Below are 56,145 nucleotides of genomic sequence, written 5' to 3' on the forward strand. Positions count from 1 at the left end.
GACCACGATCGCCACTTCGTCCTATCAGGTGGCACTGGTCCAGGCTTCGACCACCTTGCCGATCATGCTGTTCGCGCTCGTTGCCGGCGCTATCGCCGACAGCTTCAACCGCCGCAAGGTGATGCTGGTGGCGCAGACCTTCATGCTGGTCGTCTCCGCGCTGCTGACCTTGTTCACCTGGTTCGGCTGGATGACGCCGTGGACGCTGCTTGCCTTCACCTTCCTGATCGACAGCGGCACGGCGCTGAACAGCCCGTCATGGCAGGCGTCGGTCGGCGACATGGTGCCGCGCGCCAAGGTGCCGGCTGCGATCGCGCTCAACTCGCTGGGCTTCAACATCACCCGCAGCGTCGGTCCGGCCATCGGCGGCGTCATCGTCGCCGCTGCGGGTGCGGCGGCCGCCTTTGCCGCCAACGCCGTCAGCTATATCGGCCTGATCATCGTGCTGTTCCGCTGGAAGCCGGCGCTGCCCGAGCAAACCCTGCCGCGCGAGTCGCTGGGCGCCGCGATGGGCGCCGGCCTGCGCTATGTCGCCATGTCGCCCAACATTGGCAAGGTTCTGGCGAGAAGCTCGGCCTTCGGCTTCAGCGCCGGCGCGGTGCTGGCGCTCCTGCCGCTGGTGGCGCGCGACGTCGTCAAGGGCGATGCGCTGACCTATGGCATCATGCTCGGCGCCTTCGGTATCGGCGCGGTCGGCGGCGCGCTGATCAGCGTGCGGCTGCGGCAGCTGCTGTCCAGCGAGGTGATGGTGCGCATGGCGTTTGCCGGCTTTGCGCTTTGCGCCTTCAACGCCGCCGTGAGCCAGAATGCCTGGCAGACTTCCGCCGGCCTGCTCATCGGCGGCGCCTGCTGGGTCATCGCGCTCTCGCACTTCAACGTCACGGTGCAGATGTCGACGCCGCGCTGGGTGGTCGGGCGCGTGCTGTCGATCTACCAGACGGCGACTTTCGGCGGCATCGCGCTGGGCAGCTGGATCTGGGGCGTGGTCGCCGACGCGCATGACGCTGAAACCGCGCTGGTCGCGGCGGCGGTCGCCATGCTCGCCGGCGGCGCCATCGGCTTCGTCCTGCCCTTGCCGCGGCAGACCGTCCTCAACCTCGATCCGCTCAACCGCTTCAAGGAGCCGATGCTGGCGCTCGATCTCAAGCCGCGCAGCGGCCCGATCGCCATCATGATCGAGTACATTATCCGCGAGGACGACGTACCGGAATTCCTGGCCACCATGGCGGAGCGCGGCCGTATCCGCCGCCGTGACGGCGCCCGCAATTGGACGCTTGCGCGGGATCTCGAAAATCCGTCGGTGTGGATCGAGCACTACCATACGCCGACCTGGGTCGAGTATATCCGCCACAACCGGCGCGCCACCCATGCCGACGCCGTGGTCGGCGAACGCATCCGCGCGCTGCACAGCGGCGACGAGCCGCCGCGCGTGCGCCGCATGATCGAGCGCCCGACCACCGCGGGCACGACGCTTGTCTCACCCAAAGGCCCGATCGATCATTAGATCTGCGTGGTATTTTGCAGGCATGATGGGATCGTCAGCGGCAACTTCCAACGTCATCGGCTTCTTTGTTACTGTTCGGGTCACTACGCAGTTCCAACTGGATAGACCAAAATGGTCTCGATCATTGAATACGCCGAACGTCACTTTGACGGCACTGATGCGTTGTGGCGAGAGGCATTCCCCAACGATGCGCCTTGGAACGCGGCCCGCATTTCAATCGCTGAGAAGTTGCGGTTTCAACCAAACCTGCTTTTGGTGGCGATCCAGGCCGACCGCGTCGTCGGATCGATCATGGCCGGGTATGACGGCCACCGAGGCTGGATATCGCGGATTGCGGTCCTGAAATCCCATCGGAAGAAAGGGATCGGCGAGGCCCTCGTCCATGAAGCCGAAACGCGGCTCGCCAACCTTGGATGTGTAAAGATCAACCTGCAAGTTGTCGTTTCCAACTCGGCGGTTCTTGGGTTCTACCGGAAGTGCGGATACGAGGTCGAAGAGCGCGTAAGCATGAGCAAGTTGCTGCCGAAGTGCTAAGCACTGCTTCCTGCGGATCGAGCGCCTGACGGCCCTTGTCGCAGCTAGTGGCCGGTGATGCTGTCGGCCAGGGCGGCAAGCTTCGATGTATGCGCAAGTCCCGCGGCCTCGCGGTTATCGGCGACGCGATAGAGCTGGTACATCGAGTGGACGCCCAGCCAACGGAGCGGTTCGGGCTCCCAGGGCCGCACCTTGCGGTTGACCCAGGGCAGCCGCGTCAGCTCGGTATCCTGGCCGAGCACGAGATCGGTCAGCGTGCGTCCCGACAGGTTGGAACTCGACACGCCGAGCCCGACATAGCCGCCGGCCCAGCCGATGCGTGTCGTGGGATCCAGGCCGACCGTCGTGCACCAGTCGCGCGGCACGCCGAGCACGCCGCACCAGGCGTGATCGATGCGGCACGCCGTGGTCTGCGGCAGGAGCGTGGTCAGGATGGTGTGCAGCTGGTCGATCGTCGCCTGCTGCGTCTGCCCGTTGACGTCGGTGCGCGATCCATAGCGGTAGGGCACGCCGCGCCCGCCCATGGTGATGCGCCCCTCGCGCGTGCGCTGGGCGTAGCAATAGGCATGCGCGGCATTACCGAGCAGCTCATGCCCCTCCCAGCCGATCTTGCGCCAGATCTCTTCCGACAGCGGCTCGGTGACGATCTGCGCGCTGTTGAGCGCCAGCCAGGTCCGCTCTTCCCCTGGGATTCCGGCGGTGAACCCCTCCGTGGCGCGGATGATGGTTTCAGCCCGCACCGTGCCGCGATCCGTGGCCACGCTGCCCTTGGCGATCGTCGTCACCGTCGTCTTTTCATAGATCGAAACACCGAGACGCTCGACCGCAGCCGCCAGCCCGCGCACCAGCTTGGCCGGCTGCACCCGCGCCTGGCCGCGGATGACGAAGCCGCCGAGTACATTTCGGATATTGATGCGTGCCCGCGCGGCCTCGGCGTCGAGCGGTTCGATGCGTTCGGGGTCGGCGTCCCAGGAGCGGATCGTCTCGCATTCCTCGCGCACGCGTTCCAATTGCGCCGGATTGGTGGCGACCGTCAGATTGTCGACGCGACGGATGTCGGCGTCGATGCCTTCCTCGGTTGCCACCCGGATCACACCTCGTCGACGCAACCGGCCATCGCCCTCTGCATGGCGGTGACGCCTTGTCGTGTCGACGTCGTAAGGTACTTCTCGCGCGACCACCCGAAGCCGCCCGACAGCCAGCCGCCATTGCGCCCTGAGGCACCGAAGCCGGCGAACTCCCGTTCGATGAGCACGATGCGCAGCGATGGCTTCGCCTTCTTCAGATAATAGGCGGTCCACAGTCCGGTATAGCCGGCGCCGACGATCGCGATGTCCACCTCGATGTCGCCTGGCAAAGGCAGACGCGGCGCGGGGACAGCACCGATATCCGCATACCAGAACGAGATGTCGCCGTTGCGCTTGACTTGCATGGGATGGCTTCCAGGAGTGGTGGGCGTGTTATTGGCCGGGCTGTCGACCGGGTCAACCTTCGCCGGCCAGGTCCCGCCGCGCCTTGTCGAGTTCTTCGGCATAGCGGCGCATCAGATGGCTTTCGGTGAGCAGGCCAAGCACGATGCGCTCGTCGAAGTCCTCGACCACCGCCAGCTCTTCAGCCCCGGTGCGCTGGAAGGTCTCGGCGGCGGTCTGGACGTTCATCGAAGGCACTAGCACCGCGTCCTTGAACTGGGCCAGCGCGCTCACCGGCGTCTCACCGTCGGAGCGATCGCTGTGCAGTTCCGGCACCAGCAGCATGCCGACATATTGGTCGGCCTGCTCGACGGCGATGACCCGCTGCGCCGAGCCAAGCAGGATCTCTTTGCGGAATTCGTCAAGAGTGGTCGAGGCGGGAATGGTGCGGACATCCTTGCGCATCATCGAGCCGACGGTGAGGCTGCGCATCCAGCCGACGTCATGGGCGCTGCGGATCGTTTCGCCGCGCAGGTGGAAACGCCAGGTCGAGAAGGAGTAGCCGAAGGTTTCGCGCACCAGGATCGCCGACATGATCGAGGCCGCCAGCACCACGCCGGTGAGCGTCAGGTCGCGGGTCGATTCCAGCGCCAGGAACGTCATGGTCAGCGGACCGCCGACGACGCCGACCGCAAGCGAGGTCATGCCGACGACGGCGGCGACCGCCGGGTCGATGCCGGCCGAAGGCGCGGTCAGCGCCATGACGCCGGCAAAGACCTTGCCGAGCAGCGCTCCCAGGAACAGCGAGGCGAAGAACAGGCCGCCGCGGAAGCCGGAGCCGAGCGAGATGGCGGAGGCTGCCAGCTTCATCACGAAGACGCTCGCCACCACCGGAAGCGCGTAATTCATGGCGAACTCGCGATGCAGCGCGCCATGGCCGCTGGACAGCACTTGTGGCGTGACCAGCCCGAGCAAGCCGACGAAGATGCCGCCGATGAAGGGCCTGACCGACGCGTCGATCGACAACCGCACAAAGAGCCGCTCGACGATGCTCACCAGATGCATGATCGCGATCGAGGCAGCCCCGCCGAGCAGGCCCAGCAGCAGGAACGGCACATACTCGCTGGCGGTCAGATTCGGCAGACCTGAGAGTTCCAGCGGGAACGGCACGCCGCCGAACACTTCCGCCGTCAGCGAGGCGCAGATCGCCGCCGCCATCACCGGCGCCACATTGGCGACGGAGTAGATGCCGATGACCAGTTCGAAACCGTAGAAGGCGCCGGTGAGCGGCGCGTCGAAGGCGGCCGAGATCGCGCCGGCCGCGCCGCAGCCGACCAGCATGCGAACGTCGTTGCGGCGCAGCCGGAAGGCGCGCGCCAGCCGGGAAGCTATGCCGGAGCCGATCTGCGTATAGCCGGCTTCCAATCCGACCGAGGCACCGAAGCCGCTGGAAATCATCGTCTGCGCCACGATGATGAAAGTGTCGGTGAGCGACATACGCCCGCCATAGAGCGCGTTGGCCTCGATCGGGTCGACCGGCGTGCGAAATTTGCGCTTTCGCAGCCAGATCACGGAAAGGCCGAGCAGCAAGCCGCCGATGGCTGGGAACATCGCCTGCACCGGGTCGGAAAGCGAGAACATCGCCGAAAGCCGGCCGCCCGGCTGCACGTCGAAGAGCAGGTAGTGCATGCCTTGCACCATCGCGCTCATGCCGGTGACCAGCGCGCCCGCGATCACGCCGACCATGCCTGCCATCAGCACGATCACGATGCCGCGTGCCTCGAGCACGGGGAGCGAGCTGATCAGCACCGCGCGAAGCCGGCGGGCGTAGACTTGTGGGTCGTTTCTGGCAGGCAACGGGGCGGCTCGCCGGTATGCGAAAGATAAACAACTGCCGTGCCTGATACGCGCGGCGGCTTTGCGTGGCAACCGCAATGCCGACCGCTTGTGGCGCCATTTTGGCGTTGCGCGAAATAGCCCTAAACAAGACTCTTCGCGCGACCAAGGAGATAGACTTAGTCAGGTACGGGGATGGTCAGCGGGCCGCAATCATCCTCGGCGACGAAGATCGCCAGCAGCTCCGCCGGCTCGGTGGCGCTGGCATTCTCGGCGAACGCGTGGATCGTGCCGGGCGCTTCGAACCAGGTCTGGCCCTTTGTGTAGGTCATCGCTGGCCCGCCTTCCAACTGCGAACGCAGCGCTCCCTTGATCACGAAGGCCGTGACCGAGCCGGGGTGACGGTGTCGCGGCGTATAGGCATTGGGAAGGAATTCGACCAGCGCCGTGGTGATCGAATGCCCCGGCACATTCGGCAGCTTTTCGCAGGAGAGCGGCCTGACCGTAGTGGTCGGGCGCGCAGTGGCCCCCTCCCCGGCATCGGCCGCCATCATGTGGATGAGCGCGTCCGTCCCACCAGGAGCGGTGATTGCCCTGTTGTAATGGACAACAGCCACGCCAAGCAGCCCAGCAGCGACTGTGGCGGCACCGAGCAGAGTGAGGCTTCGGGAAGAGACATCTTCGATCATGGCGGCAACTCCTTCGCTCACCCGGCCAGGCGAAAGCCGGCGCGCCAGCCGAGCTCGCTGACCGCCTTGTCGGTCGCGATGTAGCCGTTCGGCTCCGCGACGTTGAATGCGCCCTGCGCTCCCCGCTCCACGGCAAGCAGTGCCGCGTAAGCAGCGGCATCGACATGGACCGCCGGCTCCGCGGCGGTTTCCGCGCCGGTGCCCGGCCCGTAGAGATGGCCGTTGCGCAGCACGATGCCGGTGATTGGCGAAGCGCCGAGCACATGCCTTTCCAGCGCAATGACGCCGCCGACGCTGACGGCGCGGCCGCCTTCGGCGCCGCTGTCGAGCGGGTCCGTCTCGGCATGCGGTTCGGACCCCGGCGCGTAGACCCAGGCGATGCTTTGCGCGATCAGCCGCTTCGCCCCGGCCGCCTTCGCCGTATCGACCAGGTTGCGGGTTCCTTCATCGCGGATGCGGGCGTTTCTTACGCCCGCCTCGGCCATCCGCGACGGATCGAGCCCGGGCGGCAGGTCGGTAAGCTGGTGGATGACGATTTCCGGCTTCGCCGCAACGACCGCCGCGCGCAGTGCGCTCGCATCGAACACATCGACCACCACCGGATCGGCGCCGAGCGCTCGAAGATCCTCGGCCTTTGCCGCGTGTCGCGTCGTCGCGGTCACCTGATGACCGGCCGCGAGCAGCTGCGGAATCAATCGGCGGCCGATCGCGCCCGAACCGCCGGCAAGAAAAATACGATAGCCCATCGTCTTTCACTCCTTGTCGCGATAATATCAGTATACGAACAACATATAAGAGCTATGATATTATGCGCAAGGGCAATCCATCCATTCCAGCTCCCGGCGAAGGCAAGCGCGGCGAGCAAGGCTATCTGGGCTATCTGCTGCGCCAGGCGGCCGGCGCCTACCGCCTGAAGGTAGAGCGGGCGCTCGATGAATTTGGCGTGACGCAGGCGCAGTTTGCAGCCCTCACCATGGTTTCGGCCTATCCCGGCATATCCAACGCCGATCTGGCCCGGCTGGCGGTGCTGACGCCGCAGACCGTGAGCGTGATCGTCGGCAATCTGGAAAAGGCCGGCTCCCTCATCCGGCGGCCGCATGCGGTCCACGGCCGCATCCAGCATCTCGACCTCAGCGAAGACGGCCAAGCCTTGCTGAAGAAATGCCGGGAACGCGTATACAAGCTTGAAGATCAACTGACCGCCGGCCTCTCCGCCGAAGAGGAACAGGCCGTGCGGCGCTGGCTGGTCGCCGTCGCAACCGCGGACGCGGTACAGGCCTGAAGCCGGTCGCTGTCAGGTCGGCGCGCCGCCCTCTGTTTCATAGAGCGTGAGCTTGCGGTCGCCGATGCCGAGCTCGGCCCAGCGTGCCCGCCACTCGGCGATATGCGCCGACTTGAAATGCGCTTCGAGCGCGGCGCGGTCGCGCCACGCTTCCGAAACATGGATGAGCCCGGCGTCCAGCACATCCTGCGCGTAGGAATAGCCGAGGCAGCCCGGCTCGGCGCGGCTCGCCGAGATCATTCGTTGCATCGCCGGCTTCGCATGTTCGAGCCCGTCGGGCGGCACCCGAACCGTGCCGATGATCAGGAGCATGTGACTTTCCTTTCGCCATGCATGTCGCCCAAAAGTGCGCAGCGGTTTTGGGGGAACGACATGCATCAAGACAAAGACCTGAAGCGCGTCGCCCTGAATCCATTTTCGGCGCGACGCGCTTTAAGGCCGCGATGAGGTCCCGTAGCCACTCTCCCACCTTCGCGCAAGCTTGGCCGGTTACGGTCGGGAGCCTGCTGTGTGTGTGGCGGCTCTGGATCTGAGGACGACATGGCGATCAGCGAAACACTTGCGCCCGGTGCGGTGGCCAAGAACGGCCGCGACGTCTTCTTCGCGCTGGGCATCGTCTTCATCCTGGCGGTGCTGTTTTTGCCGATCCCCGCCTTCCTCATCGATATCGGCCTCGCCTTCTCGATCGCGCTTTCAGTGCTGATCCTGATGGTCTCGCTGTGGATCCAGCGACCGCTCGACTTCTCGTCCTTCCCGACCATACTGCTGATCGCCACGATGCTGCGGCTGTCGCTCAACATCGCCACCACGCGCATGATCCTGTCGCACGGCAATGAGGGCACGCATGCCGCCGGCTATGTCATTTCCGGCTTTTCGAAGCTGGTGATGTCGAGCGACTTCGTCATCGGCCTCATCGTCTTCATGATCCTGATCGTGGTGAATTTCATCGTCATCACCAAGGGCGCCACCCGTATCGCCGAAGTCGGCGCGCGCTTCACCCTCGACGCCATCCCCGGCAAGCAGATGTCGATCGACGCCGACCTTTCCGCCGGCATGATCGACGAGAAGACCGCGCAATTGCGCCGACGCGAGCTGGAGGAAGAATCCTCCTTCTTCGGCTCGATGGACGGTGCCTCGAAATTCGTGCGCGGCGACGCCATCGCCGGCTTGATCATCACCGCCATCAACATCGTCGGCGGCATCGCCATCGGCTACCTGCGCCATGGCATGGGCCTCGGCCAGGCGGCCGATGTCTTCATCAAGCTGTCGGTCGGCGATGGCCTCGTCACCCAGATCCCGGCCCTCATCGTTTCGCTCGCCGCCGGCATGCTCGTCTCCAAGGGCGGCACGCGCGGCTCGACCAACCAGGCGGTGTTCGGCCAGCTCGGCGCGCATCCGCGCGCGCTCTACGTCGCGTCCTCGCTGCTGGTCATCCTCGGCCTGATGCCCGGCCTGCCGCTGTTCCCCTTCTTCGCGCTCGCCGGCGCCATGGCCAGCCTCGGCTACATCATCCCGCTGCGCCAGAACCGCGAACTTGCTGCCGTCGAGGCCTTGAAGACGCAGGAGAAGGCCAACAAGGTCGAGGAGGAAAAGAACTCGGTCAAGGCCTCGCTGGTCACCGCCGAGATCGAGCTCCTGATCGGCAAGCAGCTCTCGACCAGGCTGATGGTGGCGCATCAGGAACTCGTGTTCCGCATGTCGAAGATGCGCAAGAAATTCGCCCAGCAATACGGCTTCGTGGTGCCGGAAATACGCGTCGTCGACGACTTCGCCATTCCGCCGAAGAGCTATCAGATCAAGGTGCACGGCACGGTGGTCGCCGAATACCAGATGCGCGTCGGCGAAATCATGGTGCTGCTCGGCACGCGCGGCGTGCCGGAAATCCCCGGCGAGGAAATCCGCGAGCCGGCCTTCGGCATGCGCGCCTATTCGGTGCTCGAAACCTTCGCCGAGGACTTGAAGCGCGAGAACTTCACCTTCGCCGACAACATGTCGGTGTTGCTCACGCATCTTTCCGAGGTCATCCGCAACAACCTCCCGCAGCTTCTATCCTACAAGGACATGAAGGCGCTGCTGGAGCGGCTCGACCCGGAATACCGCAAGCTCGCCGACGAGATCTGCACCTCGCACATCTCCTATCCGGGCCTGCAGGCTGTGCTGAAACTGCTGCTCGCCGAGCGCGTCTCGATCCGCAACCTGCATCTGATCATCGAGGCCATCGCCGAGATCGCGCCGCATGTGCGCCGCACCGAGCAGATCGTCGAGCATGTGCGCATCCGCATGGCGCAGCAGATCTGCGGCGACCTGTCCGAGAGCGGCACGCTCAAGGTGCTGCGGCTCGGCAACCGCTGGGACCTCGCCTTCCACCAGAGCCTCAAACGCGACGCCAAGGGCGAGGTGCGCGAATTCGACATCGATCCGCGCCAGCTCGAGGAATTCGGCCAGGACGCGACCAAGGCGATCCGCAAGCATCTCGAGGCCGGCGAGCGCTTCGTGCTCGTCACCGCGCCCGACGCGCGTCCCTATGTGCGCATGATCATCGAGCGGCTGTTCACCACGCTGCCGGTGCTCAGCCATGTCGAGATCGCCAAAGGCGTCGAGATCAAGGTGCTCGGAACGATCTCGTGAACACGCTCTCGCAAGGCGTCATCATCGCCGCCTTCCTGGCCTTCTGCCGCATCGGCGCCTGCTTCATGCTGATGCCGGGCCTGTCGAGCGCCCGCGTGCCGCTGCAGATCAGGCTATTCGTCTCGCTCGCCGCCACTGGCGGCCTGCTCGCCTTCCTGTGGGACCGCATCTACCCGTTCGTCGATCCGCGCCCGCAGATCCTGGCGCCGATGATCGTCTCCGAGCTTCTGGTCGGCGGGCTGATCGGCGCCATGACGAGGCTCTACATGGAAGCGCTGCGCTTCATGGGCTCGGCCATAGCCATGATGATCGGCTACGGCGGTTCAGGCGGACCGGCGATCGAGGAGCCGGAACCGCAGGCAGCGCTTGCCGCCATCATCTCGTTCTCGTCGCTGCTCTTGCTCTTCGTCTTCGACTTCGACCACGAGATCGTCAAGGCGCTGGTCGCCTCCTACACGGTCGCCCCCGTCAACGTCTTCTTCAATCCGCAGGCCGCCCTCGTCGACGTCACCGACACCGTGTCGGACGCCTTCTTCCTGGTCATCCGCCTGGGCAGCCCCTTCGTCGCCTATGCCATCCTGGTCAATCTGACGATCGGCTTCGTCAACAAGCTGACGCCGCAGATCCCGGTCTATTTCATCTCGCTGCCCTTCGTCATCGCCGGCGGGATGATCATCTTCTATTTCGCCGTCGGCACCTTGCTATCGCTCTTCGTCGACGGCTTCGTCGATCTCACGCTGGCAAGATAGGCGCCATGACCACGCGAAAAGACCGCCTGAAGAAACTGGTCAAGGTGCAGGAGCAACTGAAGGCGCTGCACGAGACGCGCCATGCCGGCTTACTCGCGGCCGCGGCCAGGGCGGAAGCGGAGGCCAAGGAACTGATCGACCGTTTCGACACCGACGGCTCGCTGGCGGGCCTGTTCCCGGCGCTCTACCATCGCCGCATCACCGACGCGCTCGGCCGGCAGAAACAGAACCTGGAGGATGCGCGCCAGGAGGCGTCGCTGATCGCCACCGCGACGGCTCGCACCAACATGGTCGAGCGCGCCTACAAGGACGTCCGCCGCCGCGACGAGCGCGAGCGCTCCGACCGCGAACGGCTCGATCTCATCACGCAAAAGCGGGCCGAAGAGTAGTAATTCTGCCTATAACCCGACTCACGGACTACACCATGTGAACGGCCGCTTCGCGCCTCATTGCGCTCGTTAGGCTTAGCCCGTACGTCATCTACAAAGCAGACAACCAAGCATTCAATGACGTCGGCATTTAGCCGATGCGACTTGGGCGCAGGTTCGTTGCACTCTCCTTTTCCACGGGATCAAATTTTCCTCCGGCTGCCAGATTGCGACAGCCGTTTCGTCAGCCGGCGCAGGCGAGACATTGAACTATCCTTTTCAAGGGCAATCAAAATCTGATCGGGATCGGTGACGCCTCGACCGAACAGGCTCATCACTTTGCCCGCCACCTGCTCGCGATGATCGATGCGAACGATCTGGTGGCTGGTGCAGAACTCGATCACCGCCTTTGCTAAAAGCGCGACTTGAGCGGGGTCCGCCGCTCCGTTTTCTATCATCCGGTAAACCCCAATCCCAATTGCGTCGTCCGCCCAGCGCTCTGCGGAATTCATCATGAGCAAAACTGCCGCCAGCACCCCTTGGTTCCAAACGACATAAGGGGCGCCGCCAGGCGTGCGCAGTGGGGCTCCTCATCAAGTGGTAAGCCGGCTGCCCGAATAGCTGATTTGAGTTGGGCCGGGACAGAGGCAGCATCGAGCCATTACGTATGAGGTGTTTGAAATGGCTGATGACATTTACATCCAGGCATACCGGCGCGGGAACGTGGAGGCGGTCAACGCACTTCTGAAAAGGCAATACCCCGACGACGAAGAACGGTTGCGAGTTTTGGAAATGTTTGACGACAGCGGCCTATGGTCGATCGGATGGCAGCTGGAGCATGGCGGGATCGCGGAAGTGCGGGCCTATCTGGGAGGATGATTAGCCAGTTTCATCCCCCATTACTCACTAGGGCGTAGCGATACACGTATTGCTTGTACGACATACCTCCTTGTGCAAGCGTCCTGGATGCTGAACGGGCGTATAGTCGCCTTTAGCCGGCGCCCTGTATCTTTTCCGTGCCCCCGCCGGTCAGGCCCGGCTCGCGCGTTTACCCGCCGCCGGCCGGGCCGCAGCCCTGTCGCGCTTCGCCTCGCCAGTTGAGCAGCATGTTGGCGTTCATGTTGTGCCGCCGGCTATCTCCGAGACCTATGAAACCGGCACCAAAGTCTCCGCCACGACCCCTCGTGGCGCGAAGCAGACGACCGACCCACACATCCGCATTCCGCCTCCCTTTTCCCGCAAGCCTGCCACAAGCTTGTTCAGTCATTGTGCGGATAACAGAACCGGCAAAGGGCGGACTTTCTTGGCCATCTCCCCACCCAGCGACATCGTCATGGACGTTGCCCGCGCAGCGGAGCCGGCCGATGTCGAGGCCGCGCGCGCGGCGCTCGCGAGAAGGGCGAATGGCACCTCGGCACCGTTCTCCGTCGATCCATCCGCCACGGCCGATGCCGGCTCCGTGCTCTCGCGCGCCACGGCCGACAAGGCGGAAGCCGCCAATCCGGCCAAGAAGTTCCAGCGCTTCGAAGCGATGGTGCTGACGACCTTCATCCAAAACATGATGCCCAAGGACACCGAGGGCGTTTACGGCAAGGGCCTGGCCGGCGACATGTGGAAATCGCAGCTCGCCGAAAAGGTGGCCGACGTCATGGCCGCGCATGGCGGCATCGGCATCGCCAAATCGATGCTGGCCGACCATTATCTCGACGGCAAGCACAAGGTGCCGGTCGGTCCCGTTGCCGGCGGGCCGCAGAAAACCGAGATCGACCAGCAGACCATGCGTTCGACGTCGATGCTCGAGGAGCTGGAGCGCAAAGCCGCACGGTCGATGACCGGTGACGACACGACCATAAAAACGGATATCAAGATCTAGGGACCTACATGGCCGACCAAACGGACCTTTCCAATCTTCCGGCGCGGACCAACGCAATGGAAGCGCCCGCCGCCGCACGACCCGGCAACCTCGCCGCCATCATCGGCCGCATCGAGGAAGTCGTGGACGAGGAGACCGCCGGTATCCGCAGCGGAACAGCCTATGACCTCAAGGCCTCCAACGCGCGCAAGAGCCGGTACCTCTACGAGCTGAACCGTGCCATGAAGGGCGCCAACGAGATCGAATTCCTCGAGCAGCATCGCGAAGGTCTGCTGCGGCTGCGTCAGAAACTGGCGAAGAACGAAGCTGCGATCCTCGCCCATCTCAACGCCGTCAACGAGGTCGCCACACTCCTGAGGAACGCCATCCAGCGCGCCGATACCGACGGCACCTATTCGGTGGGCGAGTTCGGAATGGCGCGGGCCTGACAAGATGATCAAGGCGCAAGGTCAGATCCGGTGATAAAATTCCTCGCCGCCGCGCTGTGGATTTGCGCCGTGACGCTTGGCGCGGTGTTTTATTCCTTCCAGGCGGCCGGCCAGCGCGGCGTGGGCGAACCGCCGAAGCCGATGCTGGGCGGCCTCGACTATGTCAAGGCCGACATGATCTCGGTGCCGCTGCTGCGCGACGGCAGGATCGAGGGCTACTTCCTCACCAAGCTCGTCTACACGGTGGAACCGGACCAGATAAAGAAGCTGTCGATCCCGGCGCAGGCGCTGATGACCGACCAGGTCTATTCCTATCTCTACTCCAACCCGCAGATCGATTTCACCAAGAAGGAATCGATCGATCTCGACGCTTTCCGCAAATCGATCCGCGACACCATCAACACCCGCGTCGGCGTCGATCTGGTGCACGAGGTGCTGATCGACCAGGTCAACTTCCTCTCCAAGGACGATATCCGCGACAACGCGCTTCGCCGCCGCAAGAATGCCGGCGACACAGCGGCGGCGATGACCAAGCCCTTCCAGGAACATTGATCGCCCGCAGCGGTTTTCCGTCCGGGATTGCGTAAAGACAAGAGCGAAAGCAGGTCAGCGATTCTGTCAAACGCTGACCTGCTCTCGCCCGTGATGCGACATGACGCATGGTGACCGCGTTGACGTTAACGTCAACTCGAAGCTATATGCGCCGGTGACAGGCGACCGCGCAGCGCGGGGCGCCTACCTCGCCCAGCGGCTCGACAAGCCGGTGCGCGTCAACGCAACGAACGAGGAGAACCGCCATGGGCGTTCAGGAGATTGCCGACAAGATCAAGTCGCGCGTGGCAAGCGCGGGCTTCGAGCATTCGGTCAAGTTCGACACCGGCAGCGACGGCGTCATCGTCATCGACGGCGCGACCGTCTCGACCACCGACGCGCCGACCGACTGCACCGTCAAGCTCTCGCTCGACGATCTGGATTCGCTGATTGCCGGCGACCTCAATCCGACCATGGCCTTCATGTCGGGCAAGCTGAAGGTCGAAGGCGACATGACGGTCGCCATGGCGCTGAGCCAGCTGCTCGGCTGACCGCTTAAAACTCGATGCGGCGCGACCCAAAAAGGGTGACGCCGCATCGACAATTCTCTCGGATCAACCCCGTCAGGCGACGAAGCCCAGCGCCTTGATCTTGCGGCCGGCGGCCGTGATCGTGCCCTTGGCGCCGTCCAGCGCGCCGTCCTTCAACTCCAGCGCCAGAAGCCGGTGCCGCTCATAGGGGCCAGGCATGGCGAGCGTCCCGGTGCGGTCGGCCGAGAAGCCGAACCGGCCGTAATAGGGCGCGTCGCCGACGAGCAGGATCGCGCCATGGCCGAGCCGCGCCGCTTCGGCGACCGCATGCCGCATCAGCGCCGAGCCGATGCCGCCGCTCTTCAATCCCGGCTCGACCGCGAGCGGACCGAGCAGGAGCGCCGGGCCGCCCTCGCCCAGCCTAACATCCCAAAGCCGCACCGTGCCCACGACCGCGCCCGACGCGTTGCGCGCGACAAAGGCCAGGCCTTCCGAAGGCCGGCGGCCGCGCCGCAGCTTCTCGGACGACTTCTTCCTGCGGTTCGGCCCCATGGCCCGGTCGAGCAGCGTTTCGCGCGCCACGGCGTCGCCTGCGCCTTCGCCAACGATGACGAAGGCGCCGGCAATCTCCCCCTCAAGGGGGAAGATTCCGACCGCGCCACTGTCAACGATGAAATTTGCCATATCCATTTCCGCGATCCTTCACGAGCGGAGATCTGTTCCACAAGCGAGCCCGGGCGGGCGACACGCGCCCACCTGGGATGATCTGAGCGGTCCTTGCGAACCGGTCAGATCACGTAGGATCGGAGGGGCTCGAAGCCGTTGAAAGCGACCGCCGAATAGGTGGTCGTGTAAGCTCCGGTGCCCTCGATCAGCACCTCGTCGCCGATGCTCAGCGACAAGGGCAGCGGATAAGGCGTCTTCTCATACATCACGTCGGCCGAATCGCAGGTCGGGCCGGCGAGCACGCAAGGCGCGGTCTCCGAGCCATCATGGCGGGTGACCAGCGGATAGCGGATCGCCTCGTCCATGGTCTCGGCGAGACCGCCGAACTTGCCGATGTCGAGGAACACCCAGCGCACATTGTCGTTGTCGGCCTTCTTCGAGATCAGCACGACTTCCGACTTGATGACGCCGGCATTGCCGACCATGCCGCGGCCCGGCTCGATGATCGTCTCGGGCAGCGCGTTGCCGAAATGCTTGCGCAGCGCCGAGAAGATCGCCTGGCCATAGGCCTGGGCGACCGGCACGTCCTTCAGGTAACGGGTCGGGAAGCCACCGCCCATGTTGACCATCTTCAAGACGATGCCTTCCTCGGCGAGCGTCGCGAATACCTTCTTGGCGTCGCCAAGCGCGCGGTCCCAGGCGGTCAGGTCGGTCTGCTGCGAACCGACATGGAACGACACGCCATAGGCGTCGAGGCCGAGGTCCTTGGCATGGCGCAGCACGTCTACCGCCATCGCCGGAACGCAGCCGAATTTGCGCGACAGCGGCCATTCGGCGCCTTCACCGTCGGTCAAAACGCGGCAGAACACGCGCGAGCCGGGGGCGGCGCGGGCGATCTTCTCCACCTCCTCGACGCAGTCCACCGCGAACAGGCGGATGCCGAGCTGGTAGGCGCGTGCGATGTCACGCTCCTTCTTGATGGTGTTGCCGAAAGAAATGCGATCGGCTGGCGCGCCAGCATCCATCGCCATCTCGACTTCGGCAACCGATGCGGTGTCGAAGGACGAGCCCATCGCAGCAAGCAGGCGCAGGATCTCCGGCGCCGGATTTGCTTTCACCGCATAATAGATCTTGGAATCGGGCAACGCCTTCTCGAAGGCGCGGAAATTGTCGCGCACGACATCGAGGTCGACGACGAGGCAGGGGCCGTTCGGACGTCGGGTGGCGAGAAAGTCAAGGATGCGCTGGGTGGCCATCGGGGTCTCTCCATCACGCCTTTCGGCGCGCACAAGGGTGCGGACACGGGCTGTCGGCCTCGCGAACACGCGGTGGACAAAGGCGGGACGGAAATCCATGGAACCAGCCGGTGGAGACCCCGGAACCATGAAGCGCCGTCTCGCGGCGATGAACCACAGCCTTGCCCGGCCTCGGTTCGCTTTGTCTGCCTTGGCTTGGATTGGGAGAACCCGCTCCGCACTGCCGGCAATGAAGGTGTGCCTCTTTAGTAACCCCGGTCTTTGGACAACCGGAAGAGAACCAGAAAGGCCCGCACCGTCGTTGCTTCAAGGTGTCCTCGGGCTGGCGGTTGGCCGCTAGACCGACTGGAGGGGTTGGCTCCAGTTACCTTACCGATTTCCCTCACCATTCGAGGATCGGCGGACACCCACAGGCACGTGCGACTTTGGGCAAGCGCGATATAGGAGCGAAGGGTTTCACAATCAATAAAAATCGTAAGCGCAGGTTGTAAAATTTCTGGCATCGAACAATGTACGCGTCACCGTATCCGGATATCGAACGATGCCAGGAACCCAAGGCCCGCTCAACGCCTTCCTCGATCTGCGCCAAATGCCTGTCGCGAATGCGGAATCGGGCCCGCTCGCCGGCCTGCGCCTGGCCGTCAAGGACATCTATGACGTCGCCGGCTACCGAACCGGCTGCGGCAACCCGCAAAAGTTCGAGGAAGCGCATACCGCCTTGCGCACCGCGGAACCCGTGCAGATGATTCTCGACGCAGGCGCGCGATTCGTCGGCAAGACGCAGACCGACGAGTTGGCCTTCTCGCTGTTCGGGCAGAATTCGCATTTTCCGTTTCCGGTAAATCCCGCGGCGCCCGAGCGCGTCACCGGCGGCTCGTCCTCGGGTTCGGCATCCGCGGTTGCCGGCGGCTTGGCGAACATCGCCACCGGTTCCGACACCGGCGGGTCGATCCGCGCGCCGGCGAGCTTCTGCGGCCTGATCGGTCTGCGAACCACCCATGGCCGCATCCCGCTCGACGGCGCAATGAAGCTGGCGTCGAGCTTCGACACCTTCGGCTGGTTCGCCGACGGCATCGAGACCTATGAGGCGGTCGGCAAGCTGCTGCTTGGCCGCGATCCGTACCAGCACCCACTCAGCCGCCCGCTATCGATCCGCTGGCTGGACGCCTTCGTGACCGGTCCGGCGGAAGCCGCGGAATATGCCCGCATGAAGGCGTTGGCCGCCGGCGTCATTGGCCGGCCAGCGGAGACCGAACATACGTTCGCCTCGTTCCCCGATGAGCTTTACTGGTGCTTTCGCCGCTTGCAGGCCTTCGAGGCCTGGCGAGAGCATGGCGCCTGGATATCGTCCGGCGGCCGCCTCGGCCCCGGCGTCGCGGAACGCTTTGGCTTCGGCCGCACGATCGATGCCGGAACCGTCGCCGCCGAGACGGCGCGACGGCTGGCTTTCCGTGCCGAGCTCGGCGCCCTGCTCGGCGACAACGGCTTCCTCGTCCTGCCTACCGTTCCTGGAGCAGCACCGCTCGCTTCGAGCACGCCGGAACAGTTCCAGGCCTACCGCGAAAGGGCGCTGCACCTGTTGTGCCTTTCCGGCCTGTCCGGTTTCCCGCAGATCACGCTGCCGATCGGCTCCGTCGACGGCGCGCCTTTCGGCCTGTCGCTGCTCGGCCCTTCCGGCAGCGACGTTGCCCTGATACGGCTCGGCCGCAAGATTCTCGACGCGGCACGAAAGGTCTGACCATGGACACATTGACCCGCATGCGCGCCTTCATCGACGTGGTCGAGGCGGAAGGCTTTTCGGCCGCGGCGCGCAAGATCGGCCGCTCCAAGGCGCTGCTGTCGAAATATGTGCGCGAGCTCGAGGACGAGCTCGGCGCGCTGCTTCTGAACCGCACCACGCGCCAGTTCTCGCTGACCGAAGCCGGCCACACCTATTATCAGCGCGCTTCCGAAATCGTGCGCGAGGTCGACAGCCTCGCCGAGGCGGTGCGCCAGTCCTCCGGCGACGTTCGCGGCAGGATCAAGCTGTCGGCCGCCCGCACCTTTGCCGATGCGCCGATCGGTCAGTCACTGGTCGACTTCGCCAAGCAGCACCCCGACATCGTGCTCGACATCCATCTCGACGACCGGTTCGTCGACCTTGTCGAGGAAGGTTTCGACCTTGCTGTGCGCATCTCACGGCTGGAAAACTCCTCGCTGATCGCCAGGCGGCTGGCGCCGTTCTCGGTCAGGCTTTGCGCGTCGCCGGAGCTGATCGCCAAACATGGCGCGCCGACGCGTCCGCAGGACCTCGCCAACATGCCCTGCATCGTCGACACCAATGGCCGCTCGCTGGCCAACTGGCGCTTCAAGGGTGAAGGCGAGGAGACCGTGAGCGTCGCCGTCTCGGGCCCGATCGAGGTCAACAGTCCGATCGTGGCAAGGGTAGCCGCGGTCTCCGGCCTGGGCTTTGCCATGCTGCCGGATTTCATCGCCGCGCCCGACGTCGCGTCCGGCAGGCTGGTCACCGCGCTCGACGATCGCATCCTGTCGGGTACCGGCATCTTCGCCGTCTATCCGCACCGGCGCTACCTGCCCGCCAAGGTCCGCGTCTTCGTCGATTTCCTGGTGCACTGGTTCAAGACGCGCGACGCAGTGTGATAACCCGCGTCCCAATTTCGCCCCCTTTATGTTAACTCTCGGGTTTCACCCCCCGAAGTCGATGGAATCGCGGCCCGGAATGCACCTGAAACGGCAAGCAACCATGCTGGCTTCGGCCTTTGCGGCGACACTAGCCGCGGTCGAGCCGGCCGAGGTGCATCCCCACGTCTTCGCCGAAGCCCGCCTCGATGTGATCCTCAGCGAGGATCACCAAAGTGTGACGGCGCTGCGCCACCTTTGGCGCTTCGACGACCTGTTTTCGAGTACAGTGATGATGGAGTTCGATAAAAACTCCGATCTGAAACTTGACGACAAAGAACTCAAGGAAGTGGCCGACACGGTCCATTCCTCGCTGGCCGAATTCAACTACTTCCAGCTCGTCACCCAAGACGGCAAGGACGTGCCCATGGTCCCGCCGCCGCATCTGATGGCGAACTTCGACAACGACCAGCTGATCATCCTGTTCGAGTCGCAGCCGAAGGCGCCGATCAAGCTCACGGGCAAGATCGACATCGGCGTCTACGATCCGACCTTCTATACGGCGATCGACTTCACCGACGACGCCAACCTTACCGTCGAAGGCCTGCCCGTGACCTGCACCAAGAAGGTTGTTCGTCCGGACCCGGACGAGGCGATCAAGGAAAACCAGAAGACCCTGACGGAGGCGTTCTTCAACGATCCGACGGGCACCAACATGAGTAAGATCTTCGCCACTAAGCTCGAACTGAACTGCCCGCCAGAAGGATAACCGGTGATGAAACCATCGCTGCGCTTGGCGCTCGGCCTCGCGGCCGCCACACTGGTGATGACCCATCTGCCTGTCGTTGCGCATGCGCAAAGCTCGCTTGGCATCGGCACCAATGACGGCATGGCGCCGAGCACCACGGGCCCGTTCGCCCACATCCTGATGTGGATCAATCTTCGGCAGCAGGAATTCTACCATTCGCTGGCCGCCGCCATGAAGGCGATGCGCCAGGACGGCAGCAAGCTGTGGCTGCTGATCGGGCTGTCCTTCGCCTACGGCATCTTCCACGCCGCCGGGCCCGGCCACGGCAAGGCGGTGATCTCCTCTTACATGGTTGCCAACGAAGTGGCGCTCAGGCGCGGCATCATGCTGTCCTTCGTCTCGGCGCTGCTGCAGGGCCTGACGGCGGTGGTCGTCATGATGCTTGCCTATTTCGTGCTGCGCGGCACCGCGATCTCGATGACCGACGCGGCCTGGTTCCTGGAAATCGCGAGCTATGCGCTGGTGACGCTGTTCGGCGCCTGGCTGCTCTGGCGCAAGCTCGGTCCGTCGATCCTGCGCCTGTTCGGCAGAACGCCAGCTTACAGCCTGTCGGCCGCCCATGCGGGCCATTCGCATGGCGGGCATGCAAGCCACTCCCACGCGCATGCGCACGCCGCGCATGCGTTGCACGCGCATCATGACCAGGACCATTCGCATGCGCACAGCCACGATCATGGTGATGCACACCGTCACGAGCACGCCGCGCATGATCATGATCATGCCCATCACGACCATGGCCCGGGAGAAGTCTGCGAGACCTGCGGCCATTCGCATGCGCCGGACCCGGCAATGCTGTCGGGCGACCGCTTCGACTGGAAGACCGCCTGGTCTGCGGTGGCAGCTGTCGGCATCCGCCCCTGCTCCGGCGCGTTGATCGTGCTGAGCTTCGCGCTGCTCAACGGCTTGTGGGTGGGCGGGCTGCTGTCGGTGCTAGCGATGTCGGTCGGCACCGCGATCACCGTCTCGGCCCTGGCGACGCTCGCGGTGATGGCCAAGAACTGGGCGGTCTATTTCGCCGGCGACGGGCGGCTCGGCAACCGCATCCACTCGATCGTCGAGATCGGCGGCGCTGCCTTCATCTTCCTGGTCGGCCTGCTGCTTCTGTCGGCCGGCCTGACGGGCGGCGCTTAAACGGCATCTCTTCGTCATCCTCGCGCAGACCAAGGAGCGACGCGACGTAACATCGGAGCGTTGCACCGCGGAAATCCCGAACAGCGCACCTCTCTGTCCTGCCGGACAGAGAGGTGCGCGAAGGAACGCGGCGCCACGGTACCTTCGTCTGTCAAAATCGGGAAGCCAGCTCATCCTCGATATGAGCCTGAATGATTTCGTCGAAGCTACTTTCGGCGACAAAACCCAGCTCCCTCGCCCGCCTTGCCTCGAACCGCGTCGGCCAGCCCTTGACGATCGCCCATACGGTCTCGTCGGGCTGCTCGCGGATCCGCTTCGCGACCTCGGCGCCGGCAATGCGCTCCAGCGCCTCGATCTGCTCGCCGACAGTGACGGCGACGCCAGGCATGGTCAGGTTGCGGCGCGGGCCGACGGCGGCGCCGTCGATTTCAGCCGCATGGACCAGGAAATTGACCGCCGAGCGCGGACTGGCATGGGTGTGCAGCACCGAGCGCGGCACCGGCAGGATCGCCTCCTGGCCGCTCAAGGGCTCGCGGATGATGCCGGAAAAGAAGCTTGACGCGGCCTTGTTCGGCTTGCCCGGACGCACGCAGATGGTGGGCAGCCGGATGCCGATGCCGTCGAAGAAACCGCGCCTGGTATAGTCAGCAAGCAGCGCCTCGCTCATCTGCTTCTGCGTGCCGTATGAGGTGAGCGGCGTCGGATGGAATTCGTCCGGGATGACGTCCGGAAACGGCGCGCCGAACACGGCGATCGACGAGGTGAAGACAAGCCGCGGCGCAAACGCCGCCAGCCGCACCGCGTCGAACAGCGCGCGCGTGCCGTCGAGATTGACCCGGTAGCCGAGATCGAAATTGGCCTCCGCCTCGCCCGACACGATGCCGGCGAGATGGAAGATCACGTCCGGGCGGGAAGCCACGAGAGCCGCCATCGCGCCGGGCGCGGAAAGATCGCCGGTATGGATCGAGACATCGACGCCCGCGAGCGCCGGCGGCTGAGGCGCCACGATGTCATGCAGGTCGAGCGCCGTTATTTTACGCCCACGCAAGGCGCCGTCCTTGGCCAGCCGCGCGATAAGCTTGCGGCCCACCATGCCTGCGGCACCCGTAATCAGAATTCTCATCTTCAAAGACCCTTCTTGCGCTGACTGCGTCCGCGCAGCCAAAGAACCACGAACAGCCCGACCATGAAGATCACGGCGATGGCGGCCGCCAGGACCGTCGATATCTTGCCCGCGGCCAGCATGATGGTCGGCAGGAAATAGGCGGCGAGACCGAACAGGAGCAGTATCACGGCAGCGGCGGTCGCCGAATTTCGGGTGTCACGATCCATCAGCGGGCGTTCCTCGTTTCGAGGCTGTCCGGCTTCGTCATCACGGCGCGCTCAGTGATAGTGCCGGCGGTCGGCGGGCGCGCCGTGCGCGTGGTCGTGATCATGATGGTGGTCGTGCTCGTTATGGCTGTCTGCGCATTGGCCGAATTCCGGTTCGACCGTGGCATGCTCGATGCCGTGCTTGACCGCAAGCCGCTTCTTGATGGCGCTCACCGCCACATGGGCGTCGACGCCGTCGTTCAGGCAGGCGTGCAGCGTCGCCATGTTGGAGGTACCGTCGAGCGACCAGACATGCATGTGGTGCACCTCGCGCACGCCTTTGACGGCGCCTTCGATATCCTTGGCGATCAGGTCGCGGTCGAGGCTTGCCGGCACGCCTTCGAGCAGCACATGCGCGGCCTCGCGCATCAGCGACCATGCCGTCGACAGGATGAGCAGCGACACCAGCACCGACAGGATCGGATCGATCGGCGTCCATCCCGTGGCGATGATGATGACGGCAGCGACGATGGCCGCGGCGGAGCCCAGCAGGTCGCCCAGCACATGCAGGATGGCGCCGCGCATGTTGAGGCTTTCCCGGTCGCCGCCATGCAGCACGAAGAAGGAAGCGATGTTGACCAGCAGGCCCGCGACCGCCACCACCAGCATCGGCCCGCCGAGCACGGGCGCAGGTGCCATCAGCCGCCCCCAGGCTTCGTAGACGATCCAGAGCGCGATGACGAAGATGGCGATGCCGTTGGTGTAGGCGACCAGCGTCTTCACGCGGGCGAAGCCATAGGTGAGACGGCCGGTGGCCGGACGCCCCGTCAGATGGTAGGCATACCATGCAAGGCCGAGCGCGATCGCATCGGCCAGCATGTGCCCGGCATCGGCGACCAGCGCCAGCGATCCGGTCAGCCAGCCGCCCAGCGCCTCGGCGACCATGAAGCCGGCGGTCAGGCAAGTGGCGATCAGCACCCGCTTCTTGTCGGTCGAGCCATGCACGTGGCCGGGTCCATGGCTATGAGCGGCCGAGCCGTGATCATGCGAACCGTGGTCGTGCGCCATCGCCAAACTCCTGTCACCGACCATGATCTTTTCCGAAAACGGGTTTCCCGCTTTTCGGGATCATGGTTTACGCGCCAAAGTCGGCGCGAAAATCCTCCAGCCGCCGCTTCTGGCGGCCTTCGCCATCAAAATTCGCCGGATCGAGCCAGGCCTCATAGGCTTTGCGCAAGGCCGGCCATTCCTTGTCGATGATCGAATACCACGCCGTATCGCGGTTTTCGCCCTTTACCACAAGATGCTGGCGGAAAATGCCTTCGAACCTGAAGCCGAAGCGCTCGGCGGCGCGCTTCGACGGTTCGTTGCGGTTGTTGCATTTCCACTCGTAGCGGCGGTAGCCTAGGTCGTCGAAGAGATATTTCGCGAACAGGAACTGCGCCTCGGTCGCGGCCGGCTTGCGTGAGATCAGCGGCCCCCAATAGATGTTGCCGATTTCGCCGACGCCGTTGTTGGCGTCGATGCGCATCAGCGTCTGGCGCCCGGCGATCTTGCCGCTCGCCTTGTCGATGACGGTGAAGAACAGCGGATCCTCGCTCGCTTCGGCTCTGTCCAGCCACGGCTGGAAGGCGGCGCGGGTTTCCGGCGGGTAGTCGGGCAGCCAGGCGAAACGTCCGCCGGCATCCGAAACCGAGGAGGCCTCGTAGAGGCCGTCGCCATGCTTGGCCGCGCTCAGCGGTTCGAGCCTGACCGTGCGCCCCTCGATCACCTTGCGTTCCGGACGCGGACGCGGCTGCCAATTCTTGAGATTTTCCGACACCCCAATATTTTCTGGCACGGGAACTCCAATCCGTTTGACATTTCCTGGCGGACGCTCACAAAAACGCTCGCTCACAGAAAGAACCACAGGGACGGGAAAAATGCTCCACACGATCGCGGCCTTCGACCGGCTCGGCGAGGAAAATGCCTTCGCGGTGCTGGCCAGGGCCACCGCGCTTGCCCATCAGGGCCGCGATATCATCAATCTCGGCATCGGCCAGCCTGACTTCAAGACGCCGCAGCACATCGTCGAGGCGGCGATCAAGGCGCTGCGCGACGGCCATCACGGCTACACGCCGGCCAACGGCCTTTTAGCCACCCGCGAGGCCGTCGTGCGCCGCACGCTGACCACCACCGGCGTCGAGGTGTCGCCGGAAAACGTGATGATCCTGCCCGGCGGCAAGCCGACGATGTTCGCAGCGATCCTGATGTTCGGCGAGCCCGGCGCGGATATCCTCTATCCCGATCCCGGCTTTCCGATCTACCGCTCGATGATCGAGTTCACCGGCGCCACTCCGGTGCCGGTGCCGATCCGCGAAAAAAACGGCTTTGCCTTCTCGGCCGACGAGACGCTGGCCCTGATCACGCCGAAGACCAGGCTCCTGATCCTCAACTCGCCCGCCAATCCGACCGGCGGCGTGACGCCCCGCGCCGAGATCGAGAAGCTGGTCAAGGGGCTGGAGAAGCACCCGCACGTCGCCATCATGTCCGACGAGATCTACGACGTCATGACCTATGACGGCGAGACGCATTTCTCGCTGCTCAATTTCCCCGAAATCCGCGACCGGCTGATCGTGCTCAACGGCTGGTCGAAGACCTGGGCGATGACCGGCTGGCGCATGGGCTGGTCGATCTGGCCAAACGGCGAAAAGGGCGCCCATCTCTACGACAAGGTGCGCAAGCTGGCGGTGAACTGCTGGTCCTGCGTCAACGCGCCGAGCCAGTTCGCCGGCATCGCCGCGATCGACGGCCCGCAGGACGATGTCGAGAAGATGATGCGCGCCTTCGACAACCGCCGCAAGATCGTGGTCGAGGGGCTGAACGCGCTTCCCGGCATTTCGTGCATCACGCCGAAGGGCGCATTCTATGCCTTCCCCAACGTGTCGAAGACCGGCTGGAAGGCCAAGAAGCTTGCGTCGACCCTGCTGGAGGACGCCGGCGTGGCGCTGATCGGCGGCCCCGATTTCGGCGTGCTCGGCGAAGGCTATATCCGGCTCTCCTACGCCAATTCCGAGGAAAACATCCTGCGCGCGCTGGAGCGGATCGAGGCGTTCCTGAAGAAGTAAAGCTTCAGCCCCTGCCGACAAACGGCATCTTCGTCGCCATCACGGTCATGAACAGCACATTGGCGTCGAGCGGCAGGCTAGCCATATGCAGCACCGCGTCGGCGACGCGCTGCACATCCATCACCGCCTCGGCGGCGATCGAGCCATTGGCCTGGGGCACGCCGACCGTCGTCGGCTGCACCATCTCGGTCAGCGCGTTGCCGATGTCGATCTGACCACACGCAATGTCGAAGGGCCGGCCGTCGAGCGCCAGCGTCCTGGTGAGCCCGGTGATCGCGTGCTTGGTCGCCGTATAAGGCGCGGAGCCGGGACGCGGCGCATAGGCCGACACGGAGCCGTTGTTGATGATGCGGCCACCCATCGGCTTTTGCCGGCGCATGGCTCCGAAGGCTGCGCGGGCGCACAGGAACGAGCCGGTGAGATTGACGCCGACGACGTCGTTCCAGACCTCGACCGGGATCTCGTCGATCAGGGTCGACTTGTAACCCATGCCGGCATTGTTGAAGAGCAGGTCGACGCGGCCGAAGGCCTCGAGCACGGTCTCGAACATATCATCGACTTCTGTGGCCTTGCTGATGTCGCAGGCGACGGCCAATGCCTTGGCTTGCGTCTTCCCGGCGTCCGCGATCGCATCTTGCAGCACCTTCTTGCGGCGGCCGCAGAACACGGTGTTCCAGCCCGCCTTGAGCAGCGCTGTCGCGACGCTCTTGCCGATGCCGGTGCCGGCCCCGGTAACGATGGCGGTCTTCTCTGCTATGGCGGTCATCGCCGTCCTCCCGGTCACGGATGGAAAGACGTGGCATCGCAAATGGCGGGGATCATTTCAAGCAGCTGTTTGCGATAAAAAGAGGCCAACAAAAAGGGCGGTCATTGGCGACCGCCCCGATCTGAACCGCGCTTGGGAGGAGGAAAAGCCGGTCCGACTGGTTAGAATGATGCGCTTGCTCGGTTAACGAGGGATGAACGCCAATCAAGCCCGCTAACCCTGTTGCTTACCAGGGCGAACCGGGCGCGCCGCCGGCTGGCGCCTTTGCCGCCGAAACCGTCGCCTCGACATGATCGACCAGGGCGTCCGGCAGGCCGAGCCGGCCGGCAAGCAGGTCGAGATAGCCGCGTTCGGCGCGCGTGTTGGGATCGATGGTCAGCCGCGAGGCGGTGTAGAGTTCCAGCTTCTGCGCATCGGTCTTGGCGCCGGCGACAAGCGTGTCGAGATCGAGCGGGCTTTCAAGCTCGGCCATCAGGAATTTCTCGGCTTCGGCGCCGATGCCGGCGAGCTTGAGCTTGTCGGCGATCTTCTTGCGCTCGTCATCGTCGACATGGCCGTCAGCCTTCGCCGCTGAGATCATTGCCCTGACCAGCGTCAGCGTGAACTCGGCCTCGCCTTGCGGCGCCTGCGAGGGATCGAAAGCGGTATCGGCCGGCGGCGGCAGCAACTCAGGTTCGCCGGACGCCGGCGCCTGCGCCGGCTCTTTGCCCGCCTTGTAGTTCTGATAGGCCTTGTAGGCGAGGCCGCCGATCGCGGCCAGGCCGCCGAGCTTGATGGCTGTTCCCGTCACCTGCCGGCCAGTGCCGGTGCCGAGCAGCACGGCGGCCAGCGCGCCAGCGGCGAGCGGATTGTCCTTGGCCATCTGCACCGCTTGCCCCGCCTTGTCGCGGACGGTCGATCCCGTGCCGGGAATTTGCGAGCCGAGAAGGTCGTCGAGCAGCTTCTTGGGGTCGAGCATCAGTGCCTCCAGATTGGCCCGGCGGAATGCGGCCGGGCAAGGTTTCGGACCGGCAAGAGGTAGGCCCCGCGCTTTGGCATTACAATGACGGGCGGACATTTCGCCCGCACGATGCCCGCTGTCGGGGCGGGTCCTCGTGTGTCGAAACAGTTGAATGCTTCGAGTAGGATCGCGGCAATTTCGGAAAGGAGCGATCGGATGACGAATGCAGAAAACCGCGCGCCGGCGCGCGATCCGCAGGATCTGGAGCGCTTGCTGATCGATCGGCAATGGGCAGGCGACATCGAGGGCATGCTGGCGTTGTTCGAGCCCGACGCCGTCGTCGACAGCGGCGGTGATGAGCCGGTTCGTGGCCGGCATGCCATCCGTGCGCTCTTCGAGCAGGGCATCGCCGCCGGTCGCAAGTTCCAGCGCGGCGAGCAGCGCCCCGCCCTCGTCAATGGCGACCTGGCGCTGACGTCGACGAGACTGCCCGACGGCAGCATCACCAGCGAGGTCGCTCGTCGTCAGCGCGACGGAACGTGGCTCTGGGCGATCGACCGCTATTCGGTGACGTTCTGATGCATGTCGCCCAAAAGTGTGCCGCGGTTCTGGGACAACGACATGCATCAAACAAAGACTTAAAAGCGCGTCGCCTGAATCCGTTTCAGCGCGACGCGCTTTAGCTTCCGATATGGCGCTTGCCGCCGCGCGCTTGCGCCAGTTCCACCTGGCGATGGCGTTCGGCATAGCGTTCTCGATCCTCGTCGGACCGCGCTTCAAAACAATGCGGACATGAGACACCGGCGGTGAATTTCGGCGACAGCCGATCCTCGACCGTCAGCGGGTGCCGGCAGGCGCGGCAGAGTTCGGCTTCGCCTTCGGCCAACCCATGCGAGACCGACACCCGCTCGTCGAAGACGAAGCATTCGCCTTGCCACAGGCTTTCCTCGGCCGGCACGTCCTCCAGATATTTCAGGATGCCGCCCTTGAGATGGAAAACGTCGTTGAGGCCGAGCGACCTCACATAGGCCGTCGCCTTCTCGCAGCGAATACCGCCGGTGCAGAACATCGCCACCTTGCGGCCTTCGAGGTCCCCGCGGTGCTGCTCGACCCAGGCCGGAAATTCGCGGAAGCTGGTGGTCTTGGGATCGACAGCGCCGGTGAAAGTGCCGAGCGAGACTTCGTAGGCGTTGCGCGTGTCGATGACGACGGTATCGGCATCTAAGATCAGCGCGTTCCAGTCGGCCGGCGCGACATAGGTGCCGGCGCTGGCCGCCGGATCGATATCCTCGATGCCCATGGTGACGATCTCGCGCTTCAGCCGCACCTTCATGCGGTGGAACGGCATCTCGGCGGCGCTGCTGTATTTGACTTCCAGCTCGGCAAGCCCGTCGATGGCCTCCAGATAGTCGATCAGCGCGGCGATCGCTTCCTCGCTGCCGGCGACCGTGCCGTTGATACCCTCATGCGCCAGAAGCAGCGTGCCCTTGATGCCGCGTCCGCAACAGAAGGCGGCGAGCGGCGCGCGCAGGGCCTCGTATCCGTCGAGCCGGGCGAACTTGTAGAGCGCGGCGACGCGAACCGGCTGATTTTCCTTGGCTGTCGTCATGCCCATGCCACTAAACCGTGGTGAAAGCGGTTTCAAGGCAGAGAAAACTAGAAGGCGACGCGCGGTCCGCTGCGTGACATCGCGACACGCCTGCTTTCGTGGACTCGCGATACCCCGTCTGCTAATCGGTTGAAATCGATCGACACCGGAGAGACAAGCGTATGCCCAGCAAGACCGAACACCTCCTGTCGCTTCTCAATGGTCAGCCGGTTATCCCGGTGCTCAAGATCGCCAATGTTGCCGATGCCGTGCCGCTTGCCCGTGCTCTGTCGCGTGGCGGTTTGCGGGCCATCGAGATCACGCTGCGCACGGCCGATGCGCTGGAAGCGATCCGCCGCGTCGCGGCCGAGGTCGAGGACGCAGTCGTCGGCGCCGGCACCATTCTCGATGCCAAGCAGTTCGACGAGGCAGCCAACGCCGGTTCAAAGTTCATCGTCAGCCCAGGCATCACCAGCCAGCTTCTCGATGCGGCCAAGGACAGCCCGGTGCCGCTGCTGCCCGGTGCCATTACGCCCGGCGAGATCATGGCGGCGCGCGAGGCCGGCCTGCGCTTCCTGAAATTCTTCCCAGCCGAGCAGTCCGGCGGCATCGCCTCGCTGAAGGCTTTCGCCTCGCCGCTGGCGGACGTGAAATTCTGCCCGACCGGCGGTATCACGGCCAGGAACGCTGCCGATTATCTGAGCCTGCCCAATGTCAACTGTGTCGGTGGCTCCTGGGTCGCGCCGGACGATCTCATCAAGGCCGGCAAGTGGGATGAGATCGAAGCGCTCGCTCGCGAGGCGAGCAAGCTCAAGAAGTGATCGGCCCCGCCTACCAGGGCAGCGGACCGTTCTCGTCAAAATAGCCGCCTGTCGGTCCGCCGGGCTCCAGCGTCGCTAGCCGCACGATGATCCCGGCCGCCTGCTGCACCGTGCGGCCGCCTCTGTGCGCATTGAGGTCCGTCGCGGTGTAGCCGGGAGCGGCGGCATTGACCATGACGCCGCGTGGCGCGAGCTCCCTGGCGAAGGCCAGCGTTATGGCGTTGAGCGCCGTCTTCGAGCTGCCATAGCCCATGACATTGGGCGATTGGCTGTTGCCGGCCGCGCGCGCCAGCGATCCGAGATAGCTGCTGACCATGACGATGCGGGCTGCAGGCGATGCCAAAAGCAGCGGCAGGAAGGCCTGGGTGACCCGCACCGGACCGAAGACGTTGACGTCAAAGGTGGCTTTCATATCCGCGACATCCTCGCGGCTAGGTGGGCGCTCATAGCGACCGTCCGGGCCGAGCGCATCGACATAGCCCGGAGCGATGCCGGCATTGTTGACCAGCGCGTCCAGGCCGGGCACCCGTGCCGCGACAGCTTTGGCCGCGGCCGCCACGCTGTCGCCGCTGGCGACGTCGAGCGCAAGCCACTCGACGTCGAGCCCTTCGCTGCGCAGTGCCTGCGCCGCACCCTCACCACGCCCGGCGTCGCGGGCGCCGAGCCACACCTTGAGCCCCATCGCGGCCAGCCGCCGGGCTGTCTCGAGCCCGATGCCCTTGTTGGCGCCGGTCACCAGCGCGTTCTTCTTCTGTGTTGCCATATCCTTTGTCTCCTTTGCGGAGCCTAGAAATGACGTGGAGCTGCCGATTTCGCGCGCCGGATACTCGCGTCCTCTTGCCTAATCCTCTCAACTGATTCGCATTTCCGCGTCGGCTTGGTTGCGAGACCATCGCGGATCGGCAATGCTGGAAGGATGAGTGAACTACTGCGGGAATTGATCGCGATCGCCGGCCGCCATGCGCATGGGCGCCGCACAAAAACGGCTGTCCCGCGCGTCACGATCGGCCGCAGCGAGATCCCGAGCCCACCGCTGCCGGAACTTTGCCAGCCGACCGTGCTGTTCGTGCTGCAAGGGACTAAAACGGTGCTGATCGGCGACCGCACGCTTGCCTACAGCGCCGGCAGCTATTTCATCTACGCGGTGGAGACGCCCGCGACCAGTCAGTTGATCGAGGCCAGCAGCGCCCGGCCTTACATGGCCCTCGCCTTGGCCCTCGACGTCGAGTTGATTGCCGGCCTGCTTATCGACCACAAGTCGGCTGTCGGCGGCGACAGCTTCGTCACCAATCCCGCCGATGACGAACTGCTCGACGCGTGGCGCCGAATGCTACGCTTGCTTGACCGGCCAGCCGAAATTCCGGTGCTCGCGCCCATGCTCGAACGGGAGATCGCATTCCGCCTGTTGCAAGGCCCGCAAGGCGGGAAGCTGCGCCAGCTTGCGCACGCCGACGGGCGCCTGTCACAGGTCCGCCGCGCCACGGCATGGATCCGGGCACATTACAACGAGCCGATCGATGTAAGGGAACTGGCCGCGCTGTCGCATATGAGCAACGCCGCGTTTCATCGCCATTTCAAGGCGGCGACGGCCATGAGCCCGATCCAGTATCAGAAGCAGCTCCGCCTGCTCGAGGCGCGCCATCTGCTGATGGCGCAACCGGGCAACGCCGCGCATGTCGCCTTCACCGTCGGCTACGAGAGCGCTTCCCAATTCAGCCGCGAATATGCGCGCCAGTTCGGACTGCCTCCCGCGCGCGACGCCGCTCGGCTTTTGGCCAAGGGCGAAGCGGCCAGGCTGGAAGTCGACTGAACCATCTCGCGCGGCATGAAAAACCCGGCCGGCTTGTGCCGACCGGCCAATGGCTTGGAATGCAATTATCCGCAGACTTTGACCTTCTCGGTGATCGTCAGGTCGTGGTGGCCGACTGGTTCCCGCTCATGGATTCGAACCACGATTCACGCCTTCAAAGGGCGCTGTCCTACCATTAGACGAAGCGGGAATATGCGTGGCCCCATGATGCCATGGCGAAAACAAAGCCGCGCTGTTGGCCAACGCGGCTTTGCGGCGGCCAGGCTGATCCGCCTATTTCGTTTGGAAGCGCGCGACCGAGAGGAACTTCACCGCGTTGCCGGTGAAACGGCTTGCGTCGGGCACCTGGTCGTCCGCCTGGAAGCCGGCCGTATAGACCTCGCTCGGCGGCGTATGCACGATGTTGTAGGCATAGCGCGGCGCCGTCGTCGGATCCGAAACCGTCGCAATGTTCACGCCCGCGCCCAGCGCCCAGCGCGCGGCCTGCGGCGGCGCCGCCACGACCATGGCCTTCGGTTCTGGCTTCAGGTCATGAGCAGACGCCCTGGCCTCCTTGCGCGTCGTCTTCACCCCGGCGCCGATCGCCTGCGCGGGGTCGCTGCCTGCCGGGAGAGCGGCGATGGCCTGGCGCGGCGAGGCCGCATCGACGCCGGACGGATCGTTGAATGCCGAGCGCGGCTCCGGTTCGGTCAGCGATGCGAGCTGGTATTCGGCGCCGGCGCCACCGGCCTCCACCGTCGCATTGGCCTGTTCGAGAACGGCCTTGATCTCATCCTGCTTGCCGGGCTGCGGCTTGGCGGTCGGCAGCACGGAGAACGCGTCGGTCGCGCGCTTGTCCTGCGAAGCGGTTTCGGCCAGCGCCAGAAGCACGTTCTTATCCTTCGGTGCCAGTTCGGCCGGCGTCGAGCGGTCAGGACGCCAGGTCGGCAGCGGAATGTTGTTGACCGCCACCTGCACCGGATCGGCGTTCGCGGCGTCTGCCGCGCTGGCTGTGCCGAACGGAACCTTGTCCGGCGCGGGCGCCTGGGCAGTCGAAACCGCCTGCACCGTCGTCGCCGAGGCATCCGCCATGGCAAACGGCACGTTCTGCGGTGCCTGCTGGCCGACATCGGCCTTCGGACGCGGCGCGAAGTCCGGCAGCGGGATTTCCTTGGGCGGCAGCGCGGCGATGATCGTCTCCGGCGTATCCTGCTGCGGCTGCGAATCGTCGGCGCTGTCATCCGCGATCTGCGGGATGTTGGCGCGCCTGGCATCCTTCGGCGAGACAATCGCGATGCCCGGAAGATTGCTGTTGCGCGCCGTGGCAGCGGTAGCGACCTGGACCTGCTTCACCGCCTTCGCCTGAGGCGCAGCGCCGCCATCACCGGTATCCGCGTCGTCATCGGCCTCGTCGGCGCCACCGCCGAACCAGGCGGCAAGCAGGCCGCCGGAGCGCTTGGTCGAGCCACCCGCGCTGGCCAGTTCGATGTTCGGAGTACCGGAACCCTTGCGCGCCTGATAAGCGGCCACCGCTTGCTCATAGCCGGGCAGCGGGCGCCCGTCGCTCGGCACATGCAGCGTCTTGCCGTTGGGGAACAGGCTGACCAGTTCCTGACGGCTGATGCCCGGCCAATGGCGCACATTGCCGACATCCATATGGACGAAGGGCGAGCCAGAGGTCGGGTAATAGCCGACGCCACCACCCTGCATCTTGAGGCCGATGTTGCGCAGCTTCTTCAGCGGCACGCCAGGAATGTAGAAATCCATCGCCTTGCCGAGCATATGCTGGCTTTTCTCGGCGACACCACGGCTGCGCGAACGCAACAGCGCGTTGGTCGACGGCGAGCGATAGCCGCAGACGACCTGGATGTAGTCGGTCGCGCCGCTTTCGCGATAGGCTTCCCAGACGAGGTCGAGCAGCCGCGGGTCCATCTTGGTGGGTTCGTTGCGGCGCCAGTCGCGCAGGATGATGTTGATCTTGCGCAGGCCTTCCGGGATGTAGCGGCCATTGCGCTTGTAGACGATCTCGGCCTTTTCGTGCGTGTGCAAGTGATAGAGCTTGAGCGTACGAACTTCGGCTCGGGCGCCTGATGTCACCGCGGACAGAAACCCGACGGCCAAAATCACGAACGTCAGCCACCTCGGCCAGACGCTCATGTGAAAATGCCGCCCGTCTTTGTGTCGTTCGACTTTGTTCAAATCAAATGGCCTTGCAGGCTGCCGTTTGTCCCCGGATTTGACCAAACGGATGCGTCGTTTTCACATCCGAATATCGATCCTAATGGTTAATCATCGTTTATTGAAGCCGAAATGCGGTAACACCGTGGCGATATCCCGTCAAAAATGATGCACGGCATTTCGTGGTAAACCGCTGGTTTAGATCACGAATCCGGCCTCGGCCAGAACACGATCTGTTACCGTTAGCGTTAATGCGTGATCCTCGGCAAGGCCAACCGCTGAAAACCCGGGGCTTTCACGGCAAAAGCGACAATTTGACTCGGATTTTAGGCGGGCAAGCTGGTTCGAGACTTGCCGGTCATGAGGCAAGCCGGTCGACGCGGCCGGCTTCAGGATCAATGCCATATTCCTTCAACTTGCGGTAGAGCGTCGAGCGGCCGATGCCCAAGCGGCGGGCAACCTCGCTCATCTGGCCGTTGTAATGGTCGATCGCAAGCTTGATCATCTCTAGTTCGACGTCGGCCAGCGCCCGCACATTGCCGCGCTCGTCTAGCGCCCGAAGCGTTCCGAAACGCGGCTGCAGCCTGGCGGGCGCCTCGCTGTCGAACAAGGCAGCCCCCATTGCGTCGGCAACGGTCTCGTCCGCTTGCCGGGACGCGTCCGCGGTTGTTTCGGTGATGGCGGATGCCGGTTCTGCTTCGAGATGTACCGTTCCTTCCACCTGCGCCCGGATCTGCGGGAACTCCTCTTCGGTCAGCACGTCGCCCTCGGCAAGCACAGACGCCCTGAAGACGGCATTCTCCAACTGGCGGATGTTGCCCGGCCAGTCATAGGCCTGCAGCATCGCAAGCGCTTGCGCCGATATGCCGGAAAGACGGCGGCGCGGATCGGCCGGAGCGACCTTTTCCATGAAGTGCCGGACAAGGTGGGGAATGTCGTCGCGGCGATCGCGCAGCGGCGGCACGAAGATCGGATAGACGTTCAGCCGGTAGAACAGGTCCTCGCGGAACTTGCCGTCCTTGACCTGCTGCAGAAGGTTGCGGTGCGTGGCCGAGATCAGCCTTATATCGACCTTGACGGTCGAGCGGCCGCCGACCGGATCGACCTCGCCTTCCTGCACAGCGCGCAGCAGCTTGACCTGGACGTCGATCGGCAGATCGCCGATCTCGTCGAGGAACAGCGTGCCGGAATTCGCCTCGACGAATTTGCCGGTATGCTTGTCGGTGGCGCCCGTGAAGGAGCCCTTCTCGTGGCCGAACAAGATCGATTCGACCAGATTGTCGGGGATCGCGCCGCAATTGACGGTGACGAACGGCTTTGAGCGGCGATCGCCGCTGCCCTGGATGGCGCGCGCCACCAGTTCCTTGCCGACGCCGGACTCGCCCTCGATCAGGATCGGGATGTTGGAGGCCGCCGCTTTCTGCCCGAGGCGTATCACCCGGTCCATTGCCGGGCTGCGCGTGATCATGTCCTTGAAGGTGAGATGGCCGCCGCCGCGTCGCCGCGATACGCGCTTCATCTCGTCCTCGACGGCCTCCACCTTGAGCGCGTTGGAGATCGAGGTCTGCAGCCTGTCGGGCGACGCCGGCTTGACGACGAAATCGAAGGCGCCGTGCCGCATCGCCGAGACGACCGTCTCGATGCCGCCTTGGGCCGTCTGCACGATGACCGGAATGTTGATGGCGCGCTCGCGCATCGCCTTCAGCACGCCGATGCCGTCGAGGCCGGGCATGACAAGGTCGAGAATGACGACGGAGACCTCGCGCGCGTTTGGCCCGTCGAGCACGTCGAGGCCGGCCTCACCGCTGTCCGCGACGATCGCGGTGTGGCCGAACTTGGTCAGCGCGGCCTCGACCAGTCTGCGCTGGACCGGATCGTCATCGACTATGAGTATGGAACCTGTCATGACTGTTTGAGTCGTCCGCCCGAGAAAATCCCCATGGATCATCTTGGCACAGGGTTCTAAATAAGGTTTCAAAAAACCCGGTGAACGAATTCCTTAGGATTTGACCGGCTTCTCCTTTCCCCTTGATTCTGGCCCGTTGGTTCCAAAAAGGTGTTGTTGATGCGCATGATGCATGGTCGGCGGCTCGCAGCGACGGCGTCGGGACAGGGCGCAGCCGAACTTGGCGATCTGCCGGAGTGGAATCTCGCCGATCTCTATTCCGGCATGGAAGCGCCCGAGTTGAAGCGCGACATCGCCAAGGCGGCAAGCGACGCCATCGACTTCGAAACCCGCTGGAAAGGCACTCTGGCCGCGGAAGCCGGGCGCGGCGGCGCCGGCCGGCTCGGCGAGGCGCTGAAAGCCTATGAGGCGCTTGAGGAACTGATCGGCCGCATCGTCTCGTACGCCGGCCTCGTCTATGCCGGCAACACCGCCGATCCGCAGCGCGCCAAGCTCTACGGCGACGTCCAGGAAAAGATGACGGACGCCAGCGCGCATCTTCTGTTCTTCGCGCTCGAGCTCAACCTGATCGACGACGCGGCGATCGAGAGCGCTTTAGCCACCGACAAGGCTTTCGGCCATTACCGGCCCTGGGTGCTCGACCTCAGGAAGGACAAACCCTACCAGCTCGAGGACCGCGTCGAGCAGTTGTTCCACGAAAAGTCTGTCACCGGACGCGGTGCCTGGAACCGTCTGTTCGACGAGACGATGACCGACCTTCGTTTCGACGTAGACGGCGAGGAGCTGACGCTTGAGCCGGCGCTCAACCGTTTGCAGGACGCCAATGGCGAGGTGCGCCGCCGCGCCTCCGAGGCGCTCGCCGCGACCTTCCGCAAGAGCCTGCGCACCTTCACCCTCATCACCAACACTTTGGCCAAGGACAAGGAAATCTCCGACCGCTGGCGCGGCTTTCAGGATATCGCCGACTCGCGCCACCTCGCCAACCGCGTCGAGCGCGATGTGGTCGACGCGCTGGCGGCGGCCGTGCGCGAGGCCTATCCGCGGCTTTCGCATCGCTACTACGCGATGAAGGCGCGCTGGCTCGGCATGGAGGTGATGAACCACTGGGACCGCAACGCGCCGCTGCCGGAGACGCCGCAGGCGGTGATCAGCTGGGACAACGCCAGGGACACGGTGCTCTCGGCCTACCAGCGCTTCTCACCGGACATGGCCGAAATCGCGCGCGGCTTTTTCGATCGCAGGTGGATCGACGCGCCTGTGCGTCCGGGCAAGTCACCCGGCGCCTTCGCTCATCCGACGGTGCCGTCGGCGCATCCTTACGTGCTGCTCAACTACATGGGCAAGCCGCGCGATGTGATGACGCTGGCGCATGAGCTCGGCCATGGCGTGCACCAGGTGCTGGCCGCCGGCCAGGGCGCGCTGATGGCCTCGACGCCGCTGACGCTGGCCGAAACGGCCTCGGTCTTCGGCGAGATGCTGACCTTCCGCTCGCTGCTCGAGCACACCAGCGACAAACGCGAACGCAAGGCCATGCTCGCCCAGAAGGTCGAGGACATGATCAACACTGTCGTGCGCCAGATCGCCTTCTACGAGTTCGAGCGCAAGGTGCATGCCGAGCGCAAGAACGGCGAGCTGACGTCGGACAGGCTCGGCGAATTCTGGCTGGAGGTGCAGGCCGAGAGCCTGGGGCCGGCGATCAAGCTGCGCGATGGCTACGAGGTCTTCTGGACCTATATCCCGCACTTCATCCACTCGCCTTTTTACGTCTATGCCTATGCCTTCGGCGATTGCCTGGTGAACTCGCTCTACGCCGTCTACCAGAATGCCGAGCATGGGTTTCAGGAGAAGTATTTCGAGATGCTGCGCGCCGGCGGCACGAAACATCATTCCGAACTCCTGGCGCCCTTCGGCCTCGACGCCACCGATCCGGCTTTCTGGCAGATTGGCCTTGGCGTGATCGGTTCGTTGATCGACGAGTTGGAAGCGCTCGACAAGTGACAGCAACTAAGCAGCGAGCATCGGCCGCAATAGTTTAGCCGTGATGCATATTAGCAATGATCTATTCTTGCTCTAAATAGCTGTTCTTGAATAACTCTCCGAGCATTTTTCAACTGGCTTTCGACAAACCATATGATAGCGTCCGGCCTCAAGCTCAGCCGGACGCATCGCGCAGGCCAGGGGTGGCGGGCGCGGCGCTAAGGCGAATGCGATGATGGCCGTCGGCCCGGATAAGGCCGAACGCCGATGGCTCGATAGAAGCCGGTGGTTCCGCCGACCACGGAACCTTTGATGATCCTCGCGGCAAGCTCGCCTTCCGGGCCTCGGCCGACAGATCGGACTGGAGAGAGAAATGAGCACTTTCTTCTACATGCTGCTGGCGTTCGTTGTGGGTATCCTGGTTGGCTGGTTCCTCTGGGGCCGCCTGCGCGGCGAGATCGACAGTCTGCGTGGCGATCTCGATCGCACGCGGAGCGAGCGCGACAGGCTGCGCGCCGATAGCGATCGGTTGAAAGGCGAGCTCGATGCCTGCGGCCGCGCCCGCGCCGACCTCGAAAGCCGGCTGCGTGACGCGCCGGCCGCCAAGACTGGCGCCGGCAAGGCCGCCGCGCCTGCGCCGGCGGCGCTGATGTCGACCCCGGCAGCCGCGACATCGGCCGCTCCGGCGAAGTCGGCCACCGCGAAGAAGCCGGCCGCGACGAAGACTGCGGCGGCGCCGAAGCCGGCGGCCAAGAAAGCCGCGCCAAAGAAGGCGGCAGCGCCAGCGGCAAAGAAAGCAGCCACGCCGCAGGGCGCATCCGGCAAGGCCGACAATCTGCGCCGCTTGATCGGCATCGGTCCGGTCAACGAAAGATTGCTCAAGGGCCAGGGCGTCACCACCTACGCCCAGATCGCCGCCTGGACCGCCGCCGACGTCAAACGCATCGAGGAGGTGCTCAATTTCGACGGTCGTATCGCGCGCGAAAAATGGATCGAGCAGGCGAAGTTGCTCGCTTCCGGCGACGAGGCCGAATTCGTCCGCCAGTTCCCGACGGCCGGAACCGCAAGCAACACTTGAGCAATCAGCCAGGTTGGCAGAAAGACGGCGTCCCACGGAGCGCCGTCTTTGTTTTGGGCCAGTCACCTTTGCGCCGCCCGACGCCGTTCCCTCGATTGCGCCTCGCCGAGCCCCCATATAGAGCGGTTGACGGCGCTCTTGTCCGCATCCGAGGCTCATGTCCCTGCCTGCAGCCATTTTCCGCAACGACGCGACCGCTCGTCAGTTGGTCTTCGACCGGCCGGATGAGATCATCGTCGCGCATGACGCCAACGAGTTCGTGCCGGCGCTTGAGCGAGCGCAGGCCGCTTCGGACTCCGGCAAATGGCTGGCCGGCTACTTCTCCTACGAGGCCGGTTACCTGCTCGAGCCGAAGCTGGTGCCGCTGTTGCCCGAAGGCCGCCGCGCGCCCCTGATCTGCCTCGGCGTCTTCGATGCGCCAGTCGAACAAGCGGTGCCGCAAGAACAGGCGTCCACCAGCAACGGCCCGATTTTCGACGCCAGGGCAACATGGTCCGCCGACGACTATGCCGGCCGCTTCGCGCGCCTTCACAACCATATCCGCAAGGGCGATTGCTACCAGGGCAACCTCACCTTCCCGGTCCGTGCGCACTGGTCCGGCGATCCGCTCGCCGCCTTCGACGCGTTGACCGAACGCCAGCCGGTGAAATATGGCGCATTGGTCTCGCTCGGCGACCCGATCGTCTTGTCGCGCTCGCCCGAATTGTTCTTCGAGATCGATGCCGACGGCATGATCGAGACGCACCCGATGAAAGGCACCGCGCCACGCGGCGCGACCAGGGCCGAAGATGCGAAGCTGAAAGCCTTCCTGCGCAACGACGAAAAGAACCAGGCCGAGAACCGGATGATCGTCGACCTTTTGCGCAACGATATCTCGCTGATCAGCGAAGTCGGCACGCTGCACGTGCCGGAACTGTTCCGCATCGAGACCTATCCGACGGTGCACCAGATGGTGAGCCGGGTGCGGGCGAAGCTCTTGCCAGACATCGGCATCCGCCAGGTCTTTGCCGCGCTCTTTCCCTGCGGCTCGATCACCGGCGCGCCGAAAATCCGCGCCATGGAAATCCTGCGCGAGCTGGAAGACGCACCGCGTGACGTCTATTGCGGCGCCATCGGCTGGATCGCGCCCGGCGGCAGGATGCGTTTTTCGGTGGCGATCCGCACCATCTCGCTCTTTGCCGACGGCGAGGCCGTCTACAATGTCGGCGGCGGCGTCGTCTTCGATTCCACCGCCGAGGAGGAGTATAAGGAGTGTCTTCTGAAAGCACGCTTCGCGACGGGAACGGTGCCGGCTTCGAACTGATCGAGACCATGCGCTGGGAGCCAGGCTCCGGCTTCCTGCGCTTCGAGCGCCACCTTGCGAGGCTTTATGCGTCCGCCGCCGAACTGGGTTTCGCCTGCGATCCCGAGCAGATCGGCGAGGTGCTTTCGAACGCCGTCAACGGGCACAGAGTTGCTTTGCGCGTGCGCCTCGCTCTGCAGCGCAATGGCGAGGCGACGGCCGCCGCTCAAGCCTATGAACCGCTTCCCGCGGACAAGGTCTGGCGGCTTCAGCTGGCGCGGATCCGTCTCGATTCCACCAACTTGCTGCTGCGCCACAAGACCAGCCGCCGCGAGGCTTACCAGCAGGCGCGGGCCGAATATCTCGCCACCCGCGCCGACGAAGTGCTTCTGGCCAACGAGCGCGGCGAGATCTGCGAGGGCACTATCACCAATCTCTTCGCCGACTTCGGCGACGGCCCGCTCGCCACGCCCCGCCTCGACTGCGGCCTTTTGCCTGGAATATTGCGCGGCGCGCTTCTGGACGAAGGCCGCGCCGTGGAAGCGATCTACAGCTTCGACGATCTAAAGGCGGCGAAGGCGATCTTCGTCGGCAACTCGCTGCGCGGGCTGATCCCGGCGCGGCTTGGCTGACACTGAAACCGTCAGCCGTTCCTATTTTTGAGAAAAGCATGACCATTCGCCAGCCGACCCACACGCCCTATGACGGGTCTTCAAAACTCTTCACCATCGGGCTGAAGCCGCTCGAATTCGATCGCTGGATCGAGGTCGACGAATTCCTGCTGCCACACCTGGCCGAAAAGCAGCGGCTTTACACCGAGATGCCGCAAAAGGTCTTTGTCGCGGAAGACGGCACCCGCGACGCTCAACGCGAAGTGCTGGACCTGCTGGCCGCGCATCTCGAAGCCGCGCATCCCGGCACGCACCGCCGCAACGGCACGGATATCGAGCCGGTCGGTTTCGAGGGGGCATTCGGCAGGCTGCCCCCTGCCCTGCGCGAGGCGCCGCTCGCAAAAGCGTCGCTGCTCGTCCAGGAAGACCTGATCCTGATGCGTCGCGACGAGCGCGGCTGGCGGCTCGCCGCCGGCTCGCTCTGTTTCCCTTCGTCATGGTCGCTTCAGGAGAAATTCGGCAAGCCGCTGCAGGAGATCCACGCACCGGTGCCCGGCTTCGGACCCGGCACGCGGCCGGCCGATCTCATCAATCGCATGTTCGACGGCCTGCAGGGCCAGGCGGTCGAGCGCTTCAACTGGTCGATCCAGGCTGACGACGCGCTCTATCATCCGCTCTCCAACGTCGAGCGCATCGACCGCGCCACCAACCGCCCGAGCCGCTTCCCCGACGGCGACATCGACGCCCATGCCTTCATCCGCGTCGAACGCCAGACGCTGCGCAAGCTGCCTACTTCGCGCGACATCCTCTTCACCATCCGCATCCACATCGATCCCATCAAAGTGCTCGCTGGCCACCCGGATCGGGCAACGCTTGCCGCCTCGTTCGCGGAGCAGCTCCAGACTCTCGACCAGCTACAACTCGACTATAAAGGCCTGACCGCCGACCGCGACAGGCTGGTTGCGTTCCTCGACGGCATGGCCGGATAGGCTTAACCACGCCGCCAAGCCGGCTTGACCGGCGGTTGGTGCTTTTCGCTGGTTTATGACAATGATCTGTGGTTGTAGCGCTTGGCCGTCCTGCGGAAGTGCCGGGTTTGCATGTGTTTGAAGGAGTGTGCGAAAAAATGGCGAATGAAAACTGGCCCGTTTACGGCGAAATCACCGGTCCTGTCGTGATGATCGGCTTCGGGTCGATCGGGCGGGGAACGCTGCCGTTGATCGAGCGCCATTTCAAGTTCGACAAGTCGCGCATGGCGGTCATCGACCCGCGCGACACCGACCGCAAGCTGCTCGACGAGCGCGGCATCACCTTCGTCCAGGACGCAGTGACGAAGGAGAATTACAAGAAGCTGCTGACGCCGCTTCTGACCAATGGCGGCGGCCAGGGCTTTTGCGTCAACCTGTCGGTCGACACCGGTTCGGTGGACCTGATGAAATTGTGTCGCAAGCTCGGCGTGCTCTACATCGACACCGTCGTCGAGCCGTGGCTCGGCTTCTATTTCGACGCCGAGGCCGACAATGCCAGCCGCACCAACTACGCGCTGCGCGAAGCGATGATCAAGGAAAAGCACGACAAGCCGGGCGGCGCGACGGCGGTCTCCACCTGCGGCGCCAATCCCGGCATGGTCTCGTGGTTCGTCAAAAAGGCACTGGTCAACCTCGCAACCGATCTTGGTCTCGAGTTTTCGGAGCCCGCGCAGGAAGACCGCGAGGCCTGGGCCAAGCTGATGAAGAAGGCCGGCGTCAAGGGCATTCATATCGCCGAGCGCGACACCCAGCGCACCAAGAAGCCGAAGCCGATGGACGTGTTCTGGAACACCTGGTCGGTCGAGGGCTTCATCTCGGAAGGCTTGCAGCCGGCCGAGCTCGGCTGGGGCACGCACGAAAACTGGATGCCGAAGAACGGCAAGAAGCACAAGCACGGCTCCAAGGCGGCGATCTATCTGGAACAGCCCGGCGCCAACACGCGCGTGCGCAGCTGGTGCCCGACGCCGGGCCCGCAATACGGCCTGCTGGTGACGCATAACGAGGCGATCTCGATCGCCGACTTCTTCACCGTTCGCTCGAAGAAGGACAAGGTTCAATACCGCCCGACCTGCCACTATGCCTATCACCCCTGCAACGACGCCTTGTTGTCGCTGGACGAGATGTTCGGCGCTGCCGGCAAGCCGCAGCCGGTTCACCACGTGCTCGACGAGCACGAGCTGGTCGACGGCGTCGACGAGCTTGGCGTGCTGCTCTACGGTCACGACAAGAACGCCTATTGGTATGGCTCGCAGCTCTCGCTGGCCGAGGCGCGCAAGCTCGCCCCGTACCAGAACGCCACCGGCCTGCAAGTCACCTCCGCGGTGCTCGCGGGCATGGTCTGGGCGCTGGAGAACCCGACGGCCGGCATCGTCGAAACCGACGAGATGGACTACCGCCGCTGCCTCGAAGTGCAGTTGCCTTATCTCGGGCCGGTCAGGGGCTACTACACCGACTGGACGCCGCTGGACAATCGTCCGGGCCTCTTCCCGGAGGACCTGGACAAGGACGACCCGTGGCAGTTCCGCAACATTCTGGTCCGATAGCGGTTCGGCCGGCACGTCTCTGCGCCTTGCAATCGCCCGGAAATCGGGCGATTGAGTATCGGCGGACTGAGGAGAGGATTTTCAAAATGACCATTGCGCGCAAACTGCTTTCGGCAGGCGCCGCGGCAAGCCTTCTGGCTGCGGCCGCCTGCACCACCACCGGCCCTTCCGAGCCGATCGCGGCGGCGCCCAAGGGCGTCGAGGGCAACTGGATCGACGCCAAGGGCACCGGCCTGTCGACCTTCGCGGCCGGCAGCTTCAACACTGTCGCGACCGATACCGGCCAGAAACTGTCGGAAGGCAGCTACACCATGACCGGACCGACCTCGGTCGAGATCCACGGCACCTCGCTGATCCGCCAGACGCCGGTCAGCTTCAACTGCCTGATGGTCTCCACCAGCCAGCTCAACTGCACCAGCGCCAGCGGCCAGAATTTCGTGCTGACGCGCCGGGCTTAAGGCCTCGCGAACATCCAGAGACAGGGACGGCGGCGCCAGCCGCCGTCCTTTTTTATGCCGGCAAACATCTCCCTGATTTGTGCTTGCATCGACCGGAACCCGATGTGAACATGACGCGAGGCTGACTGTTATTTTCCAGTCAAGCAAGGGGATTAAGCACCTTGGAAGTCAGTTCATCCGGGAGACGAAGATGAAGAAGATTGCCGCCATTTTAGCCCTGTCCGCCTCGACGCTTGGCCTGTCGGTGGGCATATCTTTTGCCGACTACACGCTGAACATCCTGCACTTCAACGATTGGCACAGCCGCATCGAAGGCAACAACAAATACGAGTCGACCTGTTCCGCCGATGAGGAGACCAAGGGCGAATGCATCGGCGGCGCCGGCCGCCTGATCACCGCGATCGCCCAGGAGCGCAAGAAGCTCGAAGGACAGAACGTGCTGCTGCTCAATGCAGGCGACAGCTTCCAGGGATCGCTGTTCTACACCACCTACAAGGGCGCGGTGGAAGAGGAATTCCTCAACCAGATCAAGCCCGACGCGGTGACGCTCGGCAACCACGAATTCGACGACGGCGAGACCGCGCTGGTGCCTTACCTCGACAAGGCCAAATTCCCGATCGTCAGCGCCAATGTCTTGCCCAACGACAAGTCCGGCGCGGCGGGCAAGATCAAGCCGTCGATCATGGTCGAGGTCGGCGGCCAGAAGATCGGCATCATCGGCGCCGTCACCAACGACACGCCGGAACTCGCCTCGCCCGGCCCGAACATCGCCATCGCGGACGATGTCAAGTCGATCACGGCGGAGGTTGAAAAACTCAAGGCGCAAGGGGTCAACAAGATCATCGCCGTCACCCATATCGGCTACCGGCGCGAGCGCGACGTCATCGCCAAGATCCCGGGCATCGACGTGGTGGTCGGCGGCCACAGTCACACGCTTCTGTCCAACACCGATCCGAAAGCCGAGGGACCGTATCCGACGATGGTCGACAATCCGGACGGCTCCAAGGTACCGGTGGTGCAGGCGGCGTCCTATTCGAAATATCTCGGCGAGTTCAAGGTGGTGTTCGACGATAGCGGCGTCGTCAAGGAAGCGAGCGGCGACCCGATCTATCTCGACAAGTCTATCGTGCCCGATCCGGCCGTTCTTGCCCGCATCAAGGAGCTCGGCGCGCCGATCGAGGCGTTGAAGAACAAGGAGGTGGCCGAGACCACCAAGCCGATCGACGGCAGCCGCGAGAATTGCCGCGCGCGTGAGTGCGAGATGGGCAATCTCGTCTCCGACGCCATCCTCGACCGCGTCAAGGGCCAGGGCGTCGAGATCGTCGTCTCCAACGGCGGCGGCCTGCGCGCTTCGATCGACCAGGGCACGGTGACCATGGGCGAGGTGCTGACCGTGCTGCCGTTCCAGAACACGCTGGCGACCTTCAAGATCTCGGGCAAGGACCTGGTCGCGGGGCTCGAAAGCGGCCTCAGCCAGATCGAGGACGGCGCAGGCCGCTTCCCGCAGGTTGCCGGCCTGAAATATTCCTTCGACAGATCGGCCGCGCCCAATGCCGGCCGCGTCAAATCGGTCGAGGTGATGGAGAACGGCGCCTGGACACCGATCAACCCGGACAAGCAATATCTGGTCGCCACCAACAACTATGTCCGCCAGGGTGGCGACGGCTACAAGGTCTTCGCCGACAAGGCCACCGATGCCTATGACTACGGTCCGGGCCTCGAACAGGTGGTAGCGGACTATCTCGGCGCGCATCGGCCCTACACGCCGAAGCTCGACGGCCGCATCACCGAGGTTGCGGCAACGACGGCGGCGGCGGAACCCGCCAAGCCTGCGGAACCGGCGCCTGCGGCGACGGCGCCCGCACCGGCAGCAGAACCGGCAAAGCCGGCCGAGACCGCGCCCGCGACGCCGGCAGCGGAACCGGCCGAGACCAACCATACCGTCGCCGCTGGCGACACCTACTGGGACCTGGCCAAGAAGGCCTATGGCGACGCCACCAAGTGGAAGCTGATCTCCGAGGCCAACAAGGACTACAGGCCGCGCCGCCTGCCGCTCGGCGCGACGCTGACCATTCCGCCGGCCGCGAAGTAAGCCTTTCCATGAAATTCACGGCTCCCGCCCTGGAAACAGGGCGGGTGTCCTGTTTTTAGCTGGGCCAGCTTTCAGTTGGGCCAGTTTTCAGCTCGGAAGGTGCGGCCAGACGCAGCATTGTAAACCGGCGCGGCATCGTTAGTTTCGCGGCCCGAGCAATTCCAGGCAAAGCGCGGCGGCGGTTTTCTGTCCGGAATTGCGCTAAACAGGCATTGCTACGACCCAGTGGTCGGTGAAAGCTGAGCCGCTCCTGTTGCGCCCGGAGACAGTCGATGACGCTTGCCAACCCTGCCGATGCGAAAGCCGCCGAGACCGCCGGTCCGGCGCAGGCTGCCGCCGCGCCGGTCAAGCCCGGCAAGGTCGGCATCATGCTTGTCAATCTCGGCACGCCCGACGGCACAGACTTCAAGCCGATGTGGCGGTACCTGCGCGAATTCCTCTCCGACCCGCGCGTCATCGAGCTCAACAAGGCGATCTGGTATCCGATCCTTTACGGGCTGGTTCTGACCACCCGGCCGAAGAAATCCGGCGCCAACTACGCCCGGATCTGGAACCGGGAGAAGAACGAGTCGCCGCTGCGCAGTTTCACCCGCGCCCAGGCCGAGAAACTGGCCCCAGCGCTGGCCGACCTGCCCGATGTGGTGGTCGATTGGGCGATGCGCTACGGCAGTCCCTCGACAGCAAGCGTCGCTCAAAAGCTGGTCGAGCAGGGCTGCGAGCGCATCCTCACCTTTCCGCTCTATCCGCAATATTCGGCGACGACGACGGCGACGGCCAACGATCAGTTGTTCCGCGCGCTGATGACGATCAGGCATGCGCCGGCGATCCGCAGCGTGCCGCCCTATTATGACGAACCGGTCTATATCGAGGCGCTTGCCCGTTCGATCGAGAAGCATCTGGCGACGCTCGATTTCGTGCCGGAGGTGGTGATCACCTCCTACCACGGCATCCCCAAGCCCTATTCCGACAAGGGCGACCCCTACCGGGCGCATTGCCTGGAGACGACGCGGCTGCTGCGCGCAAGGCTCGGCTGGGACGAGAAGAAACTCATCACCACCTTCCAGTCGCGTTTTGGCGCGCAGGAATGGCTGCAGCCCTATACCGACGTGACCGTCGAGAAACTGGCCAAGGACGGCGTGAAATCGATCGCCATCGTCAATCCGGGCTTTTCCGTCGACTGCATCGAGACGCTGGACGAGATCGGGCGTGAAGCGGCCGAAACCTTCCATCACGCCGGCGGCAAGAACTTTGCCCACATCCCCTGTCTCAACGACAGCGCCGAGGGCATGGCGGTCATTGAAGCGCTGGTGCGGCGCGAGCTTTCCGGCTGGGTGTGACCGGTTTCACCGACTGGCTCGAAACCGGTGCGCAAAACCCGCCGCTAACCAATATTAGCGATCACCTGATTGTAACGTTGCGGAAACACACTTAAGTGATTCTGTGAGGTCGCCGCCTTTTGAGGGGAGAAACGAAATGGGTTTCAGCGGTTTCGATATTGCCATCATTGTTCTTGTTGCACTTGTCGTATTGGTGCTTTTCAAGGGCATCCGGACAATCCCGCAAGGCTACAACTACACGGTTGAGCGTTTCGGCCGTTATACCAAGACATTGAGCCCAGGCCTCAATCTCATCGTCCCGTTCGTCGACCGCATCGGCGCCAAGATGAACATGATGGAGCAGGTGCTCGACGTCCCGAGCCAGGAAATCATCACCCGCGACAATGCCATTGTCGGTGTCGACGGCATCGCCTTCTTCCAGATCCTCAACGCGGCGCAGGCCGCCTACCAGGTCGCCGGCCTGCAGAACGCGATCCTCAACCTGACGATGACCAACATCCGCACGGTCATGGGTTCGATGGACCTCGACGAGCTTCTGTCGAACCGCGACGCCATCAACGAGCGCCTGCTGCGCGTGGTCGACGAGGCCGCGCACCCATGGGGCATCAAGATCACCCGCGTCGAGATCAAGGACATCAATCCGCCGGCCAACCTCATCGAGTCGATGGGACGGCAGATGACGGCCGAACGCAACAAGCGTGCGCAGATCCTCGCCGCCGAAGGTCTCAAGCAGTCGCAGATCCTGGAGGCCGAGGGTCGCAAGGAAGCCGCGTTCCGCGATGCCGAGGCTCGCGAACGCTCGGCTGAAGCTGAAGCCCGCGCCACACAAGTCGTGTCCGAAGCCATTTCCAAAGGCGACGTCCAGGCTCTCAACTACTTCGTCGCCCAGAAATACACGGAAGCGCTGACTAAGATCGGCTCGGCCGCCAACAGCAAGGTCGTGCTGATGCCGCTTGAGGCTTCTTCGTTGATCGGCACGCTTGGCGGCATTGGCGAGATTGCCAAGGAAGTGTTCAGGAGCGAAGGCAGCAACGGCGCGCAACGGCAGGCCGCCCGCCCGCCCGTGGTTCGCCCGAGCGAGAGCTGAGGTCATAGGAGGCTGCTCCCATGCTTGACCGCATTGTGTTCGAACTCGGCCCGTGGAACTGGATGGTTCTCGGCTTCGTGCTGCTGGTGATGGAAGTTATCGCTCCCGGCATTTTCATGCTGTGGATCGGCATCGCGGCGCTGCTCATCGGCGCGATCTCGCTGCTGATCTGGGATGCGAGCTTCTGGACCTGGCAAGTTCAGGTGCTCGCCTTCCTCGCGCTTTCACTGGTTTCGGCCTATGTCGGCAAGAAGCTCGTTGGCGGCCGCCACGATCCGACCGATCAGCCGCTGCTGAACCGCCGTGGTGCGCAGATGGTCGGCAAGATGGCCACGCTTGCCGAGCCGATCAAGGACGGCCGCGGCCGCATCAAGCTCGGTGATACGCTGTGGCGTGTCTCGGGCCCGGATCTGCCGGCCGGCACGCAGGTGCGCGTGACAGGGGCCGCCGACACCGATCTGGATCTGACCGTCGAGGCGGTTTGAACCGAGGCGACGTCAGGATGGCGCAATTCCTGACGGAAAGCCGTGCCACACTTTTCCTGGAATTGCTCTAAGCCGCGCCGATCCGCAGCAGATCGTGCAGATGCACAAGCCCGACCGGCCGTCCGCCCTCGACCACCATCAGGCTGGTGATGGCGGAAGCGTTGATCGTCTGCAGCGCCGTCGCCACCAGCGTGTCAGGGGCCGCCGTCTTCGGCTTCTTCGTCATCACCTGATCGACGCTCATCGACAGAAGATCGCTGCCGATATGCCGGCGGATGTCGCCATCTGTGATGATACCGACAAGTGCGCCGTCAGCACCGGTGATCGCCACACAGCCAAAGCCTTTGCGCGAAAGCTCGGCAATCGCTTCGCGCATGCCGGTGCCCGACGGCACCAGGGGCAACCGTTCGCCGACATGCATGATCTCTCGCAACTGCGTCAGATTGGCGCCGAGCTGGCCGCCCGGATGGAAGGTGCGGAAATGGTCCGGCGTGAAGCCGCGCGCCTCGAGCAGCGCGATCGCCAGCGCATCGCCCATGACCAATTGCAGCAGCGCCGATGTCGTCGGTGCCAGCCCATGCGGACAGGCCTCAGGCACGGCCGGCAGCAGCAGCACCACGTCGGCGGCGCGCGCAAGCGCCGAGCTCTCGCCCGACGTGATGGCGATCAGCGGGATGGAGAAGCGCCTGGAATAGGCGACGATACCCATCAGTTCCTTGCTCTCGCCCGACCAGGACATGGCAATGATGGCGTCATCCCGGGCGATCATGCCGAGATCGCCGTGATTGGCCTCTGCAGGATGGACGAAGAAAGCCGGCGTTCCGGTCGAGGCAAGCGTCGCTGCGATCTTGCCACCGATATGGCCGCTCTTGCCGACGCCGGTGACGATGACACGCCCCTCGATCCGCGAAATCAGATCGATGGCTGCCGCGAATGGCTCGGCCAGTCCGTTCGCGAGCGCGGCGGCCAGCGCCGCCACACCGGCATGCTCCGTCGCCACCGTTCTCAGCGCCGATTCGATCGCAGCCTGCCTGTCCGGCTGCTTTCTTTCTGGGGACCCCGCATGCATGGCGCAAGCGATTAGCGCTTTGCCGCGCCCCTGTCCAACGGAATTGCCGCGGTCTGCCGATCCGGACGTCTCCAGGGCGGCTCTCTCAACCCTCCGTTAACCATCCGCATTTACGGTTCGGTAAGTATGGCGCAACCGCGCCGCGCAAGCAGTGGTGACGATGTCCGGGGGCCAGCCTGAAACGAAAATCGGTCGAAGGGGCATTGCCATTGCGGCACTGCTGCTGACGGCAAGCGCTCTCGCTTTGCTGCGCCCGGTTCCGGCATTTTCGCAGGAAACCGAGCTGCGCGGCGAGGTTTCCGAATCGGCCATACTTGCCGACCAGCAGCGCAAGGCCAGGCAGTTGAGGGCGCAAGGATCGCAGGATCAGAACACGCCCGTCGCCGCGGCCCTCCAGGACACAACGACGACTTATCAGCCGGCAAGCCCCGGTGCTGTTCCCGATGACGACCAGGCCGCGGGAGCAACGGACAGCATCTTCGACCAGCAGCCGCAGGCAACCGACGACTCATCTGCCGGCACGACGGCGCCGGTAAAACCGCGCCGGCCTTCGACGGCGAAGCAGCGCACCGAAAACGCCAAGACAAAGGCCGACACCAAGGCGGCCGACAAGAAAAAGGCCAAGAAAACAACCGGCGAGCCGACGGACAGCACGACCACCGCTGCCACCGCCAGCACGAGCAGCCAGGCCGACACCGCCGCCGATGGGGAGGATGCCAACCGTCGTGCGGTCACCATCGACAGCGTCGACAGGCAGAAGCTGGATCCCGGCGCGGAGCGCACGGCATCCATCGAGGGCCAGAAGATCAAGCCCGAGGACGACCCCTTCGCCGCCCCCGGTGTCAAGATCGGCACCTTTCTATTCCGGCCGACGCTCGAGCAGGGTTTCACCGCGACGTCCAACGCCGATTCCAGCAGCACCGGAAAATCCGCGGTTCTGTCCGAGACGGCGCTGCGGTTCACGGCGACCTCCGATTGGCGCGAGAATTCGGCTTTGATCACCGGCTACGGCCTGTTCCGCAACACCGTCTCCGGCCAGAAGATCGACGACGCGCAGGGCCGCATCGAAGGCCAACTCAATGTCGACCTCGACAACGAGCTGCGCGCCATCGCCAAGCTCGGCTATGAGGCGGCACCGGAATCGGCCTCCTCGCCGGACGCGATCGCCGGCGTCACCCAACAGCCGCTGCGTCAGACCGTTGACGGCAGCCTCGGCATCGAAAAGAGCGTCGGTAAGATGCGCTATGCGCTGACCGGCGCGGTCTCGCACGACTTCTACGGCGACGCCGAACTTTCGGACGGGACCAGCATATCGCAAAAGGATCGCGACTCCACGCTCTACACGGCAACCTTGCGCACCGGCTACGAGATTTCGCCGGCGCTGACACCCTTCACGGAGGTCGAGGCTGGGCGACGCATCTACGACCTGCGCGTCGACACCGACGGCTTCGAACGGTCGTCGACCAGGCTTGGCGCGCGCGCCGGGCTCGAGCTCGACATGGGCGAGAAGCTGTCTGGTGAATTTTCCGTCGGCTGGCTGCGTGAAGCGATCGACGACGACCGCCTTGCGGCTGTGGCGGGTCCGAGCATCGACGCCGACCTGAAATGGTCGCCCGAGCGCGGCACGATCATCGGGCTCACCGGAAAAACCAACGTCGAGACCACCACGACGGCCGGCGAGAGCGGCGATATCCTCTACTCCGGCCGTCTGACCGGCGAGCGCCAGATCCGCGCCAATCTGACGGCGAATTCGGCACTTGGCCTCGATTGGCGCGACTATACCGGCTCCGACGGCCACGACCTGATCCTGAGCGCCGAGGCCGGGCTGACATGGTGGCTGAACCGCTATGCCGGAATTACCACCCGCGTCAGGACCGAGAAGCTGACCAGCAACCTGCCCGGACGCGACTACACCGCCAACAGCGTGTATCTCGGCCTAAAGGTTCAGCGCTGAAGGCGCTGACAGGTAAGCCTATACCGAGATTCAGGTCAGGCCGAGCCGAGAGGCTAGAACGCAGCCCCGCGCCGTTCCGCCGGCTGCACTTCATCCAGCAGCGTGCGGATGACGTCGGCCATGCTGCCATTCATATCGCTGCGCCAGAGCGCGAAGGCGACATTGGCCTCGACGAAACCCTCCGGCGAGCCGCAGTCGAAGGTGCGCCCCTTATAGTGATAGCCGTAGAAAGGCTGCTTTTTCTCCAGCTTCAGCATCGCGTCGGTCAGTTGGATCTCGTTGCCGGCGCCACGCTCCTGGCTTTCCAGGATGCCGAATATCTCCGGCTGCAGGATATAGCGGCCATTGATGAAGAGGTTGGAGGGCGCGGTGCCCTGCTTCGGCTTCTCGACCATCCCGGTGATGCGGAAGCCGTGATGGGTGTCCTCGCCGCGGCCGACGATACCGTATTTGTGGGCCTCGGCCGGATCGCATTCCTGCACGGCGATGATGTTGTTTCCGGTCTCGGCATAGAGCTCGACCATGTCCTTCATGCAGCTCTTTTCCGACTGCATGATCATGTCGGGCAAAAGCAGCGCGAAGGGTTCGTCGCCAACCAGCTCGCGGGCGCACCAGACGGCGTGGCCGAGGCCCAGCGGCACCTGCTGGCGCGTGAAGCTCGTCTGTCCCGGCGCCGGCTGCAGCCGCTGCAGGCGGGCAAGCTGGTCGTCCTTGCCGCGCTGTGCAAGCGTGTCATAGAGTTCGAACTGGACGTCGAAATGGTCCTCGATGACCGCTTTGTTGCGCCCCGTGACGAAGATGAAATGCTCGATGCCGGCCTCGCGCGCCTCGTCGACCACATATTGGATGACCGGCCGGTCGACGACGGTCAGCATTTCCTTCGGGATGGCCTTGGTGGCCGGAAGGAACCGCGTGCCGAGCCCGGCGACCGGGAAAACTGCCTTGCGAACACGCTTCATGCTGACACCCCTGCGTTTCAATCAATTATCCGCTCGGCGGCGCGCTCCGCAATCCCCCTGACACTTTCACGGCGGAATCATTTTAACGCCGGAATGTTGGACTACCGAACCGCCAGGTCGACTGTGAGAACTAAAAGCCCCGACACCTCTTTTCGTTCCCGGCGGCACCTATGGTAAACTAAATGCTAACCCGGTTCGGCGTTGAATGATCCTTCCTGATTTGACGAAGGAGGAAATGATGTCCGTTCGCAGCACCGCAAGGCGCCTGACGGCACTGGTGATGGCCGCCGGCCTCACGCTGGCCTTGCTGATGTCCGCCGGACCCGCTTTCGCCGATGCCGGGTTCCGCCAGTGGGTCTCGGCTTTCCGCGCCACCGCGGTCGCGGGCGGCGTTTCGGGCGCTGTCTACGATCAGTCCATGAGAGGCATCGAGCCCGACCCGGTCGTGCTGGAAAAGGCCCGCACCCAGCCGGAATTCACCGCGCCCGCCTGGGACTATTTCGACAACCGGGTGCATGACCAGTCGGTGGCCAACGGCCAGGCGATGGCGAAGAAGTGGAAGCCGTGGCTCGATCGCATCGAGGCGCGGTTCGGTGTCGACCGCAACATCCTTCTGGCCATCTGGTCGATGGAATCGAACTATGGCGAGACGCTCAAGCGCGACGATATCATGCGCAACGTCGTCCGTTCGCTGGCGACGCTTGCCTATGGCGATCCGAGGCGATCGAAATATGCCCGCACCCAGCTGATCTCGGCGTTGAAGATCCTGCAGACCGGCGACATCGACGAAAGCCATCTGATGGGTTCCTGGGCCGGCGCGATGGGACAGACGCAGTTCATCCCGACCAGCTATCAGCGCTATGCGGTCGACATGGACGGCAACGGCAAGCGCGACATCTGGAATTCGATCCCCGATGCGCTGGCGACCTCCGCCAATCTGCTCAAGAAGAACGGCTGGCAGGCCGGCAAGACCTGGGGCTACGAGGTCACCATACCGGCAGGCAAATTGCCTGGCGGGGCCAAGACGATCGCCCAATGGCAGGCGCTCGGCGTCGCCAGGGCCAGCGGCAAGCCGTTCAAGAACCTGACCGACAAGGCGACGCTGAAGGTGCCGGACGGCCGCGGCGGCCCCGCCTTCCTGATGATCAGCAATTTCTCCGTCATCAAGGCCTACAACAATGCCGACAAATACGCTTTGGCCGTCGGCCTCCTGGCCGACGAGATCTCCGGCGGCACCGGGCTGGTGCAGGACTGGCAACGGCCTTTCACCAAGCTCAGCTTCGAGGAACGGCAGGAGCTGCAGAAGCGGCTTTCCGAGCACGGCTATTATGACGGCAAGTTCGACGGCAAGATCGGCGATGGCTCGAAAGCCGCCATCATGGCCTATCAGGCAAAGGTCGGCTTGAGCCAGGATGGCTATCCGAGCATGGAAGTGCTCAAATGGCTCCGCAAGCAGTAGAGCCGTCCAGAGCAATTCCAGGAAAAGCGCGTAGCGGTTTTCCGTTCGGAATTGCGCAAAATAAGATCCTTGGGGCGGGCTGGCGATTCTGTGAAACGCTGAACCGCTCTAAGGCGCCAAGCATCCTTTCAAATACGGCAAGGATGCTGTAGCGCTTCGGCTTGCGCATGACTTTCCCATGTCTGCCTGGTCATGCGCCGGGGATGGAGAGGTGATTGGTTACGGTTGCGCGTATCAGGCAAAGCATTCGCCGGGCGCCGATCCTGATTCTCGCCCTTGCCGTGCTTGTTGTCACCGCCGCCGGCGCCTTCCACGCCCCTGCGTTCGCGCAGGAGGAGAGCCACGGCTGGTCGCTGCGTGACCTCCTTTTCCCGCGCCGGAGCGAACGCGTCGAGCCACCCATCGAAATTCAGAAAGCAAGGCCGAAACCGAAGAAGAAATCCAAGCCGCGCCCGCCGGCCGAGCCGGAAACACCGATCGTCGAGAAGACAAACGACGCCCGTGTCGTGCTGGTGGTCGGCGATTTCCTGGCGGGTGGGCTGGCCGAAGGCCTGGATACCGCTTTTGCCGACAACCCCGCCGTCAGGATCGTGGCCCGCGCCAACGGTTCGTCCGGCTTCGTCCGCGACGATTTCTATAACTGGCCGGCCGAGATAAAATCGCTGATCGAGACCGAGAAGCCGGCGGCCGTGATCGTCATGCTGGGCTCCAACGACCGCCAGCAGATGAAGGTCGGCGACGTGCGCGAGCAGCCGCGCTCGGAGAGCTGGACCAAGGAATATGAGCGCCGCACCGATGCGTTCGGCAAGGCGATACAGGACGCCAAGGTGCCGTTCCTGTGGGTCGGCATGCCGGCTTTCCGGGTAACGAAGATGAACTCGGACATGCTTGCCTTCAACGACATCTATCACTCGGCCGCCGAAAAGCATGGCGGCGAATTCGTCGATGTCTGGGACGGCTTCGTCGACGAGAACGGCGCTTTCGTCACCTCCGGCCCGGACATCAACGGCCAGCCGGTTCGCTTGCGTTCCGACGACGGCATCAACGTCACCAAGGCCGGCAAGCGCAAGCTCGCCTTCTATACGGAAAAGCCGCTGGCCAAGATCCTCGGCCTTGCGCCGCCGGGAAGCATCACGACCGTGTCGGCGCCGACCGGCGCTCCGGTCGAGGCGCCGGCGCCGGCAGCGGCGCCCGTCATCGTCGACCGCACCGCGCCGATGCTGCTTGGCGACCCGGCGCTCGATGGCGGCTCGGAATTGCTCGGCGCCGCGCCGCCGGCCAAGGCTGATCCGAACCTGCCTGGTGAAAAGCTGATCAAGGAGGGCAAGGCGCCCGCCGCCTCGCCCGGCCGCGCCGACGATTTTTCCTGGCCGCCGAAACCGGCCACCGCGGCCGCCGCCGGGCCGGACACGACGACGGCGATCACTCCTTAGAGCAATTCGAAAGAGTGTCGGCGAACCCATCCGCAATTGCGTAAACCAAGGAACGCCTCGCGCGATGGCGAAAGGCTGGGGTCTAAAGCATGTCTCCCGAAAGTGCGCAGCGGTTCTGGGACAACGACATGCATCAAAACAAAGACTTTAAAGCGCGTCGCATGAATCCGCTTCAGCGCGACGCGCTTTAGAACCGGCCGATGGACGGCATCGCCGATACCGCTGTGCGCCGCCGCCAATCTCGCGTAGACAGTCCTGCCCCGACCCGGCCCCTGCGCGTGAGAACCCCATGCGAATACTGTTGCAAACCCTCTTCCTCGGCCTTGCCGCTGCCGGCAGCCTGTCGCCCGCGCGGGCAGCAGCCGGCGATTGCGGCGATGCCGCCGCCCTGGTGCAGCAGGCCTATCCCCAGGCCGCAAAGGCCGCCGACGGCGCCTCGTTCACGCTCGAACCCCACACGAGCATCGCCCTGACGTCCGCATATCGCGATCCGCCGGGCCTGGTCTGCAAGGTCTGGCCCGCCCATGACGACCTGCTGTTGGTCGCGGTGCCGCTGATGGACAGTTCCCAACCCACCGATTACGCGCATGCCGGCGATATCGAGCTTTTGATCGTCGACAGGAAGAGCCTGCAGGTGCGCCGGCGCTTGCTCCAGCCTGGGCTGATGAACGATGATGCCATCGCCATCCGCAAGGTCGAACTCGATACCGGCCGCTATGCGCTGGCGCCCGATGTCAGCGCCTTCGGCCTGCGCATCGAAATGGCGAACAATTCGCTGCCTAACCCCTTCAGTGAAACCGACCTGCGGCTCTATGCCGTCGACGGCGATTCCCTGCGGATGGTGCTCGATGGCCTGGTCGTGGCCGGCCATGGCGGCGAGGGCGATGCCAGTTGCGCCGGATCCTTCCATACCAGTCGGGTCAGCCTGGCGGTGAGCCCGGCCAAACATCACGGCTACCACGACATCACGGTGGCCGAGCGGATGGATACCGACAATCCGTTGCCCGACGACGATGGCGAGTGCCAGTCCCATCCTGGCAAGCCG

The 56,145-nt window shown here is 64.2% G+C and carries 53 protein-coding genes, 1 tRNA gene and 1 pseudogene (2 of these 55 running past the window's edge); 34 read left to right on the plus strand and 21 right to left on the minus strand.

All coding sequences use genetic code 11. From position 1 onward, the window contains the following. Nucleotides 1-1,504: the 3' portion of an MFS transporter gene (locus AC0L2L_RS03880; protein WP_473576314.1), read on the plus strand. The gene continues 140 nt to the left of window position 1, outside the view; only the last 1,504 of its 1,644 coding nucleotides appear in the window; its start codon lies off the left edge, out of view; its stop codon occupies nt 1,502-1,504. Nucleotides 1,505-1,615: 111 nt separating this feature from the next. After that, on the plus strand, nt 1,616-2,038 hold the full coding sequence (locus AC0L2L_RS03885) for a GNAT family acetyltransferase (RefSeq protein ID WP_473576316.1): 423 nt from the start codon (nt 1,616-1,618) through the stop codon (nt 2,036-2,038). 44 nt (nt 2,039-2,082) lie between these two features. Here AC0L2L_RS03885 and AC0L2L_RS03890 read toward each other — a convergent pair. From AC0L2L_RS03890 to AC0L2L_RS03905, 4 genes and pseudogenes are all read right to left on the minus strand, one after another. Further along, a pseudogene (locus tag AC0L2L_RS03890) lies at nt 2,083-3,470 on the minus strand (NAD(P)/FAD-dependent oxidoreductase). 52 nt (nt 3,471-3,522) lie between these two features. Continuing rightward, entirely contained in the window at nt 3,523-5,304 is a 1,782-nt protein-coding gene (locus tag AC0L2L_RS03895) for a chloride channel protein (RefSeq protein ID WP_473576318.1), read from the minus strand. 158 nt (nt 5,305-5,462) lie between these two features. Then, entirely contained in the window at nt 5,463-5,972 is a 510-nt protein-coding gene (locus tag AC0L2L_RS03900) for a cupin domain-containing protein (RefSeq protein WP_473576320.1), read from the minus strand. Between the two features lie 17 nt (nt 5,973-5,989). Next, nucleotides 5,990-6,718, minus strand: coding sequence for an NAD-dependent epimerase/dehydratase family protein (locus AC0L2L_RS03905; RefSeq protein ID WP_473576322.1), 729 nt, complete (start codon nt 6,716-6,718; stop codon nt 5,990-5,992). A 62-nt stretch (nt 6,719-6,780) separates the two neighbouring features. Between AC0L2L_RS03905 and AC0L2L_RS03910 the strand changes: the two genes are divergently transcribed. Continuing rightward, entirely contained in the window at nt 6,781-7,254 is a 474-nt protein-coding gene (locus tag AC0L2L_RS03910) for a MarR family winged helix-turn-helix transcriptional regulator (RefSeq protein WP_473576324.1), read from the plus strand. A 12-nt stretch (nt 7,255-7,266) separates the two neighbouring features. Here AC0L2L_RS03910 and AC0L2L_RS03915 read toward each other — a convergent pair whose 3' ends face one another. Continuing rightward, nucleotides 7,267-7,566 (minus strand): putative quinol monooxygenase, encoded by a 300-nt coding sequence (locus AC0L2L_RS03915; RefSeq protein WP_473576326.1) that lies wholly within the window; start codon nt 7,564-7,566, stop codon nt 7,267-7,269. Between the two features lie 228 nt (nt 7,567-7,794). Between AC0L2L_RS03915 and flhA the strand changes: the two genes are divergently transcribed. The 3 genes from flhA to AC0L2L_RS03930 are packed head-to-tail and all read left to right on the plus strand — an operon-like array spanning nt 7,795 to nt 11,020. Then, nucleotides 7,795-9,882, plus strand: coding sequence for a flagellar biosynthesis protein FlhA (gene flhA, locus AC0L2L_RS03920; RefSeq protein ID WP_473576328.1), 2,088 nt, complete (start codon nt 7,795-7,797; stop codon nt 9,880-9,882). Continuing rightward, nucleotides 9,879-10,631: a flagellar biosynthetic protein FliR gene (gene fliR, locus AC0L2L_RS03925; protein WP_473576329.1), complete on the plus strand. Its 753-nt coding sequence runs from the start codon at nt 9,879-9,881 to the stop codon at nt 10,629-10,631. Before flhA ends, fliR begins: the two co-directional genes overlap by 4 nt. Before the next feature lie 5 nt (nt 10,632-10,636). Continuing rightward, nucleotides 10,637-11,020 (plus strand): hypothetical protein, encoded by a 384-nt coding sequence (locus AC0L2L_RS03930; protein ID WP_473576330.1) that lies wholly within the window; start codon nt 10,637-10,639, stop codon nt 11,018-11,020. A gap of 182 nt (nt 11,021-11,202) precedes the next feature. Here AC0L2L_RS03930 and AC0L2L_RS03935 read toward each other — a convergent pair whose 3' ends face one another. Next, nucleotides 11,203-11,535: a hypothetical protein gene (locus AC0L2L_RS03935; RefSeq protein ID WP_473576331.1), complete on the minus strand. Its 333-nt coding sequence runs from the start codon at nt 11,533-11,535 to the stop codon at nt 11,203-11,205. Between the two features lie 145 nt (nt 11,536-11,680). On the opposite strand from AC0L2L_RS03935, the gene AC0L2L_RS03940 reads away from it, so the two are divergent. The 5 genes from AC0L2L_RS03940 to AC0L2L_RS03960 all read left to right on the plus strand — a co-directional run bounded on the left by AC0L2L_RS03940 (nt 11,681) and on the right by AC0L2L_RS03960 (nt 14,382). Beyond that, complete coding sequence (locus AC0L2L_RS03940; RefSeq protein WP_473576332.1) at nt 11,681-11,878, plus strand: hypothetical protein; 198 nt, start codon at nt 11,681-11,683, stop codon at nt 11,876-11,878. 424 nt (nt 11,879-12,302) lie between these two features. Continuing rightward, on the plus strand, nt 12,303-12,872 hold the full coding sequence (locus AC0L2L_RS03945) for a rod-binding protein (RefSeq protein WP_473576333.1): 570 nt from the start codon (nt 12,303-12,305) through the stop codon (nt 12,870-12,872). A gap of 8 nt (nt 12,873-12,880) precedes the next feature. Next, entirely contained in the window at nt 12,881-13,300 is a 420-nt protein-coding gene (locus tag AC0L2L_RS03950) for a hypothetical protein (RefSeq protein ID WP_473576334.1), read from the plus strand. A 30-nt stretch (nt 13,301-13,330) separates the two neighbouring features. Next, nucleotides 13,331-13,852, plus strand: a complete 522-nt coding sequence (locus AC0L2L_RS03955) for a hypothetical protein (RefSeq protein ID WP_473576335.1) — start codon at nt 13,331-13,333, stop codon at nt 13,850-13,852. Between the two features lie 245 nt (nt 13,853-14,097). Continuing rightward, a complete protein-coding gene (locus tag AC0L2L_RS03960; RefSeq protein ID WP_027165149.1) occupies nt 14,098-14,382 on the plus strand; it encodes an SCP2 sterol-binding domain-containing protein in 285 nt (94 codons plus the stop codon). A 72-nt stretch (nt 14,383-14,454) separates the two neighbouring features. On the opposite strand, the gene AC0L2L_RS03965 is transcribed toward AC0L2L_RS03960, so the two are convergent. Together AC0L2L_RS03965 and odc2 are read right to left on the minus strand one after the other, a co-directional pair. Then, entirely contained in the window at nt 14,455-15,045 is a 591-nt protein-coding gene (locus AC0L2L_RS03965) for a GNAT family N-acetyltransferase (RefSeq protein WP_473576336.1), read from the minus strand. A 104-nt stretch (nt 15,046-15,149) separates the two neighbouring features. Next, nucleotides 15,150-16,283: an ornithine/lysine decarboxylase gene (gene odc2 / locus AC0L2L_RS03970; protein WP_473576337.1), complete on the minus strand. Its 1,134-nt coding sequence runs from the start codon at nt 16,281-16,283 to the stop codon at nt 15,150-15,152. 541 nt (nt 16,284-16,824) lie between these two features. Here odc2 and AC0L2L_RS03975 point away from each other — a divergent pair. The 4 genes from AC0L2L_RS03975 (at nt 16,825) to AC0L2L_RS03990 (ending at nt 20,841) form a co-directional block, all read left to right on the plus strand. Beyond that, nucleotides 16,825-18,021: an amidase gene (locus AC0L2L_RS03975; RefSeq protein WP_473576338.1), complete on the plus strand. Its 1,197-nt coding sequence runs from the start codon at nt 16,825-16,827 to the stop codon at nt 18,019-18,021. Between the two features lie 2 nt (nt 18,022-18,023). After that, entirely contained in the window at nt 18,024-18,923 is a 900-nt protein-coding gene (locus AC0L2L_RS03980; protein WP_473576339.1) for a LysR family transcriptional regulator, read from the plus strand. Between the two features lie 79 nt (nt 18,924-19,002). Next, nucleotides 19,003-19,671, plus strand: coding sequence for a DUF1007 family protein (locus AC0L2L_RS03985; RefSeq protein WP_473576639.1), 669 nt, complete (start codon nt 19,003-19,005; stop codon nt 19,669-19,671). A gap of 6 nt (nt 19,672-19,677) precedes the next feature. Beyond that, complete coding sequence (locus tag AC0L2L_RS03990; protein WP_473576340.1) at nt 19,678-20,841, plus strand: nickel/cobalt transporter; 1,164 nt, start codon at nt 19,678-19,680, stop codon at nt 20,839-20,841. Between the two features lie 151 nt (nt 20,842-20,992). On the opposite strand, the gene denD is transcribed toward AC0L2L_RS03990, so the two are convergent. The 4 genes from denD to AC0L2L_RS04010 all read right to left on the minus strand — a co-directional run bounded on the left by denD (nt 20,993) and on the right by AC0L2L_RS04010 (nt 23,974). Further along, nucleotides 20,993-21,964: a D-erythronate dehydrogenase gene (denD, locus tag AC0L2L_RS03995; protein ID WP_473576341.1), complete on the minus strand. Its 972-nt coding sequence runs from the start codon at nt 21,962-21,964 to the stop codon at nt 20,993-20,995. A gap of 2 nt (nt 21,965-21,966) precedes the next feature. Then, complete coding sequence (locus AC0L2L_RS04000; protein ID WP_473576342.1) at nt 21,967-22,173, minus strand: hypothetical protein; 207 nt, start codon at nt 22,171-22,173, stop codon at nt 21,967-21,969. A 51-nt stretch (nt 22,174-22,224) separates the two neighbouring features. After that, the gene (locus AC0L2L_RS04005; RefSeq protein ID WP_473576343.1) at nt 22,225-23,220 is read right to left on the minus strand and encodes a cation diffusion facilitator family transporter; all 996 of its coding nucleotides are present in this window, start codon (nt 23,218-23,220) and stop codon (nt 22,225-22,227) included. A gap of 67 nt (nt 23,221-23,287) precedes the next feature. Further along, on the minus strand, nt 23,288-23,974 hold the full coding sequence (locus tag AC0L2L_RS04010; protein ID WP_473576641.1) for a GNAT family N-acetyltransferase: 687 nt from the start codon (nt 23,972-23,974) through the stop codon (nt 23,288-23,290). 100 nt (nt 23,975-24,074) lie between these two features. Here AC0L2L_RS04010 and AC0L2L_RS04015 point away from each other — a divergent pair, with 100 nt between their 5' ends. Continuing rightward, a complete protein-coding gene (locus AC0L2L_RS04015) occupies nt 24,075-25,259 on the plus strand; it encodes a pyridoxal phosphate-dependent aminotransferase (RefSeq protein ID WP_473576344.1) in 1,185 nt (394 codons plus the stop codon). 4 nt (nt 25,260-25,263) lie between these two features. On the opposite strand, the gene AC0L2L_RS04020 is transcribed toward AC0L2L_RS04015, so the two are convergent. Next, nucleotides 25,264-26,025: an SDR family oxidoreductase gene (locus tag AC0L2L_RS04020; RefSeq protein ID WP_473576345.1), complete on the minus strand. Its 762-nt coding sequence runs from the start codon at nt 26,023-26,025 to the stop codon at nt 25,264-25,266. Nucleotides 26,026-26,251: 226 nt separating this feature from the next. Continuing rightward, entirely contained in the window at nt 26,252-26,983 is a 732-nt protein-coding gene (locus AC0L2L_RS04025; RefSeq protein WP_473576346.1) for a tellurite resistance TerB family protein, read from the minus strand. 198 nt (nt 26,984-27,181) lie between these two features. On the opposite strand from AC0L2L_RS04025, the gene AC0L2L_RS04030 reads away from it, so the two are divergent. Further along, nucleotides 27,182-27,544 (plus strand): YybH family protein, encoded by a 363-nt coding sequence (locus AC0L2L_RS04030; RefSeq protein ID WP_473576347.1) that lies wholly within the window; start codon nt 27,182-27,184, stop codon nt 27,542-27,544. A gap of 100 nt (nt 27,545-27,644) precedes the next feature. Here the strand turns inward: AC0L2L_RS04030 and trhO are convergent, their stop codons facing one another. Then, nucleotides 27,645-28,574, minus strand: a complete 930-nt coding sequence (gene trhO, locus AC0L2L_RS04035; RefSeq protein WP_473576643.1) for an oxygen-dependent tRNA uridine(34) hydroxylase TrhO — start codon at nt 28,572-28,574, stop codon at nt 27,645-27,647. Nucleotides 28,575-28,735: 161 nt separating this feature from the next. Here trhO and AC0L2L_RS04040 point away from each other — a divergent pair, with 161 nt between their 5' ends. Beyond that, on the plus strand, nt 28,736-29,374 hold the full coding sequence (locus tag AC0L2L_RS04040) for a 2-dehydro-3-deoxy-phosphogluconate aldolase (RefSeq protein WP_473576348.1): 639 nt from the start codon (nt 28,736-28,738) through the stop codon (nt 29,372-29,374). A gap of 10 nt (nt 29,375-29,384) precedes the next feature. On the opposite strand, the gene AC0L2L_RS04045 is transcribed toward AC0L2L_RS04040, so the two are convergent. Next, nucleotides 29,385-30,137, minus strand: coding sequence for an SDR family oxidoreductase (locus tag AC0L2L_RS04045; RefSeq protein WP_473576349.1), 753 nt, complete (start codon nt 30,135-30,137; stop codon nt 29,385-29,387). Nucleotides 30,138-30,290: 153 nt separating this feature from the next. Between AC0L2L_RS04045 and AC0L2L_RS04050 the strand changes: the two genes are divergently transcribed. Then, complete coding sequence (locus AC0L2L_RS04050) at nt 30,291-31,184, plus strand: AraC family transcriptional regulator (protein WP_473576350.1); 894 nt, start codon at nt 30,291-30,293, stop codon at nt 31,182-31,184. Between the two features lie 116 nt (nt 31,185-31,300). Here AC0L2L_RS04050 and AC0L2L_RS04055 read toward each other — a convergent pair. The 3 genes from AC0L2L_RS04055 to AC0L2L_RS04065 form a co-directional block, all read right to left on the minus strand. Then, nucleotides 31,301-31,374: transfer RNA gene (locus tag AC0L2L_RS04055), tRNA-Gln, on the minus strand. A gap of 83 nt (nt 31,375-31,457) precedes the next feature. After that, complete coding sequence (locus AC0L2L_RS04060; protein WP_473576351.1) at nt 31,458-33,320, minus strand: peptidoglycan L,D-endopeptidase MepK; 1,863 nt, start codon at nt 33,318-33,320, stop codon at nt 31,458-31,460. 379 nt (nt 33,321-33,699) lie between these two features. Next, entirely contained in the window at nt 33,700-35,247 is a 1,548-nt protein-coding gene (locus AC0L2L_RS04065) for a sigma-54-dependent transcriptional regulator (protein ID WP_473576352.1), read from the minus strand. Between the two features lie 159 nt (nt 35,248-35,406). On the opposite strand from AC0L2L_RS04065, the gene AC0L2L_RS04070 reads away from it, so the two are divergent. From AC0L2L_RS04070 to AC0L2L_RS04120, 11 genes are all read left to right on the plus strand, one after another. Further along, the gene (locus AC0L2L_RS04070; protein ID WP_473576353.1) at nt 35,407-37,245 is read left to right on the plus strand and encodes a M3 family oligoendopeptidase; all 1,839 of its coding nucleotides are present in this window, start codon (nt 35,407-35,409) and stop codon (nt 37,243-37,245) included. Between the two features lie 352 nt (nt 37,246-37,597). Next, a complete protein-coding gene (locus AC0L2L_RS04075; protein WP_473576354.1) occupies nt 37,598-38,302 on the plus strand; it encodes a proton-conducting membrane transporter in 705 nt (234 codons plus the stop codon). A gap of 157 nt (nt 38,303-38,459) precedes the next feature. After that, nucleotides 38,460-39,605, plus strand: a complete 1,146-nt coding sequence (locus AC0L2L_RS04080) for an aminodeoxychorismate synthase component I (protein WP_473576355.1) — start codon at nt 38,460-38,462, stop codon at nt 39,603-39,605. After that, the gene (locus AC0L2L_RS04085; RefSeq protein ID WP_473576356.1) at nt 39,554-40,216 is read left to right on the plus strand and encodes an aminotransferase class IV family protein; all 663 of its coding nucleotides are present in this window, start codon (nt 39,554-39,556) and stop codon (nt 40,214-40,216) included. The genes AC0L2L_RS04080 and AC0L2L_RS04085 overlap by 52 nt, the downstream gene beginning before the upstream one ends. A 38-nt stretch (nt 40,217-40,254) precedes the next feature. After that, a complete protein-coding gene (locus AC0L2L_RS04090; protein ID WP_473576357.1) occupies nt 40,255-41,184 on the plus strand; it encodes a heme-dependent oxidative N-demethylase family protein in 930 nt (309 codons plus the stop codon). A gap of 137 nt (nt 41,185-41,321) precedes the next feature. Then, nucleotides 41,322-42,767: a homospermidine synthase gene (locus AC0L2L_RS04095; protein WP_473576358.1), complete on the plus strand. Its 1,446-nt coding sequence runs from the start codon at nt 41,322-41,324 to the stop codon at nt 42,765-42,767. Between the two features lie 86 nt (nt 42,768-42,853). Further along, nucleotides 42,854-43,225 carry an outer membrane lipoprotein Omp10 gene (omp10, locus tag AC0L2L_RS04100; protein ID WP_027165176.1) on the plus strand — a complete coding sequence of 124 codons (372 nt, stop codon included), beginning with the start codon at nt 42,854-42,856 and terminating at the stop codon, nt 43,223-43,225. Between the two features lie 190 nt (nt 43,226-43,415). Next, nucleotides 43,416-45,317, plus strand: a complete 1,902-nt coding sequence (locus AC0L2L_RS04105; protein ID WP_473576360.1) for a 5'-nucleotidase C-terminal domain-containing protein — start codon at nt 43,416-43,418, stop codon at nt 45,315-45,317. Nucleotides 45,318-45,589: 272 nt separating this feature from the next. After that, nucleotides 45,590-46,654 (plus strand): ferrochelatase, encoded by a 1,065-nt coding sequence (gene hemH, locus AC0L2L_RS04110; RefSeq protein WP_473576362.1) that lies wholly within the window; start codon nt 45,590-45,592, stop codon nt 46,652-46,654. 136 nt (nt 46,655-46,790) lie between these two features. Beyond that, nucleotides 46,791-47,741 (plus strand): SPFH domain-containing protein, encoded by a 951-nt coding sequence (locus AC0L2L_RS04115; protein ID WP_473576364.1) that lies wholly within the window; start codon nt 46,791-46,793, stop codon nt 47,739-47,741. 20 nt (nt 47,742-47,761) lie between these two features. Further along, nucleotides 47,762-48,226, plus strand: a complete 465-nt coding sequence (locus AC0L2L_RS04120) for an NfeD family protein (RefSeq protein WP_027165180.1) — start codon at nt 47,762-47,764, stop codon at nt 48,224-48,226. 67 nt (nt 48,227-48,293) lie between these two features. Here AC0L2L_RS04120 and AC0L2L_RS04125 read toward each other — a convergent pair whose 3' ends face one another. Beyond that, a complete protein-coding gene (locus AC0L2L_RS04125; RefSeq protein ID WP_473576365.1) occupies nt 48,294-49,295 on the minus strand; it encodes a KpsF/GutQ family sugar-phosphate isomerase in 1,002 nt (333 codons plus the stop codon). Nucleotides 49,296-49,455: 160 nt separating this feature from the next. Between AC0L2L_RS04125 and AC0L2L_RS04130 the strand changes: the two genes are divergently transcribed. Then, the gene (locus tag AC0L2L_RS04130) at nt 49,456-51,249 is read left to right on the plus strand and encodes an outer membrane beta-barrel protein (protein WP_473576366.1); all 1,794 of its coding nucleotides are present in this window, start codon (nt 49,456-49,458) and stop codon (nt 51,247-51,249) included. Nucleotides 51,250-51,302: 53 nt separating this feature from the next. Here AC0L2L_RS04130 and galU read toward each other — a convergent pair whose 3' ends face one another. Continuing rightward, nucleotides 51,303-52,208 carry a UTP--glucose-1-phosphate uridylyltransferase GalU gene (gene galU / locus AC0L2L_RS04135; RefSeq protein ID WP_473576368.1) on the minus strand — a complete coding sequence of 302 codons (906 nt, stop codon included), beginning with the start codon at nt 52,206-52,208 and terminating at the stop codon, nt 51,303-51,305. A 238-nt stretch (nt 52,209-52,446) separates the two neighbouring features. Here galU and AC0L2L_RS04140 point away from each other — a divergent pair, with 238 nt between their 5' ends. The 3 genes from AC0L2L_RS04140 to AC0L2L_RS04150 form a co-directional block, all read left to right on the plus strand. After that, complete coding sequence (locus AC0L2L_RS04140; protein ID WP_473576370.1) at nt 52,447-53,667, plus strand: lytic murein transglycosylase; 1,221 nt, start codon at nt 52,447-52,449, stop codon at nt 53,665-53,667. 215 nt (nt 53,668-53,882) lie between these two features. Continuing rightward, the gene (locus tag AC0L2L_RS04145; protein ID WP_473576372.1) at nt 53,883-55,100 is read left to right on the plus strand and encodes an SGNH/GDSL hydrolase family protein; all 1,218 of its coding nucleotides are present in this window, start codon (nt 53,883-53,885) and stop codon (nt 55,098-55,100) included. 289 nt (nt 55,101-55,389) lie between these two features. Continuing rightward, nucleotides 55,390-56,145: the 5' portion of a PA3715 family protein gene (locus tag AC0L2L_RS04150; RefSeq protein WP_473576373.1), read on the plus strand. 81 nt of this gene lie beyond the right edge of the window; 756 of the gene's 837 nt are visible here — the first part of the coding sequence; the start codon lies at nt 55,390-55,392; the stop codon falls past the right edge of the window.

It is taken from the genome of Mesorhizobium sp. WSM4832 (assembly GCF_055811115.1).

Coding starts and splice junctions, on each gene's coding strand:
- hemH (WP_473576362.1), top strand. CDS start 45,590: ATGACGCTTGCCAACCCTGCCGATGCGAAAGCCGCCGAGACCGCCGGT.
- AC0L2L_RS04120 (WP_027165180.1), top strand. CDS start 47,762: ATGCTTGACCGCATTGTGTTCGAACTCGGCCCGTGGAACTGGATGGTT.
- AC0L2L_RS04115 (WP_473576364.1), top strand. CDS start 46,791: ATGGGTTTCAGCGGTTTCGATATTGCCATCATTGTTCTTGTTGCACTT.
- AC0L2L_RS04140 (WP_473576370.1), top strand. CDS start 52,447: ATGTCCGTTCGCAGCACCGCAAGGCGCCTGACGGCACTGGTGATGGCC.
- AC0L2L_RS03910 (WP_473576324.1), top strand. CDS start 6,781: ATGCGCAAGGGCAATCCATCCATTCCAGCTCCCGGCGAAGGCAAGCGC.
- AC0L2L_RS03950 (WP_473576334.1), top strand. CDS start 12,881: ATGGCCGACCAAACGGACCTTTCCAATCTTCCGGCGCGGACCAACGCA.
- AC0L2L_RS03975 (WP_473576338.1), top strand. CDS start 16,825: ATGCCAGGAACCCAAGGCCCGCTCAACGCCTTCCTCGATCTGCGCCAA.
- AC0L2L_RS03885 (WP_473576316.1), top strand. CDS start 1,616: ATGGTCTCGATCATTGAATACGCCGAACGTCACTTTGACGGCACTGAT.
- AC0L2L_RS04060 (WP_473576351.1), bottom strand. CDS start 33,320: ATGAGCGTCTGGCCGAGGTGGCTGACGTTCGTGATTTTGGCCGTCGGG.
- AC0L2L_RS03980 (WP_473576339.1), top strand. CDS start 18,024: ATGGACACATTGACCCGCATGCGCGCCTTCATCGACGTGGTCGAGGCG.
- AC0L2L_RS04050 (WP_473576350.1), top strand. CDS start 30,291: ATGAGTGAACTACTGCGGGAATTGATCGCGATCGCCGGCCGCCATGCG.
- AC0L2L_RS03960 (WP_027165149.1), top strand. CDS start 14,098: ATGGGCGTTCAGGAGATTGCCGACAAGATCAAGTCGCGCGTGGCAAGC.
- AC0L2L_RS04065 (WP_473576352.1), bottom strand. CDS start 35,247: ATGACAGGTTCCATACTCATAGTCGATGACGATCCGGTCCAGCGCAGA.
- AC0L2L_RS04040 (WP_473576348.1), top strand. CDS start 28,736: ATGCCCAGCAAGACCGAACACCTCCTGTCGCTTCTCAATGGTCAGCCG.
- AC0L2L_RS04005 (WP_473576343.1), bottom strand. CDS start 23,220: ATGGCGCACGACCACGGTTCGCATGATCACGGCTCGGCCGCTCATAGC.
- AC0L2L_RS04025 (WP_473576346.1), bottom strand. CDS start 26,983: ATGCTCGACCCCAAGAAGCTGCTCGACGACCTTCTCGGCTCGCAAATT.
- AC0L2L_RS04070 (WP_473576353.1), top strand. CDS start 35,407: ATGCGCATGATGCATGGTCGGCGGCTCGCAGCGACGGCGTCGGGACAG.
- AC0L2L_RS03990 (WP_473576340.1), top strand. CDS start 19,678: ATGAAACCATCGCTGCGCTTGGCGCTCGGCCTCGCGGCCGCCACACTG.
- AC0L2L_RS04075 (WP_473576354.1), top strand. CDS start 37,598: ATGAGCACTTTCTTCTACATGCTGCTGGCGTTCGTTGTGGGTATCCTG.
- AC0L2L_RS03930 (WP_473576330.1), top strand. CDS start 10,637: ATGACCACGCGAAAAGACCGCCTGAAGAAACTGGTCAAGGTGCAGGAG.
- denD (WP_473576341.1), bottom strand. CDS start 21,964: ATGAGAATTCTGATTACGGGTGCCGCAGGCATGGTGGGCCGCAAGCTT.
- AC0L2L_RS03905 (WP_473576322.1), bottom strand. CDS start 6,718: ATGGGCTATCGTATTTTTCTTGCCGGCGGTTCGGGCGCGATCGGCCGC.
- AC0L2L_RS03900 (WP_473576320.1), bottom strand. CDS start 5,972: ATGATCGAAGATGTCTCTTCCCGAAGCCTCACTCTGCTCGGTGCCGCC.
- AC0L2L_RS04125 (WP_473576365.1), bottom strand. CDS start 49,295: ATGCATGCGGGGTCCCCAGAAAGAAAGCAGCCGGACAGGCAGGCTGCG.
- odc2 (WP_473576337.1), bottom strand. CDS start 16,283: ATGGCCACCCAGCGCATCCTTGACTTTCTCGCCACCCGACGTCCGAAC.
- omp10 (WP_027165176.1), top strand. CDS start 42,854: ATGACCATTGCGCGCAAACTGCTTTCGGCAGGCGCCGCGGCAAGCCTT.
- AC0L2L_RS04000 (WP_473576342.1), bottom strand. CDS start 22,173: ATGGATCGTGACACCCGAAATTCGGCGACCGCCGCTGCCGTGATACTG.
- galU (WP_473576368.1), bottom strand. CDS start 52,208: ATGAAGCGTGTTCGCAAGGCAGTTTTCCCGGTCGCCGGGCTCGGCACG.
- AC0L2L_RS04030 (WP_473576347.1), top strand. CDS start 27,182: ATGACGAATGCAGAAAACCGCGCGCCGGCGCGCGATCCGCAGGATCTG.
- AC0L2L_RS03965 (WP_473576336.1), bottom strand. CDS start 15,045: ATGGCAAATTTCATCGTTGACAGTGGCGCGGTCGGAATCTTCCCCCTT.
- AC0L2L_RS04090 (WP_473576357.1), top strand. CDS start 40,255: ATGACCATTCGCCAGCCGACCCACACGCCCTATGACGGGTCTTCAAAA.
- AC0L2L_RS04015 (WP_473576344.1), top strand. CDS start 24,075: ATGCTCCACACGATCGCGGCCTTCGACCGGCTCGGCGAGGAAAATGCC.
- AC0L2L_RS03915 (WP_473576326.1), bottom strand. CDS start 7,566: ATGCTCCTGATCATCGGCACGGTTCGGGTGCCGCCCGACGGGCTCGAA.
- AC0L2L_RS04130 (WP_473576366.1), top strand. CDS start 49,456: ATGTCCGGGGGCCAGCCTGAAACGAAAATCGGTCGAAGGGGCATTGCC.
- AC0L2L_RS04080 (WP_473576355.1), top strand. CDS start 38,460: ATGTCCCTGCCTGCAGCCATTTTCCGCAACGACGCGACCGCTCGTCAG.
- AC0L2L_RS03985 (WP_473576639.1), top strand. CDS start 19,003: ATGCACCTGAAACGGCAAGCAACCATGCTGGCTTCGGCCTTTGCGGCG.
- AC0L2L_RS03940 (WP_473576332.1), top strand. CDS start 11,681: ATGGCTGATGACATTTACATCCAGGCATACCGGCGCGGGAACGTGGAG.
- AC0L2L_RS04095 (WP_473576358.1), top strand. CDS start 41,322: ATGGCGAATGAAAACTGGCCCGTTTACGGCGAAATCACCGGTCCTGTC.
- AC0L2L_RS04045 (WP_473576349.1), bottom strand. CDS start 30,137: ATGGCAACACAGAAGAAGAACGCGCTGGTGACCGGCGCCAACAAGGGC.
- AC0L2L_RS04105 (WP_473576360.1), top strand. CDS start 43,416: ATGAAGAAGATTGCCGCCATTTTAGCCCTGTCCGCCTCGACGCTTGGC.
- trhO (WP_473576643.1), bottom strand. CDS start 28,574: ATGACGACAGCCAAGGAAAATCAGCCGGTTCGCGTCGCCGCGCTCTAC.
- flhA (WP_473576328.1), top strand. CDS start 7,795: ATGGCGATCAGCGAAACACTTGCGCCCGGTGCGGTGGCCAAGAACGGC.
- AC0L2L_RS04020 (WP_473576345.1), bottom strand. CDS start 26,025: ATGACCGCCATAGCAGAGAAGACCGCCATCGTTACCGGGGCCGGCACC.